Below are 56,212 nucleotides of genomic sequence, written 5' to 3' on the forward strand. Positions count from 1 at the left end.
ATGCTGCGCAAGAAAACCCTGGAAGCGCTGCTCAAGAGCGGCTACCCCAATGGTCCTTACCAATTGCCTGATTCGCTGCGTGGCTGGCGCCGCGAATTGATGGGCCAGGCGCTGCTCGACAGCCTGGCCACCGCCGGAGAACAGCCTTGAAACGTATTTGCTCCATCTACCGAAGCCTGAAGAAAAACGAGATGTACCTCTATGTGCTCAAAAGCGATGCACTGGAGCGTGTTCCGGAAAGTCTGATGGCCGCCTTCGGCAAACCTCATCATGCTTTCGATCTGGTGCTGACCCCCGAGCGCAAACTGTCGCGCGAGGACATCGCCGTGGTCCTGGAAAACCTTGAGAAGCAGGGCTACCACCTGCAAATGCCACCGGCCGAAGACGAATACATCGAACACTTGCCGGAAGAGTTGCTGCGACGTAACGACCCGATGTGATCGGCAGACAGGCTCTGTCAGAGTCTGTGTGAAACACTGGAATGATTTTGGCGATGGCCAGGGCGACGGAGTGATACTCCTTCGACGGCCGTCTGCACTGTTTTCGAAAGGTTTGAACCATGCGCGTTCTGATTGCTGAACACGACCACCCTGTGTACGCCCAACTGTTGCGTCAGGCTGCGCCTGATCTGGAAGTGCTGACCAGCGGCGACTCCGCAGAATTGGCCAGCCAGGCGGCCGACTGCCCGATCTGGCTGGGCCAGCCGGACCTGTTGGCGAACCTGTTGCGCCAAGGCCACCAGCCACAATGGCTGCAATCGACATGGGCCGGCATTACGCCGCTGCTGGCCGACGGTTTGCGCCGTGATTATCGCCTGACGCGTGCGGTAGGGATTTTTGGTCAGGTCATGGCCGAATACGTCCTGACCTACATGCTCGGCCACGAGCGCGAAGTGCTGGCGCGGCTGGTCAGCCAGGTCGAGCGCAAGTGGGACAGTCGTCAGGGCCAAAGCCTGGCGGGACGCAAAGTGTTGATCGTCGGCACCGGTGACATCGGCCAGACCGTGGCGAAGTTCCTTGTGCCATTTGGCGTCGAGTTGTACGGCATCGCCAGCGAAGCCCGGGAGCAGGCGCCGTTTGTTGAAGTCGGCGCTATGGCAGACTTGCCGCGCCTGGTCGGTGAAGTGGATTTCGTCATCAATCTGCTGCCCAACACCCCCAATACCCATGACTTGTACGATGCTGCGCTGTTCAAGCAGTTCAAGCCGACCGGGTTGTTCATCAACGTCGGGCGGGGCGTGGCCGTGGTCGACGCGGACCTGGTGGAAGCCTTGAAAGAAGGGCATCTGGCGGGCGCAGTGATCGACGTCTGCCGCCAGGAACCGCTGCCGCAGCGTCATCCGTTCTGGACAGCCTGGGGCTTGCTGCTGACCGGCCACAGCTCGGCACCGACCTCGCCATCGATGATGGTGAACCTGTTTGTCGAAAACCTGCGGGCGTATCAGGCAGGAGAAGCGTTGCGCGGGGAAGTGGACTTCAACCGCGGCTACTGAGCCCACCACTGATCGTTCCCACGCTCTGCGTGGGAATGCCGCCGGGGACGCTCCGCGTTCCGCTTTGGATGTGACGCGGAGCGTCACGGGATGCATTCCCACGCAGAGCGTGGGAACGATCAGGTTCAGCGCTTAGAGAGTAAAGTCGCCTTCGGCCGCCAGTTCGCTCAGCGGGCGACGCGGGCTTGGTTCTTCGCGGGCTTGCAGGTAATCGGCCAGCGTTGCCTTGTCGCCCAGTTTGCCCACGGCCACCGCTGCGTGCAGCGCATAACCTTCAGGGATGTTCAGCTCCTTGCGGGTCAGGTCCTGGTCGAAACCGGCCATGCCGTGGGTGTGCCAGCCGCTGATGCTCGCTTGCAGTGCCAGGTGGCCCCAGGCCGAACCGGTGTCGAAGGTGTGCCACAGGGCCGGGGTTTCTTCGGTGGCGCCGGGTACGGCGAAGGTGGTTTTCGAGATCACAATCACCAGCGCCGAGGCGTGTTGCGCCCAGCCGCGATTGAATTCATTCAGCAGGCCCAGGAAGCGCTCCCAGTTCGGCGTATCACGACGCGCGTAGAGAAACCGCCAAGGTTGCGAGTTGTAGGCCGATGGCGCCCAGCGTGCGGCTTCGAAGAAGCTCAGCAAGGTTTCTTCGGCAATGGTTTCGCCGGTGAAGGCGCGGGGCGACCAGCGATCGGTGAACTGAGGGTGGATCGCATAATCGGCAACGCGTGGATTTGCACTCATCAAGAGATTCCTTGCTTCGTCTGAAAGTGAGGGTCGCCTGAAACCTGCGGGCGCAGTTGAGCTGAGCGCTAAGGTTTTCCAGAGCCGGGCAGTTCACCTGAATGCAACGCGGTTGAGCGTTAATGGCATTTGGGCATGGCTCCTTGCGACTGGCAAAGCTACGTGGCGGCGCAATAACTGACAAGCCCCGTTCTACCGGCAGTCGCCAATGCTTGGCCCGCAAGGGCCTTGGCACTAGACTGGCGGCCTTTTCACCACCTGATGTCGATGCTCGAACCATGGCCGCCAAAGTCGAACCGTTCTGGATACGCAAAACCCTCGATCAACTCGATTCACAAGAGTGGGAATCGCTGTGCGACGGCTGTGGCCTGTGCTGCCTGCAAAAGCTTGAAGATGAAGACGACAATTCCGTCTATTACACGCGCATCGCCTGCAAACTGCTGGACCTGAACACCTGTCAGTGCACCGACTACCCGAACCGCCGGGACTTCGTCCCCGATTGCATCCAGCTCACGCCGGGCAAGGCTGACGAGTTCAAATGGCTGCCGCCGACCTGCGGTTATCGCCTGGTCAGTGAAGGCAAGGACCTGCCACTCTGGCATCACTTGGTGTGCGGTGATCGCGATGCGGTGCACCACGAACGTATTTCCCAATCCGGGCGCATGCTCGCCGAAGGCAGCGTGGCCGAAGATGACTGGGAAGATCATCTGATTTTCCGGGCAGGTTAGCTTTACAAGGAGTGTGTATGGCTGTGGGATTGCGGCTGTTGCTGACCGTTGGGCTATTGGCCCTGAGTTCGTCCGTGTGGGCGGCGAAGAAGGTCGATCTGGATTACCACGTGCGCCTGTTGCCGCAAAGCGATCAGGCCGAAGTGCGACTGACGCTGGCCCAGGGCTCGGCGGTGCGCAGTCTGGATTTCGATCTGGGCGACGGCAGCCACTACAGCGACTTCAAGGCCGACGGCCAATGGCAGCTCACGCCGGGCGAGCAGAAGCGCGGGGTTTGGCGTCCGGCCACTGACAAGGCCAGCCTGACCTACCGCGTGCGCATCAGCCATGGGCGCAAGAGCGGCAGCTTCGATACGCGCATGACCCCGACCTGGGCGCTGATGCGCGGTGACGACCTGGTGCCACCGGCCAAACTCGATCAGCAGGACGGCATCGAGCTGGTATCACGCCTTGAATTCGAATTGCCCAGCGGCTGGAAAAGCGTCGAAACCGCCTGGCCGCGAATCGGCAAGAACAAATTCCGCATTGATAACGCCTCTCGACTGTTCGACCGGCCCGTGGGCTGGATGCTCGCCGGCCACCTCGGCAGCCGTCGCACCAGGCTTGGGGAAACCGAAGTCACCGTCGCCTCGCCCCAAGGCCAGGGCATGCGCCGCATGGACGTGCTGACGCTGCTGACCTTTGTCTGGCCGCAGGTGCAAGCGGTGTTCCCGCGTCATCCCACCAAACTGTTGATCGTCGGCGCCAATGACCCGATGTGGCGCGGCAGCCTGGCCGCGCGGGAATCGATCTATCTGAACACGCGTCTGCCGCTGGTCAGCGAAAGCGGCACCAGCGCGGTGGTGCGTGAACTGGCGCAGGTGTTCGCGCGGATCAACGACAAGCAGCGCAGTGACTGGATCAGCGAAGGGTTTGCCGAGTACTACGCCATCGAACTGGTGCGCCGCGCCGGTGGCATGAGTGATGAGCGGTATGAAAGTTTGCACGGCAAGTTGATCAAGGACAGCCAGAAAGTCACCACGTTGCGTGGCGAACAGGTGAGCCCGGCTCAGGTGTCGAAAGCGGTGTTGTTACTGCAGGAACTGGATCGCGAGATTCGCTTGAAGACCCGCAACAAACGGTCGCTGGATGATGTGTTGCGTGGGGCGATGCACCTGGAAAGTGTGGATACCAAGGAATTTGTGCAACTCGCGGAAAGCGTGATTGGCGAGTCTTCCAAAGTCCTCGACACCGAGTTGCTTCAGTAACGCCGCCTTCGCGGGCAAGCCTCGCTCCTACAGGGTTTTGTGGCATACGCAACGCGTGTGATCAAGCCAATCCAGTAGGAGCGAGGATTGCCCGCGAAGAGGCCGTCAGCCTCTCCGCAACATCTGGATCAAACCCCGGTTTTAGGCGATTTCAACGAATCATTGCCCGTCACCGTAGCGGTATTGGTCGCCGCCTCGGCGTTCGCCTTCAACGTGCTCAACTCTTCCCCGGCCCGCTCGATCCTTGCCCGAACGTTGTTCATGTCCTGACGGCTTTTCTCCAGCAGGCTTTTCGCCGAGCTGTGCCCGGTAATCCCGCGAGCCAGCGCCACACCGCCAATCGCCACTTGAATCAACCCGAAAATGCCGCCGCGACGCAGGCCCTTGCCCATCATCAGCACACCACCGGCGAGAGAGCCGACGCGTTCCCAGCCGTGAACGTTTTGTTCGGAATGAGTCTGAAACGGGGTGGATTCGATGCGTTCTACGCGTTTGAGTTCGCTCATGATCTGTCTCCAGGCAGGAATGACTGCTTCAACAATAGATAGTTAAGCTGACTGCCGGAGCCGTCGGCTTGTTCCATCGAATGTGCGGTGATTCAGCGGAATTTTGCCCCGGAACGGGTATTGAGTCCCTTGGACATGCGGTCGTAGAGCACGACGTTGACCGTGGCGGCCAGGTTCATGCAACCGGTGGTCGGGATGTAGACCACGTCTTCGCACCAGTCGCGAATCTCTTGATCCAGCGAACCGTCTTCCGGGCCGAAGATGTACAGCGCACGATCCGGGTGGGTGTATTCGGGGAGCGAACGGGCGCCTTCGACCAGCTCCACTGCGACGGGGACGCAGCCTAATGGCAGGATTTTCTTCAAATCGTCGATGCCGATCAGCGGGATGTCGTAGTGGACGCGCTTGGTGTCGGTCACGAAGTCGGCGGCACGTTCATACCGCTTGCCGGTGTAGAACACGGACGCCACGCCATAGCAGCCGGCGGCGCGCATCACCGAGCCAACGTTTTCCGGTGATTTGGGGTTATACAAACCAATGCAGCTGTACCGTTTGTCTGCCACGAGCGGGGTGCCTTCGGGAAAAAACGACGATTATACGGGGATTGGGGGAGGGGAGTCAGATTGTAGATTGGTGGTGACTGGGAGATTGTCTTCGCGGGCAAGCCTCGCTCCTACAGGTACAGAGTCGATCACCATCTGGTGAACGACACCGATCCGTAGGAGCGAGGCTTGCCCGCGAAGAGGCCAGTCCAGCCACTGAAAACCTTCAGTCTTCTTTCTTCATCAACCCAGCCAACGCCGCAAACGGGTTATGCGTGGCCTTGGCGATTTTCGGCGTGCTCAGCGAGCCTTCGTGAAAATACTGCTGGTCGGTATACCGCGAGTGTTCGTTGTCGTGGCAATACAGGCACAACAATTCCCAGTTCGAGCCGTCTTGCGGGTTGTTGTCATGGTTGTGGTCGCGGTGGTGCACGGTCAGTTCGCTCAGGCGCTTGCCGGAGAACTCGCGGGCGCAGCGGCCGCACACGTGCGGGTACATCTTCAGGGCTTTGTCGCGGTAACCCATTTCCTTGTCGCGCTGATTGTCGGCAAGGATGCGGTCCAGTTTCGACGTGTTGGTCGGAGGCGTTGACGAACTCATGGGTTCACCTTTGTAAAAGACTAATGACGGTTATGAACGAAGTTTAGCTCAGCCCTTGAGCTTCTCGGCAATCCAGATGGTGTGGCGCGTGCCTTTGTTGCCGTGGGCGAACACCTGGACTTCCTCGGCCTTGAAACCAGCCTTCTTCAATTTGTCGGAAAATTGCTTGTCGGCGCTGGCCGACCACACCGCCAACACGCCTTTGGGCCGCAGGGCCTTGGCGCAAGCGCTCAGGCCACCGGCGGAGTAAAGCCAGCTGTTGGCCCGTTGGGTCAGGCCTTCGGGGCCGTTGTCGACGTCGAGCATAATGGCGTCGAAGCCTTGTGGCTCGGCTTGCAGCACTTTGGCCACGTCTTCCATGCGAATCACGGTGCGCGGGTCTCCCAGCGGATTGCCGGCTTTCTCCCCCAACGGCCCGCGATTCCACTCCACCACGCCGGGCACCAACTCGGCGACCACCACTTCAGCGGTCTTGCCCAAATGCTTGAGGGCCGAAGCGAGGGTGAAACCCATGCCCAGACCGCCGATCAGCACCCGTGAGTTCGGCCGGCCGGCCACCTTGCGGCAAGGGATCTCGGCCAGGGCATCTTCGGAACCGTGCATGCGGGTGTTCATCAACTGCCCGCCGTCGCCGCCCTGGATCTTGATGACGAAATCCTCGCCATACTCGAACAGGCACAAGGCGCCGCCGTTTTCAGGGATAGGGGCGGTGTCGAGCAGAACGAAACGTTTCATGGAAATCTCAAATTGGGGGAAGGCAAACAGAGGCAGTTGGGAGTAGCCTGCCAATGACAACAAGGCCAACGGAGCCATTGATGAAGCGCACCATTCTAACGGTCATTGCCTTGGCCGCGCTCTCGATAACTGCAGTGCAGGCCCAGCAGTTGCAAACCATTCCGACCAGCCCGACAGCGATGCCTGGTTCACCCGGCACCGCCACGCCTACGCCGTATCCGCAAATCACCCCGACCACCTTGCCCAGGACCGGGGCCGGGAGTGGAGGCCCACCGCTGGTGCCGATCGAGATGCCCAGCCCTCCGTCCAAGGATCAACCGTTGCCGGGCCTTGAGCCAAATAGCACGAAGACCAAGTCACCCGGCGGTTAAACCTGTTGCGAGAGCAGTTGCCCGTCGGCCATGCGCAGGCGTTTGGAGAGGGCGACAGCGAGGGCGCGGATGATCTTGGCGGCGATTTTCGGCGCGTCGTTGATCACCTTTTCCAGAGAGTCCTTGCCCAGGTTCAGCAGCTGGCAATTGCTGGCGGCCACGCAGCTGGCCGAACGTCGTTCGCCATCGAGCACGGCCATTTCGCCGAACGAGCGACCGCTGCGCAAAGTGGCCATGGTCACCAATTGCCCGTCGCCGTTGGTCTTCTGCACCGACACCTGGCCGGTGTGGATGATGCACATGAAACTGCCGGCATCGCCCTCATGGAAAATCTCTTCGCCTTCGGGGATGGTGCTGATGCTGAAGTAGCCGGAAGCGGCGGCGAAGTCCGCAGGCAGCAGCTGATCGAACAGGCCGCAGTCCATCAGCCAGTCGCGGATTTCGTTGTTCAGCAAGGTCGGTTCTGACATGTTGGCACGGTCTTTTTTTTGTGTCTGGTTCCGGTCCGAATCCCTTGTAGGAGCGAGGCTTGCCCGCGAAGAGGCCGTAACATCCAACATCAATGTTGACTGTGAAAATGCCTTCGCGGGCAAGCCTCGCTCCTACAAGGGCCTAGCCCCGGTGTCGGGTGTTAAGACCAGCACGCCGGGCCAAGTTCCTCAGGCAATCCCCCAAACCTTGAAAACAAATGCGTATTCGAGTGCTACGTCACGCAATCCTTGATAGCGACCGCTCATCCCGCCATGCCCGGCGCCCAGTTCGGTCTTGAGCAGCAGGGGATTGGTGTCGGTTTTGGTCGCGCGCAATTTCGCCACCCATTTCGCCGCTTCCCAGTACTGCACGCGGCTGTCGTTGTAGCCGGCGATCACCAGGGTCGCCGGATAGGCTTGCGCGGTGACGTTTTCGTACGGGGCATAGGCCTTGATCCGATCATAAACGTCCGGCTCTTCAGGATTGCCCCACTCGTCGTATTCCGTGACGGTCAGCGGCAGGTCCGGGTCGAGCATGGTGTTGAGCACGTCAACGAACGGCACTTCAGCAATGGCTGCGCCGAACAACTCCGGACGCTGATTGAGCACCGCGCCGATCAGTAAACCGCCGGCACTGCCGCCGCTGATCGCCAATTGCTGCGAAGTGGTGCAACCGTTGTCGATCAGGTGTTCGGCACAGGCGATAAAGTCGCTGAAGGTGTTGTGCTTGTGCTCCTGCTTGCCAGCGCGATACCAGGCCTCGCCCAGTTCACCGCCGCCACGCACGTGGGCGATGGCAAATGCCACGCCGCGATCCAGCAAACTCAGGCGGGCGTGGGAGAACCACGGGTCGAGGCTTTCGCCATAGGCGCCGTAGCCATAGAGATACAGAGGTGTCGGCTGACCGAGTGCTTCGCGTTTGACCACGAAACTGATCGGCACTTGTGTGCCGTCGGGTGCCGTCGCCCACAGGCGCTGGCTGACGTAAGCGTCGGCGTCGAACGGGCCGAGTACCGGGGTTTCCTTGAGAACTTTCTGCTCGCCACTGTCCAGTTCAAGCTGGCGGATCTGCGCCGGACGGTTCAATGCCTCGTAACGCAGGCGGATCCTGTCGCTGACAAACTCCAGGCTGTTCTGCACATGCAGGCTGTACGCCGCATCCGGCAGTTGCACGCGGTAGCTCGCCAGGTCTTGCGGGTGGACTTCAATCACCGGCAAGCCGCCGACCCGCAAGCTCAGGGTCATCGCGCCGACGTTCAGACTCATGCCTTCGATCATCGTGGTGTCGCTGTGGGGGATCAGGTTCTGCCAGTCGGCCTCGGTGGGCGCAACCCCGGTATCGACGGCGGTATACAGGGCAAAGTTGATGCCGTCGCGGTTGGTACGGATGAACCAGGCCCAGTCGCCGTTCAGCGTGCCGTGGTCGACGTCGTATTCATGGTCTTCAACCCGTGGCGCCAGGCAAGTAAAGGCCTGCTGCGGCTGCGAGGCGTCGAGGACCCAGACTTCGCTGGTGGTCTTGCTGCCCAGCGACAGCAGCAATTGCTGTTCGGAACTCGAGCGGTAGCAATGCAGGAAGAATCGTCCGTCCGGCTCATTGAACACTTCTTCGGCGGCCGTGCCGTCCAGTCGATAGCGCAACAGTTTGTGCGGGCGATGGGTGTCGTCCAGTTCGCCGAAAAACAGCGTCAGGCTGTCGTTGGCCCAGGTCATGCTGCCGTCGCAATCCTGAAATTCCAGTTCGCTGACGCGGCCGCTGGATAATTCCTTCACGAACAGCGTGTAAATCTCATCGCCCGTGGCGTCGATGCTGTAGGCCAGTCGCTGATGATCCGGGCTGATGCTGAACGCGCCGAGGGAAAAGAAGCCGCCGTTGGCCAATTCGTTCGGGTCCAGCAACAGTTGTTCCTGGCTTTCGTCAAGCTGCAGGCTGTCATCGGCCGGACGCGGGCAGCGGTAGTGTCGGGCATATTCGTCACCGGCAGTGGTGCGCGTGTAATACAGGTACGGGCCCCACGGGGAGGGCAGCGACAGGTCGGTTTCGAGGATCCGGCCCTTGATTTCCTCGAACAGGGTTTCGCGCAGCTTTGCCTGATCGGCGGTTTGCGCCTCTTGGTAGCTGTTTTCAGCATTGAGGTAGTCGAGCACCGCGTCGGTGTCGCGCTCCTGCAGCCAGGCATACGGGTCATCACCCTCGGCCTTGCGGGCGATAGGGGCGTCGGAAACGTTGGCGGATAAGGGCATAAAGGAATCTCGAACAATGTACGGAATAGGGCGCGCGCGTGTCTTGATGCCGCTGCAAATCCCTGTGGGAGCGGGCTTGCTCGCGAAGGGGCCTGCACATTCAACATCTGTGTTGGCTGACACACCGCATTCGCGAGCAAGCCCGCTCCCACAGGAGTGAGGCGTAGCGGCCAGGCATTGGAGCAAGCCTGACGGGCGAAAAGTCGTTACTATAAGCGCCTCTTTGCCTGCCTTGCCATGGACACCATGACCGAGAACGACTATCTGATCGCTTGGGGCCTCTACGCCTTTGCCGCTTTAGGCTGCCTGTTGGTGTGGATGCGCATGACCCGCTGGATGTGGCGTTGGCTGCGCGAACCGCTGCGGCTGCTGGTTGCCGTGCTGCTGTTCAGCCCGACCATCATCGACCCTGTGAAGGAAAAAGTGGCCCCGGCCATCGCCATCACCGCGCTCGATCTGCTGTTCAAGGTGGGCAACAACGCCTGGCGGGCGGTTTCCGATCTGTTCATGTACGGCATGATCGCCTTCGGTATCTACCTGGTTTACGTGGCGATCCGTTTCCCGATCGAACGCGCCGCCAATGCTCGCAAGGAACAGGCAGCCACCGCGAAGGCCGCGGCCCGGGCCGACGATCCTGAAGACGATCATCCGTTCGGCGGTGCCGGCGATGACCGTTACGGTCGTCCGCCAGTGCCGAGCAACCCTCAGCGATTGCGGGTCGAACCGCGTTTGTAACCTTGCCCCTGCCTTCCATCGAGAATCCGAGCATGTGTGAGTTATTGGGCATGAGCGCCAATGTGCCGACCGATATCGTGTTCAGCTTCACCGGGCTGATGCAGCGCGGCGGCCGCACCGGTCCGCACCGTGACGGTTGGGGCATCGCCTTCTACGAGGGGCGTGGCCTGCGGCTGTTTCAGGACCCGGCGGCGAGCTGCGAGTCCGAAGTGGCGAACCTGGTGCAACGCTATCCGATCAAAAGCGAAGTGGTGATCGGGCACATTCGCCAGGCTAACGTCGGCAAGGTCTGCCTGTCCAACACGCACCCTTTCGTACGCGAGCTGTGGGGCCGCAACTGGTGTTTCGCCCACAACGGTCAGCTTGCGGATTTTGAGCCGATCAAAAGTTTTTACCGCCCCGTCGGTGACACCGACAGCGAAGCGGCGTTCTGCGATTTGCTCAACCGTGTGCGCGCAGCGTTTCCGGAACCAGTCGAGATCGAAGCGTTGCTGCCGGATCTGGTCGCCGCTTGCGCCGAGTACCGCAGCAAAGGTGTGTTCAACTGCCTGCTGAGCGACGGCGACTGGCTGTTTTGCTATTGCTCGACCAAATTGGCCCAGATCACCCGTCGCGCGCCGTTCGGCCCGGCGCGGTTGAAGGATGTCGATGTGATCGTCGATTTCCAGGCCGAAACCACGCCCAACGATGTGGTCACGGTGATCGCCACCGAACCCCTGACCGAAAACGAAACCTGGACCCGCTACGAACCGGGCCAATGGAGCCTCTGGCGACGCGGCGAATGCGTCAACCAGGGCAAGACCGAATAAGGATCTCACCCGATGTTGCTCAGTTATCTACGGCTGGTGTTGTTTGCGGCGGGCCTGTTGATCGGTGTCCAGGTGCCGGGGTTCATCAGCGATTACGCGAAACGGGTCGAAGCGCACCTGATTGAGGCGCAGACCGGCTTGAGCGGTTTTCAGGGCACGGCCAATCAGTTCTTCAAGGGCGATATGCAGGCGCTGGTCGCCCATTACCGCGCCAGCGAAGACCCGATTTTTCGCAGCGACGCCGACAGCCTGAGCACCTTGCTCACCCGTCAGTTGACCCTCGATAAACAGTTCCAGGCCATGCAGGGCCCGTGGTACATCCGCGTCCTGCAGGTGGCGCTGGCGGCTGATCCGGATATTCGCAAGGAAACCTGGAATGGCTACAGCTACCAGATCCTGCTGACACCGGAAGCGATGATCTGGGGCATGAGTGGCGCGTTGCTGCTGTCGTTCGGCATTGAATGTTTGTTCCGACTGATCGACTGGGTGGTACTGGGCGGCAAGCGTTTGCGCCAGAGCCGGCCGATCGAAGACCGGGATGTGCGCGGCCTGTAACCCTGTAGAGCCGGCTTCCGGCGATTGCCGCGACACGGTATGCCTGGCAGATCGCATCGCTGGCAAGCCGGCTTCTGTTTTTACCAATCGACCGAGTAGCTCATGCTCAGCGTGCGGCCTTCGGCGTTGGCGTACGGCGCTCTGGCGTTGGCCTGGGTGAACAGGTTCTGGTACGTGCGGTTGGTCAGGTTGTACACGCCACCTTCAAGACGACCGACCGGCAGTTGCACGGAGCCGAGCAGGTCCACCAGCGTATAGCCTTCGATCTCGCGCCCGTTGTTGTCCTTGGCGGCGGCGTCGTAACTGGACAAATGCATGCCTTGCAGGCGCAGGGTGTAGTCGTCTTCGGTGTAGCCGACGAACAGTGTGGTCTTGGCCGGTGAGATGCGCGTAGCCGGCAGATCGATCCATTTGCCGTTCTGCTCGGTCTCGCCTTTGGCCCAGGCATAAGTGCCACCCACCGACCAGTGATCGGTCGCGCGGTAGGTCAGGCTGTTTTCGATGCCGCGAACTCGCTCTTTCTGGTTGATCAGGCGCAATACGCGATCATTGGCATCGTAGAACTGGGTCACGTCCGAGGTGTTTTCGTACACGGTGACGTCGGCCTGCCACTGGTCCCAGTTACCGCGCCAACCCAGCTCGTAACTGTCGACCTTGATGGCCTGGGCGTTGAGACTCTGGATGTCGAAGGTGCTGCTGACATCGCGCATGAAGCGCTGGATATCCGGTAGCGAGAACCCCTGGCTGTAATTGGCGAAGACATCCTGGTTTTCACTCAGATGGTAGACCGCCCCCAGGTTATACAGCGTGGCATCGTATTTGAGGGTGTCGCCGGGCAGCGTTGCACGTATGCCGGTCTGGACGATCTGACCATAAGCGATGCTGTCGGAGACGTCGCTTTCGATCCATTCACGGCGCACACCGCCACGCAAGGTCCAGTCACCGATGTCCCAGGACATCTGCCCGAACAGCGATTTGGTGGTGGTTTCGATGTCCGGGCCCAGCTCGTAGGTGGTGCCGGTCTTGGTGTAGGTCAGGCCCTTGAGCCTGTATTGATCACCTCGTTGGCGGGAGCGCTCATTATCATAGTCGGCGCCCCAGACCAGATTACCCGTGGCACTCCCGATCGCCGGCAGCGGCGTGTCGATGGCCGCGCGCAGGCCGTAGACATCCTGCACACTGTTGTTGTCGGAGATCCCGGCCCTGCCTCGCGACAGGTCCGGAAAGAACAGTGCATCGGCGCGGCGCCAGTAGCTTTCCAGTTGCAGGCCCTGACCGTAGAAGTCTTTGTCGGTGTAGTTGAGGTTGACCGCCTGGTTATGCGTATAGGGTTGATCGTCGAGTTTCAGCCCTTTGACTGCCACGGCTTGCTGGCGGTTTGTCGGGTCTTTTGTGTAACCAGTGTCCTGCTGGTCCTTGTAGTCCTGCAGCGACAGGCTAAGTTTTTTGTCGGCATCCAGTTCGTAACCGAAACGACCTTGCAGGTCATAGGTTTCGGTATCCATGTTGCTGCCCTGGGAAGTGTCTTGAGGGATGCGGTTGCCGTTGCCATCGTACTGATCGTTACGCTGGGTCAGGTCGGCGGAGACGTACCAGTCAAGGGCATCCTTGCGCCCCGTCGCACTCTGAAAGGCTTCGTAGGCGAAGCCTTTGCGGTTGAGGTTGTTGCCGCTGGTCAGACCCAGTTTGCTGCTGTAGGCAATGTCCTGGCCCTGATTGCGCTTGGTGATGATGTTGATGATGCCGCCCGAAGCACCGGCCCCGTAGATGCTGCTGGCGCCGGAGATCACTTCGATGCGTTCGATGCTGGCCGGGGCGATGCTGTTGAGCTGGCGGAAGTTGTCGCGCGTGGCGTTCTGCGATACGCCGTCGATCAACACCAGCATGTTGCGCCCGCGCAGGGTCTGACCGAAGTTGCTCATCCCGCCGCTGGACGGCGCAAGACCGGGGACCAATTGCCCGAGGATGTCGGAGACCCGGCGACCCGCGCCGCTCTGCTCACGGACCTGTTGTTCGTCGATAACCTGGACCGAGCCCGGAATCGAAGCAATGCTCGCTTCGCTGCGAGTAGCGGAGACGACGGTGGCTTGCATGTTCAAGGTACCGGGTTGCTGCTCGGTATCCTCGGCCCAGGTCTGGGCGCTGAAGGTACCGAGCAGCGGGATCAGCAGGGAAAGCTTGGTTCGGATCATGACGTGGTCTTTTTTTAGTTGTGATTAGTGTGGGGCGATAAGGTCGAGCGGTCAGGCGCGGAGTTGAACGAGCGCACCCAGCGGATCCCGATGGCGGCTATGGCGTAGGTCAGCGCCACCAGCCAGAAACTGTGAGCCAGGCCAACCAGGCCCATGCCGATCCCGCCAAGGACGACACCGAGCAGAGCGCCAGCCTTTGCCGCGCTGTTGCCGAGGCCGAGCGCGAAGCCCTGCTGGTTTACGGAAATGGTGTTGGCGATCAGTGCATAGGCGACGGGCAGCAGGGCGCCTTGCCAGATGCCCCAGACGAGTCGACTGACGAGAAACCCCAGCCATTCGTTGGCCAATGCCGTGGCCGCCAGCGTCAGTGCACACAGCCAGGCCACGCCTTCGATGACGCGCAAGGTGTGGGCCGGCTGCCAGCGGTCGAACAGGCGTCCCCACAGCGGTGCGGAAATCGCCAGGGTCGCGGCGCTCGCCGCGTAGGTGGCGCCGATCAGCCAGCTTGGGGCATGCAGAATGTTCGCGACGTACAGCGCGTAGAACGACTGCGGCATCATCTTCGCGGCCTGAATCAACACGATCACCAACAGGATTCCACCGAGCCAGCCTTTGGGCAGGGCAACCGGTTCAACCGCTTTTTTCTTCGAGGTCCGAGCCTTGTCGGCCGGCAGGAAAAAGCTCCCCAGTGCGCACAGCAGGCAAATCACCGTCGCGCCATAACAGAGCAGGGCAAACCCCGAGACGTCCATCAGCCAGCCACCCAACACTGGGCCGATCAAGGAGCCGACGGCGGTTGCCGATTGCAGGCGGGCCAGGGTGTGACCACGTCTTGAACTGTCGCAGCAGGCCAAGGCATAGGCTTGCGCGGCAGCGAGAAAACCGGCCAATGCGCCTTGCATCACGCGAATACCCACCAGCAGCCACGGGTCGAGGGTAATGGCCGCCAACCCTTGGCACAGCGCGAGTGCCAGCAACGCCCGAACAATCATCGGTTTGTGTCCGGTGCGATCTCCCAACCGGCCCCACATGGGAGTCAGGAGCATGGCCGCCAGCATCGGACCGGCATAGACCATCGCCGATAGCAGCGCGGTGTAGCCGGCGCCTTCCGGCCCGAGCAGATGCTGGATCTGCAAGGGCCAGAACGGGCCGCTCATTTCCATTGCGCCCATGGAGACAAACTGAATGACGATCAGCAGTCGCAAGGCGCGACCGTCAGCGAGCATGGGCGTTTGGTCGCAGCGGGTTACTCAGGCGTCCGACGATGTCGGCATGACTGTCGAGCAAGCGCATGCGCATGAACGATTTGGCGGGCCAATCCTGTTCCAGCAAGGCCTGGCGCTCGCTTTCCCAACGTGCTGGTTCAACGCGCTCGCGCAAGGTCTCGAAGCACTGTGCAACGTGCGATGCCAATTTCTCCCAAAGGATAGTTTCCGGCACATTCCAGTGGCGGGCACAGAGCAAAGTCAGCTCACCGAGGTGGCACATGAAGGTGGTGTGCAGAAGCTTGTCGCGGACAAATCCGGAATCGTCATACAGGGTCATTTTCGGATCGTGCAACTGGATATCCAGACCTTTGGCGTGCAGGGTTTTACGATCGATACGAACATCGCCGAAATCACGCAATAGCAGCCGATTCAACTGCCCGTCAGCGCCCATCACCATGAAACTGTTTTGCTGATGCGCTTCGAACGCCACGCCATACATCAGGTAAATGCCCAACAGACTCGGTACGGCAATCGACAGGTAATCATCGAAGAACGCCAGCATGGCCTCGCTGTTGTCACTGCCCTGAGCCAGTTTTACCCAATCACGCAGCAGCGGTTGTTCGAATTCGTTGACGGCGAACAGGCTGCCGACCGGCACCGCCAACTCGCCTTCTTGCAGGAGGGTAAGCGGGTTGTCGCGATACAGCACGGCAGCATGCCGGGAGCGCTCGTCATCGGCCGGTAGTGGTGCGTAGTGCACGCCGATGCGCTCGGGAACGATGTTCAGCAGACGCTGAATCTGCGGCTCCTGATCGAGAATATTCAATATCAGTTGGCTGATGCGCGGCCCCATCCGGGCGGAGCGCGGCGACACGGTGCGCTGCACGCTGGTCAGTCGCAGAGCCACCGGCAGTTTGACCATCGGCGCCACGCGACTGGCCTCCGGCAGGACCGTGCGGAAGGACATGGTCGGGTGGCCGGTAAAAGCCACGATGTCAGTGACGATCAGCAGGTTGTCGGCGATCTCGTTGGCGAACGAGTGCGGCAGCTCTTCATGGGCTTGCCATGGGTGCGACGGGAGCGGGAGGTAGTCCTTTGCTTCCAGACCCAACTGCTGCAAGTGGCGTTGCAATTGCTCGGCGGCCTGTGGGAAGTGACCTTGCCACCAGTCCCAGTAATCGGTAGTGCCAGCCAGCGCTTCGACGTGTGCGTACTGGCGGTGCAGGGCGCACAGGACAATCGGAAAACTCGCTTCGAATTCTGGCGAGAAAGCGATGACCTGAGCCGCGCTCAAGCCCAGTTTGGTCTTGTAGTTCGGGTGCCACGGATGGCCGAGAGTGCCCCACTGTTCGAGCAATGACGTCGGGTTCTGGTGGCTGGGGCCGGCTTTGAGCCAAGCGAGCAGATTGTCGTCGTACTCGGTATCGATCTGCTCTCTCAGGCGCTCGGTCCATCCGTGGTGAAACGCCAGGCACAGGGTGTCGTTGCTGAAGCTGTCATCCAGCTCCTTGGCCAGACGTTCCAGTACCTGCGGGGAGGCTGGCGGGTTGAGCTGAGTGCTGAGGTGAGCGAGCAGTTCGCTGGGCAACTGGATTTTTTGGGGCAGTCTGTCGGGGGTGTGCAGGACGATGCTGCCGCGTACGTCCCAGCTGTTCATTCTGCCGCCGGACAAGTGCTCGAAGCAAAGGTGCGCGCCATCGCCAAGTGGCAGCCAGCAACGGCTATTGTCGTCGTATTCGCAAGCGTCGGGGTTGATCAGACCTTCACGAAACAGCGCCTGGATCAGGCGTTGGAAGCAGCGCTGGGCGGCGGGCTCCAGCGCATTGCTCAAATGATCGAGGGTGATGCGGTGGGACTGGAAAGCCTGTGTGCCGAGGGCTTCGCTCCAGTGAGCGAGCAATTGCTGCTGTTTTTGCGTGTAGGCGCGCATCAAGCCCGACTCCGTCTGGACAATGGGTTAGCTGAAAGCGCGCAGAGAATACCTCGTTGAAAAAATAATGCAAATGATAGTGGTTCATATTTACAGTATGAGAAACGTCCTTCAGATTCTGGCCTGGGGCTTGCCCAAGACGATGTAGTGCTCACCTACTTTCTGCGCATAGCGCTCCACGACGTGCTGACACAACGCAACAATCTCCTCGACCCATTCCACGCCAACCCGCCACGACACCACCACCTGCAAATTCGGCGGCCGCTGATCGATGGCCAGCAACGTCAATTCCCCTCGCGCCAATTCTTCGGCCACCAGCACCGGCGGTAACGCGCCAATGCCAAATCCGTCCCTCAGCAAACGGGTAATCGCCGACACCGAGTTCACGCAGTTGAGCCGCGGCGCCATGACCCCGCTGGCCTGCATCAGGCTCAAGATGTCCTGATGAGGGTGGGAGTTTTTCGAATAGGTGATGATCCGCTCCCGCGCCAGATCGGCGACACCTGAATACTCGCGGTTGTAGATGGAATTGCTGGCCACGATCCAGCCCATCGGATGACTGGCGAGCTCCAGGCTGCGCACGCTTTCCTGGCGCAGCAGGTCGGTTTGCAGGATCAAATCGAGAAAGCCTTTTTGCAGCTGATCGCAGAGGTTGAGCGCGGTATCGGCCACCAACTCGATTTCCACCAGCGGGTAGTGATCCATCATCTGCGCCACCAACGGGCTGAGCCAGGTGTGGATCACGGTGTCCATGACGCCAATCCTGACCCGCCCGGCCTTGCTCGAACGGGTCTCGATCGACTGCTTGAGCGCCTGCATCGTGTCCATCATCTGCTCGGCATATTCGAGCACTTTCAAGCCTTCGGGTGTCAGGCTCACGCCGCGAGAATCGCGCAGAAACAGCTTCACCCCGAGCTCACTTTCAAGCACGGCAATGCGGCTGGAAATCGATGCCTGGGTGGTGAAGAGCTTGTCTGCCGTCAGGCGGAAACTCTTGAGTCGGGCGACCCAGACAAAGGTCTCGAGAAACTTCAGGTTCATGGGATCAACTTTTTCTTATGCCTTGGCCGGGTTTTTATTAGTTGGACGCAGCAGGGCCAAGCGTCCAAAAATCGACGCATCCGGTTCCCACGATAGGCGTCGTCGGGGCTCAGAACAATACCAATAAAATTTGCACGGAGACTTGCCATGAGTGCGCCCGACACCCTCGACATCCCCAAAGCGACGGCTCGCCCGGGACCTTTCGACTGGTACCGAAACATCAATCAGCAGGAGCGTCGCACGTTCTGGAGCTGCAAGATCGGCTATGGCCTGGACGGCATGGACACCCAGATGCTCAGCTTCGTGGTGCCGACCCTGATTGCCATGTGGGGCATCACCACCGGCGAGGCAGGGCTGATTCACACCAGCACCCTGATCGCCTCGGCCATCGGCGGTTGGGTGGCGGGGATTCTCTCCGACCGCATCGGTCGCGTACGTACCCTGCAACTGACTGTTCTGTGGTTTGCCTTCTTCACCTTCCTTTGCGGTTTCGCCCAGAACTACGAGCAACTACTGATCAGTCGCACCCTGATGGGCTTCGGTTTCGGTGGCGAATGGACCGCCGGCGCCGTGCTGATGGGTGAAGTGATTCGTGCCAAGGACCGCGGCAAGGCCGTGGGCATGGTGCAATCCGGCTGGGCGCTGGGATGGGGGGTGACGGCGATCTTGTATGCGCTGCTGTTCTCGGTGCTGCCGCCGGAAGACGCTTGGCGCGCGCTGTTCATCCTTGGCATCGTGCCGGCGATTTTTGTGATCTTCGTCCGCCGTTTGGTCAAAGACCCGGAAATCTACCGCGAAGCCAAGGCCAAACAGGAGCCCGGCAACGCAGCGAAGTTTTACGAGATCTTCGCCCCCGGCATCCTGTTCACCACGATTCGCGCTTCGGTGCTGACCACTGGCGCACTGGGCGGTTACTACGCGATCACGTCCTGGTTGCCGACTTTTCTGAAAAACGAGCGCGGTTTGAGCGTACTCGGCACAGGCGGTTATCTGGCGATGGTGATCGTCGGTTCCTACGTCGGCTACGTCATCAGCGCGTATTTGACTGACATCCTTGGCCGTAAAAAGAACTTCATCCTGTTCGCCGTGGGCTCGTTCACCATCGTGCTGCTCTACACCCAATTGCCGGTCAGTAACGGCGTGATGCTGTGGCTGGGCTTCCCGCTGGGCTTCTTCGCTTCGGGGATTTTCAGTGGCATGGGCGCGTTTTTGACCGAGCTGTTTCCGACGCGGATTCGCGGTTCGGGGCAAGGCTTTTGCTACAACATCGGTCGGGCGCTGGCGGCATTGTTCCCGCTGCTGATCGGTTTGCTGAGCCAGACGGTGCCACTGAGCGTAGGCATCGGGGCGTTTGCGGCAGTTTCCTACGGGGTGGTGATTCTTGCGGCCCTGAGCCTGCCGGAAACCCGTGGCAAGCAACTTGAAGCCGAGTAGCTGATAATCTGCGGGCAAATGCCTACAGCTAAAAAGAATCAAACCTACAGGAGTGTTCACCGTGAGCCGCCTGCTATTGAACTGCGACATCGGCGAGAGTTTCGGTAACTGGACCATGGGTCTGGACGCCGAGGTCATGCCCTTCATCGATTGCGCCAACATCGCCTGCGGCTTCCATGCCGGCGACCCGAGCATCATGCGCAAGACCGTCAGCCTGGCCCTGAGCAACGGCGTACTGATCGGCGCACATCCTGCGTATCAGGATCTGGTCGGCTTCGGTCGCCGCTCCATGGCCTACACCGCCCAGGAACTTCAGGACATTCTGCATTACCAGATCGGCGCCCTCGACGGCATTTGCCGGGCCCAGGGCGGGCGCGTCAGTTACGTCAAACCCCACGGCGCGATGTACAACGACATGATGGCCAACCCGGCGCAATTGCGCGCGGTGCTTCAGGCTGTGGCAGCGTATGACCGGACCCTGCCGCTGATGCTGATGGCCACTCGCGACAACAGCGCCGCGCAGCAACTGGGTGATGAATACGGCGTGACCTTGTGGTTCGAAGCCTTCGCCGATCGCGCCTACGACAGCGCCGGGATGCTGGTTTCACGGCAACTGCCGGGGGCGGTGCACCACGATCCCGAGCGAATTATCGAGCAAGCGCTGACCATCGCCCGTAGCGACAACCTCACCGCCAGCGACGGCAGCGCCTTGCATTTACAGGCCAACACCCTTTGCGTCCACGGAGACAACGCCAGTTCGGTGGCGGCCGTGCGCCGGATTCGCGAAGCACTTGATCAGCAGAGCGCACCATGAAACCGCGGGTTGAGGTGGTGGCGCTGGATTGTCTGATGGTGCGGATGTTCGATGAAATTGCCGAGGCCAACATGCCGTGGATGCTGGCGGCCAGCGAAAACCTGCGTGCTGTATTCGCAGGGCATCTGATTGATCTGGTGCCGTCCTATACGACGTTGATGGTGCATTACGATCTGACCGCGTTGAGTCCGGCTCAGGCCCGGGAACTGATCGCCGAAGCGCTGATCGACCTGTCGCCCAACGCGAGCAGCAGCGGCCGATGCCATGTGCTGCCGGTCTGGTATGACTTGAGCGTCGGTCCGGAGTTGAGCCTGTTGTCTCAGCGTAGCGGGCTGTCGGTGGAGGAGGTGATCCGTCGCCACAGCGAGCGTGAATATCAGGTGTTCGCTTTGGGCTTCGCCCCGGGGTTTGCCTTCATGGGGCTGGTGGAGGAAGTACTCGCTGCGCCGCGCCTGAATACGCCGCGCAAAAAAGTTGCCGCCGGCAGTGTCGGCATCGCCGAGCGGCAAACCGCCGCCTACCCGGTGGTTTCCCCCGGCGGCTGGAACCTGATCGGCCGCACGCCGGCCAAACTGTTCGACCGCGAACGCGACGGCTACAGCCTGATGCAACCGGGTGACACTGTGCGCTTCGAAGCGGTCAGTCATGCCGAGTTCATCAACCTGGGCGGTGACGACACGCCATTGGAGGCCCAGGCATGAGCCATCTGTTGATTGAGGCGAGTACGCCGCTGTGCCTGTTGCAGGACGCTGGCCGTTTCGGCGTGCGGCATCTGGGCGTGACCCAGGGCGGCGGCCTGGATTGGCGCTCGATGTCGTGGGCCAACTGGCTGCTGGGTAATAGGCTGGATGCGCCGGTGATTGAAATCACCCTCGGCGGATTCAGCGTCGTGGCCGAGGACGATTGTGTATTGGCGCTGGCCGGAGCGGATCTGGGCGCGCAAGTGAATGGCGAGGCACTGGCGCCGTGGCGCAGTTTTCGGCTGAACAAAGGCCAGCGATTGCAGTTCACTCAACCGCTGCTCGGGGCGCGAGCTTATCTGGCCGCGCCGGGCGGGTTTGAGGCGCCGAAGGTGCTGGGTAGCACCGCGACGGTGGTCCGTGAAGAACTCGGCGGTCTGGATGGAATGGGCCGTCCGTTGGCCAAAGACGCCCAGTTAAGCTATCGCGGAAGTGCGTTGTTATTGCTGCGGGAGTTGCCGGTAGAACATCGGCCGGATTTCAAAGTCGATTCGCCACTGGATCTGGTTCTCGGCGCGCAGATCGGTGAGTTCAGCGGGCAAAGTCTGTTCGACGCGTTCAACAGCGTCTGGACCCTCGACAGCCGTGCCGACCGCATGGGCATTCGCCTGCTGGGAATGGCGTTGCAGTACCAGGGCAAACCGATGATTTCCGAAGGCATCCCGCTGGGCGCGGTCCAGGTGCCGCCGGATGGGCAGCCGATTGTGTTGCTCAATGATCGGCAGACCATTGGCGGTTATCCGCGATTGGGGGCGTTGACGCCGTTGGCGTTGGCACGGCTGGCGCAGTGCTTGCCGGGGTCGAAGGTGCGGTTGCGGCCGGTGGTGCAGGATGTTGCGCATCGCGAACAGGTCGAGTATTTGCGCCGATTTTCAGACCGCTAAAAGCTTCGCGGGCAAGCCTCGCTCCTACAGGGTTGGTGCACGACGCACGAACACCGAAACCTGTAGGAGCGAGGCTTGCCCGCGAAGGCTGCCTTGCAGGCAACGCAGATCTCTATTTGGAAAGAAACCGCATCCCTTCTTCAAGCCCCCGCAACGTCAGCGGGTACATCTGGTCATCAATCAAGTCCCGCACAATATTGGTCGAAGACGTATAACCCCACGTATCTTTCGGATACGGGTTGATCCAGATGACCTTCTTGTACTTCTCCATGAACCGCTGCATCCACACATAACCGGCTTCTTCGTTCCAGTGTTCGACGCTGCCGCCAGCCTGGGTGATTTCGTATGGCGCCATGGCGGCGTCACCGATGAAGATCACTTTGTAGTCGGCACCGTACTTGTGCAGCAAGTCCTGGGTCGAGGTGCGCTCGGAAGTGCGGCGCATGTTGTTCTTCCACACCGATTCATAAACGAAGTTGTGGAAGTAGAAGTACTCCAGGTGCTTGAACTCGGTCTTGCAGGCGGAAAACAGTTCCTCGCAGATCTTCACGTGGGCGTCCATCGAGCCGCCGATGTCGAACAGCAGCAACAACTTGACGGTGTTGCGCCGCTCCGGCCGCATCTGGATGTTCAGCAGCCCGGCATCACGCGCGGTATGGTCGATGGTGCCATCGATGTCCAGCTCTTCCGCCGCGCCCTGACGTGCGAATTTGCGCAAGCGGCGCAGGGCAACCTTGATGTTGCGCGTGCCCAGTTCCACCGAATCGTCGAGGTTCTTGTACTCGCGCTGATCCCACACCTTGACCGCTTTGCCTTGGCGCTTGCCGGCATCGCCGACCCGAATGCCTTCCGGGTTGAAACCGCCGGAGCCGAACGGGCTGGTGCCACCGGTGCCGATCCACTTGTTGCCGCCGGCGTGGCGTTCTTTCTGTTCTTCGAGACGCTTTTTGAACTCTTCGATCAGCTTGTCCAGGCCGCCGAGGGACTGGATCGCGGCTCGCTCTTCGTCGGACAGGGAGCGCTCGAATTCCTTGCGCAGCCAGTCTTCCGGGATCAATGCCTGAAGGTGATCATCGAGTTTTTCCAGGCCATTGAAATAGGCACCGAACGCCCGGTCGAACTTGTCGAAATGCTTTTCGTCCTTCACCAGAATCGCCCGGGACAAGTAATAAAACTCGTCCATATCAGCGAAGGTCACGCGCTGTTTCAGCGCGTTGATCAGGTCCAGCAGCTCCCGTACCGAGACCGGCACTTTGGCTGCACGCATTTCATTGAACAGGTTAAGCAGCATGGCAATCGCCCTCTATCTTGTTAAACAGAGGGATCAGCGAGTGCCGCGACGGCTCATGAACGCCAGACGCTCAAGTAATTGCACGTCCTGTTCGTTCTTCACCAGGGCGCCTGCCAGCGGCGGAATCGCTTTGGTCGGATCGCGTTCGCGCAATACCGCTTCGCCGATGTTGTCGGCCATCAACAGTTTCAGCCAGTCCACCAGTTCGGAGGTCGATGGCTTTTTCTTCAGGCCCGGGACCTTGCGCACATCGAAGAACACGTCCAGCGCTTCGCTGACCAGGTCTTTCTTGATGTTCGGGTAGTGCACGTCGACGATCTTCTGCAGCGTCACGCGATCGGGGAACGCGATGTAGTGGAAGAAGCAGCGGCGCAGGAAGGCGTCCGGCAGCTCTTTCTCGTTGTTGGAGGTAATGATGATGATCGGACGCTTCTTGGCCTTGATGGTCTCGTCGATTTCGTAAACGTAGAACTCCATCTTGTCGAGTTCTTGCAGCAGGTCGTTCGGGAACTCGATGTCGGCCTTGTCGATTTCGTCGATCAGCAGGATCACCCGCTCTTCGGACTCGAAAGCCTCCCAGAGCTTGCCCTTTTTCAGGTAGTTGCGAACGTCGTGGACTTTCTCCGTGCCCAGCTGCGAGTCACGCAGTCGACTGACCGCGTCGTACTCGTACAGGCCCTGATGCGCCTTGGTCGTGGACTTGATGTGCCAGGTGATCAACTTGGCGCCGAAGGACTCGGCCAGTTGTTCGGCGAGCATGGTTTTGCCGGTGCCCGGCTCGCCCTTGACCAGCAGTGGACGCTCCAGGGTAATGGCGGCGTTGACCGCCAGCTTCAGGTCATCGGTGGCGACGTAGGCCTGGGTGCCTTCGAACTTCATCTGCTAATCCTCGAACGGTAATGCCGACCTGAACGGGGCAGGGCGGGGCGCAATAATTGTAGTACCCGACTATAACGCGCTGCCCCGTCGACTGTGAACGCAGACGGCTTATTCAGTCTCTGAATGGGGCGTCACATCTTGACTCAGTCTCGGCTGCTGGCCAGTATTGAGATATCGCCATATTGGCGATAGCTTGCCCGGCATGTCTACTAAATATCGATTTCGCGATACGTACCGCATTCAGTTGCGCGAGAAGGATCATCCACCGCCTCATGTTCACCTGACGGGTGGCGGGCTGGATGTCATGTTGAGCCTGGATACCGTCGAAGTGATGGTGGGCAAGGCACCGCCGCTGATTATCAAGGAAGCACTGGAGTGCGTCAGGGCTCATCAGGTGCAATTGCTGGAGGACTGGAAACGATGCTACCCATGAAACGACCACGGCTGTCGGCTGTGCAGGCGTTGCCGGTTTACCGCCTGGCGCTGACCTTTATCGACGGTCAGCAACTGACCCTCGATTTGAGTCGCGACTTGCACGCCTATCCAGGATTGCAGCCATTGCTGGAGGCTGGCGCATTCGAAAATGCAATGTCGGGCGATGATGGCTGGAGTGTCGAGTGGCCGGAGCAGGACATCCAGATTGGCGCCGACACTCTGTATCTGGAGGCGCTCGCGCAAAACGCATCGGACGAGAACACCCGGATCTTTATCGATTGGCGCGCCCGTACCGGGTTGCCGCTCAATCAGGCGGCTGAAGCGTTGGGGGTTAGCGCGCGCAGCATCACGCGTTATAGCAGCGGGCGTGAACCGGTGCCCCGATCATTGGCGCTGGCCTGTCTGGGGTGGGATTTCCTGCAGCAGCAAGCGAGCCCGATGCGGGCCGCCGAAGAAACCGGGCGCTACACCGTTACGCGTAAACCCTAACCGGCCTCCGGCTTCGGCCGCTCATAGCGTGCATTGAACGCCTGAACAAAACCGTTGCGTAAAATCTGCAAAAACGCCTGGAAGGCGCTGATATCTTGCCGATGCACATTGCCGCTCAGTTCAACCCGAGTGGCAAACTGGTTCTTGCCCTGGTTTTTCAACACGGTTTCGGAACCTCCGACGATGGCCTCCCAGATGGAACGGAAAAACCCTTTGTCCTTGTTTTCCACATCCTGTTGCCAGTTGAACACGTCGACGTCTTTCAGCAGCGGTTTGATGTAGCCGGTCATTTTGGCCTTTTTGGCTTGCGCTTCGATCACCACATCGCCGTGACCGGCGTTGAAGTCGAACTTGCCATAGGCCGAAGCAAAGTCGTTCATGCGTTTGAGTTCAATGTCCCTGGCCCGCAGCCGGAACTCGAAGTCTTCAAAGTTGCTTAACGGGTCGAAGGTTGCCGTTGTCTCCAGTGGCGCATGGCCCAGCAACAGCGCCTTGCCTTCAAAACGGGCGTCGCGCTTGCCTTTGGTATCGACCACGTTGGTCAGGTTGTAAAGGCTGGCGTTGACCTGGGTGGCGTTCATGTTGACGGGGGGCTTGGAATTGAAGTTTCGAAAGCTGATCTTGCCGTCGTAGATGCGTATTTCATTAAAGGTGAACGGCGCCAGTTTGCTCAACTGTGCGCGCCAGTCGGTGCCTTGACCGGTCTGGGAGTTTTTTTTGTTGGCGCCGCCGTCGACGAAGTTCACCTCGGGGTTGAAGAACTGCACCTCGGCCACCACTGCGCGGTCAGACCAGAGTGAGTGCCAACTGACAGAAAGGTCGATCAGCGGCGCATTGACGAAAGGCACCGGGACCTTGCCGTCGACCTTGACGATCTTCAGTCCGTTGATTTTATAGGCGCCGCGCCACAGGGCCAGGTCCACGTCGGTCACCTGACCTCGGTAATCGCCCATGTCCGCCAGCTTGTCGTTCAGGTAATCGCGTACCAGGTAGGGCAGGGCGATGTGCAGGGCAATCAGCAGCACAACGAGGCCGGCGAGGGTCCACAGGGGCCAACTGTATCGACGTTTCATGACGGCAAATCTCTGGCGATATAAAGCCATTGACTGCGGCGGTCACCGGACGTTCGACCTGACTGGACGACCACCGGCAACAGGCATACCTTTGGGAGCTTATTCAACGCTGTACAAGGACCCAGCCATGAGCCGTATTTACGCTGACAACGCCCATTCCATCGGCAATACGCCGCTGGTGCAGATCAACCGCATTGCCCCGCGCGGCGTGACCATTCTGGCCAAGATCGAAGGGCGCAACCCTGGTTATTCGGTCAAGTGCCGGATCGGCGCGAGCATGATCTGGGACGCCGAAAGCTCCGGCAAACTAAAGCCTGGCATGACCATCATCGAACCGACGTCGGGTAATACCGGTATTGGCCTGGCCTTTGTTGCCGCTGCCCGTGGTTACAAATTGATGCTGACCATGCCGGCGTCGATGAGCATCGAACGACGCAAGGTTCTCAAGGCACTGGGCGCCGAACTGGTATTGACCGAACCGGCCAAGGGCATGAAGGGCGCGATCGAGAAGGCTGCCGAGATCCTTGCCAGCAACCCGGCCAAATACTTCATGCCGGCGCAGTTCGACAACCCGGCCAACCCGGCCATTCACGAGAAAACCACCGGCCCGGAAATCTGGAACGACACCGACGGCGCGGTCGATGTGCTGGTAGCGGGCGTCGGAACCGGCGGAACCATTACTGGCGTTTCGCGGTATATCAAGAATACCCAGGGCAAACCGATTATCTCGGTGGCGGTGGAGCCGATGGTGTCGCCTGTGATCACCCAGGCGATTGCCGGTGAGGAGATCAAGCCTAGCCCTCACAAAATCCAGGGGATCGGTGCCGGTTTTGTCCCAAAGAATCTGGATCTTGCGATGGTCGATCGGGTTGAGCTGGTCAGCGACGACGAATCCAAGGCCATGGCCCTGCGCCTGATGCAGGAAGAAGGGATTTTGTGCGGTATTTCCTGTGGCGCCGCGATGGCGGTGGCGGTGCGTTTGGCCGAAACACCGGAAATGCAGGGCAAGACCATCGTGGTGATCCTGCCGGACTCCGGTGAGCGCTACCTGTCGAGCATGTTGTTCAGCGATCTGTTTACCGAGCAGGAGAATCAGCAGTAAAGCGGTGACGTCTGCTGGATCTTTTTAACGTGTGGCGAGAGGGCTGATTCAGGTCAGCCCCCGTTCAGGAACCTTATGTTAATAAGTGCTTTATTGCACAAACCTTAATACTGAATGTCGACTTTTGCGGGTTTTTCCCGAGGCCGGTAGTGTTGATCATGGCCGGCTGCCACGTCGGGTAAATGGCGTTGTGCATAGAACCAATACTCAAGGAGCCGTAGATGACCTTTTCCTTTTCCTTTGCCGCGAAAGCGTCAGTGTTGCTGCTATTCCTGGGCAGCACCCTCTATGTGCATTTGCGCGGCAAGGCACGATTGCCGGTTCTGCGTCAGTTGGTCAATCACTCGGCCTTGTTCGCACCTTACAACGCCTTGATGTACCTGTTCTCTGGCGTGCCATCCAAACCTTATCTGGACCGCAGCAAGTTCCCGGAACTGAACGTGCTCAAGGACAACTGGGAAGTTATCCGCGACGAAGCCATGCACCTGTTCGACGAGGGTTACATCTGCGCCGCCGAAAAGAACAACGATGCCGGTTTCGGTTCGTTCTTCAAGAAAGGGTGGAAACGTTTCTACCTCAAGTGGTACGACAAACCTCTGCCATCAGCCGAAACCTTGTGCCCGAAAACCGTGGCCTTGGTCAGCAGCATTCCCAACGTCAAGGGTGCGATGTTCGCCTTGCTGCCGGGTGGCAGCCACCTCAACCCGCACCGCGATCCGTTTGCCGGTTCCCTGCGCTATCACCTGGGGCTGTCGACGCCGAACTCCGATGATTGCCGTATCTTCGTCGACGGTCAGGTGTACGCCTGGCGTGATGGAGAGGACGTGATGTTCGATGAGACCTACGTGCATTGGGTCAAGAACGAAACCGGGAAAACCAGAGTTATTCTGTTCTGCGACATCGAGCGGCCACTGAGCAATCGCATCATGACCCGTATCAACCGCTGGATCAGTGGCTTGCTTGGTCGCGCCACCGCACCGCAGAATCTTGATGATGAACGGGTTGGCGGGATTAACCAGGCTTATGCCTGGAGCAAGAACTTCAGCGACAAGGTCAGTGGAGCGGTCAAGCGCTGGAAGCGTCGTAATCCCAATACATACCGCATGCTGCGGCCGGTGCTGGCGGTGGTGGTGTTGACGTTGTTGGGGTATTGGTTGTTTGGGTGACTGGATGCAATAGAAAACCGCTCCTTGGGAGCGGTTTTTTTATGACGGTGATGGACTACCTGATTTTTGGTAATCGGCTGGCGGCATTGAGCATACTGGGCATGCTGCTGCTGATCATCATCGGTCTGGTCTTCGTGTTCCGTAAAACAGCGTAAAGATGATAAGGCCTGGAGCGTTGCTCCGGGCCTTTTCTATTTGGCCAGCGCCGGGCAGATAACCTCTGGAGCTCGCGCGTGACCTCCCACGTGGCGCTGGCCGAAGTGACGGGCATGCTCAGCCAGACGCGGGGGCGAGGTGTGTGAAGCGATGGTGCATGGCGGGCTGTATCCGGCGACGTCGGATTCGCGGGGGACGTCGGTCGGGACGTTGGCGATTGACCGGTTTCTGCGGCCGGTGTGCTTCCAGAATTATCCGGATGCGTTGCTGCCCGAGGCGTTGCAGAACGCCAATCCGCTGGGGATTCGGCGGTTGGTGGATGGGGAGGTGAGTCAGTCAGCCTTGTAGTGTCTGGGCTATCGCCATCGCGAGCAGGCTCACTCCCACATTGGATCTCCTGTGAACACAATATTTGTGAACACTGAGGTTACCTGTGGGAGTGAGCCTGCTCGCGATGACGTCATCAGCCTCACCAAAAATCTACTTGGCAGCCACCGCTGCAGCCTTCACCACCGAAGGCTTCAACACCAGCCACAACGCCGCCGCAATCAACACCCCGCCATAGATATGCGCCATCGACAACGGCTCATCCAGTAACAGCGCTCCCCACAACACCCCGAACGGCGGGATCAGGAAGGTCGTGGTCATCGACCTCACTGGCCCGATCGAGCTGAGCAAACGGAAGTAAATGATGTACGCGAGCGCGGTACACACCAGCCCCAACCCCAGCAACGACAACCAGACATTCCAGCCGCCCCAGCTTGCCGGTGGCTGGCTGATCACGCTGTAGCCGAACAACGGCAGTAAAAACAGCGTCGCACCAAGCATGCTGCCCAGCGCCGAAAGACGACTGTCGAGACCGCCCGCGTGATCGAGCCAGCGGCGGGCCAGGAACCCGGCAAAGCCGTAACAGGTGGTGGCGAGCAGGCAGGCAACGGCGCCCATCAGCAATTCCATGTCGAACGCCACCGGACCGGCACGGGTCAGGACACCAACGCCAAGCAGTCCGAGGAACACCCCGCCAAGCTTGGCGGCGGTCAGTCTTTCATGGAAGAACAGACCGCCAATCAACACGCCCATCAGCGGCGTGGTGGCGTTGAAAATCGCCGAATAGCCGGCCGGAAGGACTTGGGCGGCTACCGAGTAGAGCGTCGCCGGAATCCCGGAGTTGATCACGCCGAGCAGCATCACCGTCTTCAGCTTGCCTTTGAAATCCCAGTTGATGCGCATCAGCCCCAGGATCAACAGCAAGCCGGTGGCAGCAATCGACACACGGAAAAAGGCCGTGGGGATTGTGCCAATCACGGGGGCGATGATGCGCATGAACAGAAAGCTCGCACCCCAGATCGCTGCCAGCGACAGTAAACGGAAAATATCGACAGGGCTCACGGAACACTCCTTCCTTGATGGGGACGAGAGTGTTGCCGAGCGCCTTATCCATGGCAACCGAAAAACGAGCATTTAACCCGAGCCGAAAATTACGCTTCTCCTGCACCCGGTTCACTGGCTAAGCTCAGGGCTCCCGAATTCCCGCAGAGGTCTCACCATGCCGCAGCAATGGCCAGCCGCCGACATCGCCCGAATGATCCTCGATGGCTTTGACGATTACCGCGAGCATTTCCGCCAGATCACCGACGGCGCCCGGACCCGCTTCGAGCAGGCCCTGTGGCAGGAGGCCCAAGTCGCCTCGGCCGCGCGGATCAACCTGTATGAAGAGAAGGTCAGCGAAACGGTCGACCGCCTGCGCATTGCGTTTGACGCCGACACGCTGGACGTCAGTTGCTGGCCGCTGGTCAAAAGCGCTTACATCACCCTGATCGACCTGCGTTTCGACGATGAACTGTCCGAGACCTGGTACAACTCGATTTTCTGCGGGTTGTTCAGCCATGACCTGATCAGCGACGGCTGCATGTTCATCCACACCACCCGGCCAAGCCTGCGCCGGGCTCGCGCCGCGCAAACCCGAACCTACAAGCCTCAGGGCCAGTTGTCCGGCATGCTCGCGAGCATTTTTGCCGATTACAGCTTCAGCGAGGATTACGCCGACCTGGCCGGCGACTTGCGCCGCCTCGAAGCACAATTGCGCGAGAACCTGCCGGACTGGGTATGCAAGGACCCGGAATTGAGCGTCGAACTGTTTTCCTCGGTGCTTTACCGCAACAAGGGCGCGTACCTGGTGGGGCGCATCTACACCCAGGACGAACAATGGCCGCTGGCGATTCCGCTGCTGCACCTCGAAGGTCGCGGCATCCAGATCGATGCGCTGATCACCGATGAAGCGGACGTGTCGATCATCTTCTCGTTCACTCGCTCGTATTTCATGGTGGATGTGCCGGTGCCGGCGGAGTTCATCGGTTTCCTGCGGCGGATCCTGCCCGGGAAACACATCGCCGAGCTGTACACCTCGATTGGTTTCTACAAGCACGGCAAGTCCGAGTTCTACCGGGCGCTGATCAATCACCTGGCCAGCACCGACGACCAGTTCATCATGGCCCCCGGTGTGCGCGGCATGGTGATGAGCGTGTTTACGCTGCCGGGTTTCAACACCGTATTCAAAATCATCAAGGACCGTTTCTCGCCGTCGAAAAACGTCGACCGCGCCACGGTGATCGAAAAATACCGTTTGGTGAAAAGCGTCGACCGCGTCGGGCGCATGGCCGATACCCAGGAATTCGCCGATTTTCGCTTCCCGTTGAGCAAGTTCGACCCGGCGTGCTTGGAAGAACTGCTTGAAGTGGCCGCGTCCACGGTGTCGGTGGAAGACGACACGGTGCTGATCCGTCACTGCTGGACCGAGCGGCGGATGACGCCGCTGAACCTGTACCTGGAAAACGCCAACGAGGCGCAGGTACGCGAGGCGCTGGAGGATTACGGTCTGGCGATCAAGCAACTGGCGGCGGCGAACATCTTTCCCGGCGATATGCTGTTGAAGAACTTCGGCGTCACCCGACACGGTCGCGTGGTGTTTTATGACTATGACGAGATTTGTTTCCTGACCGAAGCCAACTTCCGCCACATCCCGCAACCGCGCACGCCGGAAGACGAGATGGCGTCCGAGCCGTGGTATTCGATCGGTCCGCTGGATGTGTTTCCTGAAGAGTTTCCGCCGTTCCTGTTTGCCGATTCCGGGCAAAGGAAGCTGTTTGACCAGTTGCATGGCGAGTTGTACAACGCCGATTACTGGAAAAGCCTCCAGGAAGCCATTCGCGGCGGCAAGGTGATCGACGTCTTCCCGTACCGCCGCAAAGGCCTCGACAACGAATAACCCACTCTGAGATGACACCTTCTGGCGATGGAGCTTTTGTGGCGAGGGGATTTATCCCCCGTTGGGTTGCGAAGCGACCCTAAAACCATCCACCGCGGCATTTCAGACAAACCGCGCTGACCGGTTTACGATTGCTTCGCAACCGAACGGGGGATAAATCCCCTCGCCACAAAAGCGGGTTGCATTCGTCTCTATGCACGCAAATCTGCGACAATCGCCCCCCTGCGCCACTAGACGACTTTTGCGTACCTGATGACTGACGAATCGCCTTCCATCGACAAACTGCTGAAAAACCTTGATCACGCCATGCTCGCCGACCGCCACCGGCTGCGGCGGCAGTTGCTTGAGCTGCGCAAAAAACCTGATGAGGCCAAGCTGGCCCAGTGGGTGACGCGCATGCAGGCGTCCTGTGATCAGGTGTTGGCGCGGCGTGCCAGCCTGCCGGTGATTCGATACGACGACAGTCTGCCGATCGCCGCCAAACGCGCCGAAATCAAAGAAGCGCTGCTCAAGCATCAGGTGCTGATCATTGCCGGTGAAACCGGTTCGGGTAAAACCACCCAGCTGCCGAAGATCTGCCTGGAAATCGGTCGCGGTCAGCAGGGTCTGATTGGCCACACCCAGCCCCGTCGAATCGCCGCCCGCAGCGTCGCGAGCCGGGTTGCCGAAGAACTGGCGACGCCGTTGGGCGCGTTGGTTGGTTATCAAGTGCGGTTCGAAGATCAAAGCGATTCCAACACCCTGATCAAACTGATGACCGACGGCATCCTGCTGGCGGAAACCCAGAACGACCGCTACCTCGAACGCTACGACACGATCATCGTCGACGAAGCTCACGAGCGCAGCCTCAACATCGACTTCCTGCTGGGTTACCTGAAAACCCTGCTGCCGCGTCGTCCGGACCTGAAAGTCATCATCACGTCGGCGACCATCGACCTGGAGCGCTTCTCCAAGCACTTTGACGATGCGCCGATTGTCGAAGTCTCCGGCCGTACTTTCCCGGTGGACACCTGGTATCGCCCACTGACCCTGGAGCAGGACGAGGAGGGCAATCGCGTCGAGGACGACTTGACCGTGGATCAGGCGATCCTCGCCACCCTCGATGAAATCGCCGCGTTCGAACGCAGCGAGCGCAAGAGCCCCGGTGATGTCCTGGTCTTCCTGCCCGGCGAGCGCGAGATTCGCGACGCCGCCGACATGCTGCGCAAGGCCCAGCTCAAGCACACCGAGATTTTGCCGCTGTACGCGCGGCTGTCGCCGGCCGAACAGCAGCGGATTTTCCAGTCGCACCCGGGCCGTCGCGTGGTGCTGGCGACCAACGTCGCCGAAACCTCACTGACCGTGCCGGGCATTCGGTACGTGATTGACAGCGGCACCGCGCGCATCAGCCGTTACAGCTACCGCGCCAAGGTCCAGCGTCTGCCCATCGAAGCCATTTCCCAGGCCAGCGCCAACCAGCGTAAAGGTCGCTGCGGGCGGGTCGAGCCGGGCATTTGCATCCGTCTCTATGGCGAAGAAGACTTCATCGGTCGCCCGGAATTTACTGACCCGGAAATTTTGCGGACCAACCTCGCGGCGGTAATCCTGCAGATGCTGCATCTGCGCCTCGGCGAGATCACCGACTTCCCGTTTATCGAACCGCCGGATGGCAAGGCCATCAGCGACGGTTTCAACCTGCTTCAAGAACTTTCGGCGGTGGACCGCAATAGTCATCTGACCCCGCTCGGTCGCCAGTTGGCGCGCCTTCCGGTGGACCCGCGCATGGGCCGCATGCTGCTGGAAGCGGCGAAACTTGGCAGCCTTCAGGAAGTGCTGATCGTCGCCAGCGCCATGTCGATTCAAGACCCGCGCGAACGTCCGCCGGAGCGTCAGCAAGCGGCGGATCAGGCCCACGCACAATGGAAAGACGTGGACTCGGATTTCGCCGGGCTGGTCAACCTGTGGCGTGGTTTTGAAGAACAGCGCCAGGCGCTGACGGCGAGTCCGTTGCGCAATTGGTGTCGCAAAAATTTCCTCAATTACCTGCGCCTGCGCGAATGGCGCGATTCTCACCGCCAACTGAGCCTGATCTGCCGCGACATGCAGCTCAGCCTCAATAAAGAACCGGCGGATTACCCGAAACTGCACAAAGCCGTGCTCTCGGGCCTGCTCAGCCAGATCGGTCAGAAAACCGATGAAGGCGATTACCTCGGTGCGCGTCAGCGACGTTTCTGGATTCACCCGTCATCCGGGCTGGGCAAGAAGCGCCCGCAATGGCTGATGACCGCCGAACTGGTGGAAACCACCAAGCTCTACGCGCGCATGGTGGCCAAGATCGACTCCGACTGGATCGAACCGCTGGCCGGGCACCTGATCAAGAAAAATCACTTCGAACCGCATTGGGAGAAGAAGCGCGGTCAGGTCGTGGCCTTCGAGCAGATCACCCTGTTCGGACTGATCGTGGTCGGTCGCCGGCCGGTGCATTACGGACCGATCGACCCTGTGGTGTCTCGTGAGTTTTTCATTCGCGAAGGCCTGGTGCGGGGCGAGATTCAATCCAAGGCCAAGTGCCTGACGGCCAACCAGCAACTGCTCGAACAGCTCGACGAATTGGAAGCCAAGGCCCGTCGTCGCGACATTCTGGCCGACGAAGAAACGCTGTTTGCTTTCTACGATGCGCGACTGCCGGCGGAGATCCACCAGACGGCGACTTTCGATAGCTGGTATCGGGTCAATAGTCAGAAAGACCCGCAGCTGCTGATCATGCGCGAAGAAGACGTGCTGGCCCGTGAGGCCAGCGAAGTCACCGCCCTGCATTACCCCGACACTTTGCACATCGGCGATCTGGAACTGGCCCTCAGTTACCATTTTGAACCCAACCATCCGCGCGATGGCGTGACTCTGCGTGTGCCGGCGCCGCTGTTGCCGATGTTGCCGCCGGAACGCCTGGAATGGCTGGTGCCGGGCATCATCGAGGCCAAGTGCATCGCGCTGGTGCGCAACCTGCCCAAAGCCCTGCGCAAGAACTTCGTGCCGGTGCCGGACTTCGTCAAAGCCGCGTTGCAGCGCATGACCTTCGCCGAGGGCTCGTTGCCTCAGGCGTTGGGTCGCGAGCTGCTGCGCATGACAGGTGCGCGGGTCAGCGATGAAGCGTGGGCGGAAGCGGAGCAGCAGGTCGACAGTCATTTGCGGATGAACCTGGAAATCGTCGATGGCCAAGGCAAGTTCCTCGGCGAAGGGCGAGATCTGGCCGAGCTGACCGCACGTTTTTCCGAGGCCAGTCAGGCTGCGTTGGCTGTGCCGCAAACCGCGAAAAGCCAGCAGCCGGTGGAGGCGAAGGTCTTCGCGGCGGTGGCGCAAAAGACTCAACAGAAGATCGCCGGGCTGTCGATGACGGTGTATCCGGCGCTGGTGGAAGAGAGCGGCACGGTCAAGGAAGGGCGTTTCTCGACCCCGGCCGAAGCCGAGTTCCAGCATCGCCGTGCTTTGCAGCGGTTGTTGATGCAGCAGCTGGCCGAACCGGCGAAGTTCCTGCGCGGCAAGTTGCCGGGGCTGACCGAACTGGGCCTGATGTACCGCGACATGGGGCGTATCGACAGTCTGGTGGAAGACATTCTGCTAGCCAGCCTCGACAGCTGCATTCTCGAGGGTGAAGACCCGTTGCCGCGTGATGGTGCGGGTCTGGCGGCGTTGGCCGAGCGCAAACGCGGTGGCTGGACCGAGCATGCTGAGCGTCTGGCTAAATTGACGCTGGAGATTCTCAAGCTCTGGCACGGCCTGCAAAAACGCTTCAAGGGCAAGATTGATCTGGCACAAGCCGTGGCCCTGAACGACATCAAGCAGCAGCTCAGCCATCTGGTGTATCCGGGGTTTGTCCGGGAAACGCCGATGTTATGGCTCAAGGAACTGCCGCGTTACTTGAAAGCCGTCGAGCAGCGCTTCGAGAAAATCGGCGCTCAGGTGCAGAGGGATCGGGTCTGGAGTGGCGAATTGTCCGGACTCTGGACCCAATACCAGACCCGTGCCAACAAGCACGCCCAGGAAGGCAAACGCGATCCGCAGCTGGAGCTCTATCGCTGGTGGCTGGAGGAATATCGGGTTTCGCTGTTCGCCCAGCAGTTGGGGACCAAAGTGCCGATCTCCGACAAGCGCCTGAACAAGCAATGGACCCAGGTTGAACCGTAGAGGCTTTTTGTAGGAGCCAGGCTTGCCGGCGAAGGCGGTCATAAGGATGCCTTCGCCGGCAAGCCTGGCTCCTACGGTAATGCGTTGTGTCTGCGGTGGGTGTTTGATCCTGCAAATAGGGCCAAAACCCAATGTTTATGGCAAACTTCGCGCCTATAAACACCGGCCCCGCGGTTTTGAGCCTCTACAGGTTCGGGCGGATCGGAATAAAGCGATGTCAGGTGTGCTTCCCGTGACGGGAACAGACCCTTTGTGTGTTGGTACGTCGGTGCCAACGCTTTCTGCCTGAACAGATTAGAGAAACGACCATGCATAACGTCGTCATCAGCGGCACCGGCCTGTACACCCCGGCCAACAGCATCTCCAATGAAGAGCTGGTGCAGTCTTTCAACGCTTACGTCGCGCAATTCAACGCCGACAACGCCGACGCCATCGCCCGTGGCGAAGTCGAAGCGTTGACCGAATCCAGCGCTGCGTTCATCGAAAAAGCGTCCGGCATCAAAAGCCGCTTTGTCATGGACAAGGACGGCATCCTCGACCCGCAACGCATGGCGCCGCGCCTGCCAGAACGTTCGAATGACGAGTGGTCGGTGCTTTGCCAAATGGCCATCGGCGCGGCTGAACAAGCCCTGGAACGTGCCGGTAAAACCGCCGCCGACATCGACGGCGTCATTGTTGCCTGCTCCAACCTGCAACGCGCCTACCCGGCGATCGCCATCGAAGTCCAGGAAGCGCTGGGCATCCAGGGTTTCGGTTTCGACATGAACGTTGCCTGCTCCTCGGCGACGTTCGGTATCCAGGCGGCCGCCAACAGCGTTCAACTGGGCCAGGCACGGGCGATCCTGATGGTCAACCCGGAAGTCTGCACCGGTCACCTGAACTTCCGTGACCGCGACAGCCACTTCATCTTTGGTGACGCGGCGACGGCGGTGATCATCGAGCGGGCCGACCTGGCGACGTCCAAGCATCAGTTCGACGTGGTCAGCACCAAACTGCTGACCAAGTTCTCCAACAACATCCGCAACAACTTCGGCTTCCTCAACCGCGCGGCGGAAGAGGGCATCGGTGCCAAGGACAAACTGTTCGTGCAGGAAGGCCGCAAGGTGTTCCGCGACGTCTGCCCGATGGTGGCCGAGCTGATCGCTACGCACCTGGAAGAGAACAAGCTCAACGTCAGCGACGTGAAGCGTTTCTGGTTGCACCAGGCCAACCTCAGCATGAACCACCTGATCGTCAAGAAACTGCTGGGCCGTGAAGCCACCGAAGAAGAAGCCCCGGTGATTCTCGACACCTACGCCAATACCAGCTCCGCCGGGTCGGTGATTTCGTTTCACAAGCACCAGGATGATCTGGCCGCCGGTTCCCTGGCCGTGCTCAGCTCGTTCGGCGCGGGTTACTCGATTGGTAGCGTGATTTTGCGCAAGCGCTGAAACGAGGTCGCAATGGCAGTGGCTGACGACACCCAACTGCTCGAACGCCTGCTGGCGGGCGAGCAGCAGGCTTACAAGGAATTGGTCAGCACTTATCAGAGCCCGATGCGTGCGGTCGCTTATGCGATCGTCGGCAGTCGGCATGCTGACGAAGTCGTTCAGGATGCCTGGCTGTCGGTCGTGCGTAATCTGAGCAAGTTTGAGGCACGTTCGAGCCTCAAGACCTGGTTGCTGACCATCACCGCCAATGCGGCGAAGGGGCGATACAAGCAGAACCGTCGCGAAGTGCTGCTCGATGACCTTCCATCGGCCCACGGCACGATCAATGATGATCGTTTTTCGCCCGGCGATGGCCATTGGCTGGTGGCACCATATGCCTGGCACCAAGACACCCCTGAGGCGTTGCTCACCGAAAACGAGCTGCGCGAATGCCTCGAACACACCCTGCTCAGCCTGTCGGAACTGCAAAGCAGCGTGTTGCTGCTGCGCGAGCGTCAGGGCCTGGAATTGGAAGAGATCTGTAATCTTCTGGAACTCTCGCTCTCCAATGTTCGCGTGCTGCTGCATCGGGCACGGTTGAAGGTCTTTGCGACCGTGGAGCATTTTGAGGAAACCGGTGAATGCTGACCTGTAAGGAGCAAGTGGCACGTTCCAGTGATTATCTCGATGGCCAGTTGAGCTTTCGGGAGAAGTTGATGGTGCGGCATCATTTAATGTTCTGCCCTAATTGCCGGCGGTTCATTCGTCAGATGCGTTTGATGCAGGCGACGCTGCGCGTCTTGCCGGAGAAAGCTGTGGCGGAGGTCGATGCACTCGCCGAACGTCTCACTGCGGAGCGTCGCAAGGACATTCCGTAAGTTTCGTGGAGCACTGCGCGGAAGAGAAGCAGGCCGGCGTGGATGCATCGAACGGATGATGGGGATCGATCCATCCACGCCAGTCTGTAAAGCGCCTCAAGCATCCATGACCTGAGGCGTGGAACGGTACTGCTTAGAACTTGGCTTCGGCGTCCAATTGCAGGGTGTTGATGTCCGAATCTCTGATCGTGGCGTTGGTGAAGTCAGAGTTAGCCATTAAGTACGTCGCACCCACGGCGAAGTTCTTGTCCAGCTCGTAGCTCACTTTCAACTTGCTGCCACGCGAACCGGTGAAACCGTTGGCGAAGTCGGAGTCGGTGAAGGCGCCGACCACGGCGTTACGCTGTACGTCGCGATAGTTGTAGTCCACGGCGAAACCGTAAATCTTGGTTTTGATACCGGCCAACCAGGCAGAGTCCTGATCGTTGCTGGCATCTTTGTTATTGACGTACTGACCGTAGAACGAGAGTGGCAGTGGCAGGCCGGTGATGTCGATCTGACCAAAACCTTCGTACAGTTTGAATTGTTCGTTCGGGGTGTTGCCGTTGGTGGCCAGCACGGATGGGATGCTGGTGCCGCCGGCGGTGATGTCGTCGTCGTTGTCGTAGCCGTAGACGCTGCCACCCAGGGTCAGTTTCAGGTTGTCGGTGAGGGCGAAGCGCGCGCCTAACTGGCCGGCGTACAGACGCAGGTCGTGTTTGAACTGCACGCCGTCGCCGTCGACGTTGTCCTTGAGGGTGTAGTGGCCGGCGCTACCGAACAGTTCGGTGCTGGCGCCCAGCGGGTATTTGTAGGTGAGGGCCAGGCCTTCCGGGCTGATGTCGCTATCCCAGATGATGTCGCCCATGCTCACCCATTGCTGTGGCATCTTGCCGCCAACGATGTGCAGGTTTTTGGCGAAACCCGGATGGTAGTCGACGTAACCCTGGTCCAGCCAGATCGACTTCTTGTCGAAGTAGTTGTCCAGACTCTGGTTGGTGGAACGCGCGTCGTCGTTGTTACCGGTGGCGATACGGATACCGGTGTCGACTTGCGGGTTGATTTCGGTGTAGGCACCCAGGCGGGCACGAATGCGCTGACGATCCTGGTCGCGGTTGTTGGAAACGCCATCGTTCTTGACCGTCTCCTGACGGAAACGCACGTCGCCCTTGAATTGGGTCTTGGCGGCCCAGGCCAGTTTCTGGTCGAAGGTGCTCAGTTCATTGGTTTTCTTCGCGGTTGCCGCGATTTGCTCGTTGGTCTCTTGCTGAGCCTGACGGGCGATTTTCTGGTCTTTCTGATCCCTGGCCAGCTCGGCTTGCAGTTCGCCGTATTGCGCGTTGGTAATCGAGCCGTTTGCCTTAAGCATGTCGAGCAGTTTGGCGTCGACTGCGGCGCTGGCCGGAACACTCATGGCCAGCAGCAGACCGCCACACAGGACCGCCGCAGTTTTCGTGGAAGCAAGACGCATATCAATCTCCGAAGATGTAAGGGGATGACTGAGCCATCCGGGACACAACCGACCATTGACGGACGGAAACAGTGGCCGGGTAGAACCCGACGCTCTAAAAACTGGCGCCAGTATCGCGATCGTTTATGACAGAGCGGTGGCAAAGTGATGGCGTCTCGATGACGATACAAAGACTGTCTGAACTTTCGATCCGGAGCTCTGTCGGCGGTTTTTGACGGATGTGCAATAGCGGGCGATAGGCGATACTCGCCAGGCTGTTACGCGAAGAAGTAGAGAGGGTGTCGATGCCGCTGCAACGTCTGGAAAGCCTGTCCGATATTGGTCCGCACACGTGGGATGCCCTGGTGCCGGATAATCAGCCGTTTCTGCGCCATGCCTTCCTCAGCGCGCTGGAAGACAGCGGCAGTCTCGGTCCTCATTCCGGCTGGCAACCCGAGCATTTGTTGAATATCGAAGGGGGGCGGCTGATCGCTGCGATGCCCAGTTACCGCAAGTGGCATTCCTACGGCGAGTACGTGTTCGATCACGCCTGGGCCGATGCCTGCGAGCGTGCCGGCGTCGACTATTACCCCAAGCTGTTGACCGCCGTGCCGTTCAGCCCGGTCAGCGGGCCGCGATTGCTGGCGGCCACGGTCGAAGACGGCTTTGAATTACTGAAGAGCTTGCCGGGCTACCTTGAGATCGAAGAGCTTTCCAGCGCTCACATCAATTTCACGGACTCTTTCACCGACGCAGCATTAGCCGAACAACCTGGCTGGTTGCAGCGAATCGGCTGTCAGTACCATTGGCAGAATCGCGGTTATCGGGATTTTCAGGACTTCCTTGACGTCCTCAGTTCGCGCAAACGCAAGCAGATGCGCAAAGAGCGCGAGCAAGTGGCGGGGCAGGGTATTGATTTCGAGTGGCTGGAAGGCCGGCAACTGGATCAGGCGCAGTGGGATTTCGTCTATGCCTGTTACGCCAATACCTACGCGGTGCGTCGGCAAAGGCCCTATCTGACGCGGGAATTTTTCAGTCTGCTGGCCGAGCGCATGCCCGAATCCATTCGCGTGGTGCTGGCCAAACAAGGTTCACGCCCCGTAGCCATGGCCTTCAGCCTGGTGGGCGGTGACAGTTTTTATGGGCGTTACTGGGGCTGCCTGGCGGAGTTCGACCGTCTGCATTTCGAGACCTGCTTCTACCAGGGCATGGACTACGCGATAGCCAACGGCTTCCAGCGTTTTGATGCCGGCGCCCAAGGTGAACACAAGTTGATTCGCGGATTCGAACCGGTGATCACGCACTCCTGGCATTACCTGCTTCACGCGGGATTGAAAGCGGCGGTAAAGGATTTTCTGGAGCAGGAAAGGGTTGGCGTGCTGGCTTACGCCGAACAAGCCTTTGCGGCACTACCTTATCGTCAGGTTTGACGACAACGTTATAAACAATAAGGCCTTTCAATGAAGGGCCTTATTGTTGGTAATCAAGTGTCGAGTTGTATTATAGGTGCGGCGCAGTTACCACCATGGCGCCTGACAGCCGCGAAGTTTCTTCCCGGTTTCAGACTTTTTAAACTCACTGAGGGTCGGGCTGTTCGACCAGTAAGAGTAGGTGATCGAACCGGAAAGCGGAATGTTCCTGTTTTCGGGGAGGAAACAACTGTATTGATACTTGGGTTTTACGCATTGCACGTCGCTTTTTACGGATTTCGCAATGGCAAGGACCTTAGCTGCTTCCGGGGTATTGGCCGGGTAAATCGACTCGTTTTCGTCGATCGTTCCGCTCACCGTACAATTGAATTCAAATTCAATTTTCGCTTTCTCGATTCTAATGTGATCCTTGATATCCATTGCATAAACATTTCCCTGAAAAAGCCCAAGACTCAGGGGGATAAGAAGTGCTGATTTGAAGTTCTTCATAGCAATCCTTTGCTAATGGTTTTACTGACAATTTGTATTTAAAAGGGATTAAGCAGTTGCGCAGGAAGAGTATCTTGGTTTTTGCAGAGGTGTAAGAAGGGGTTTGTATCTGTTTGTTCTGGGGTTGCATCAGTAGTTGAAGACACGTGAAGAATATGAACGAACATGAGGATTTTATTTGCACTTTCGGCCAGTCAGATCCTCACGTCACCTGACGCGTTAACCTTGTTCCTTGCCTAACCATTGATACGTTATGCCGCCTATCACCGCGCCAAGCAGCGGTGCCACCCAGAACATCCACAACTGCGCGATGGCCCAGCCACCGACTATCAACGCCGGGCCGGTGCTGCGAGCCGGGTTGACTGAAGTGTTGGTGACGGGAATCGAGATCAAGTGAATCAGCGTCAAGGCCAGGCCAATTGCAATCGGTGCAAGCCCGGCAGGCGCTCGTTTGTCGGTGGCGCCGAGGATGATCAACACGAACATCGCGGTCATCACCAGTTCACAGACAAAGCCAGCGGCCATTGAGTACTTGCCGGGGGAGTGTTCGCCGTAGCCGTTCGAGGCCAGTCCGGCGGAGAGATCGAAGCCTTCCTTGCCGCTGGCGATGTAGTAGATCAGCGCAGCGGCGATAATGCCGCCAATCACCTGGGCGATGATGTACGCGGGCAGCTCCCGGGAGGGAAACCGACCGCCAACGCACAGGCCGACGGAGACGGCAGGGTTGAGGTGACAACCGGAAATATGGCCAATGGCGAACGCCATGGTCAACACGGAAAGACCAAACGCGATGGCCACACCCAGCACCCCGATCCCAAGGGGAGAAGACGCGGCGAGCACCGCACTGCCGCAACCTCCCAATACCAGCCAGAACGTACCTAACAACTCAGTGACTGAACGTTTGAACAGAGACATGAGAGCGTCCTTGATAGGCGTCCTATCGAGACTGTATCGCGTGATGCATCCTGCAGGCTTACGACAGGCTCATCTCCAGAACCTTGGCTGAGTACAGCAGGGTTTTTGCGGATTTCCAGCGGCCACAAAAAACCGCCAGGGCCTGTGTTAGAGGGTTATGGCGGTTTATCAGGGTGTAGATATTCCCTGTGGGAGCGGGCTTGCTCGCGAAGGCGGTGGGTCAGGCAACATTGATTGTGACTGACACTCCCTCTTCGCGAGCAAGCCCGCTCCCACAGGGGAGGTGGTCTCGCGATATCAATCGATACCGACAAACCCACCCGTCTGGTGCTGCCACAGCCGCGCATACAACCCGCCATGCGCCAACAGTTCGGCGTGGGTACCGGTTTCGGCGATCTTGCCTTTTTCCAGGACCACCAGCCGATCCATCCGGGCGATGGTCGAGAGTCGGTGGGCGATGGCGATCACGGTTTTGCCCTGCATCAGGGTTTCAAGACTTTCCTGGATCGCGGCCTCGACTTCCGAATCCAGGGCCGAGGTCGCCTCGTCCATGATCAAGATCGGCGCGTCCTTGAGCAGCACCCGGGCAATCGCAATCCGCTGACGCTGGCCGCCGGAGAGTTTCACCCCGCGTTCACCCACATGCGCATCGAAACCGGTGCGGCCTTCGGCGTCCGACAGCAACGGAATGAACTCATCGGCGCGGGCCTTGTGCACTGCTTCCCACAGCTCGGCGTCGGTGGCATCGGGCCTGCCGTACAGCAAATTGTCGCGGATCGAACGGTGCAGCAACGAGGTGTCCTGGGTGATCATGCCGATGCGCTCGCGCAGGCTTTCCTGGCCGACTTCAGCGATGTTCTGCCCATCGATGAGGATTCGCCCGCCCTGCACGTCATAGAGGCGCAGCAGCAAGTTGACCAAGGTCGATTTACCCGCGCCTGATGGTCCGATCAAGCCGATTTTCTCACCGGGCTTGATCGTCAGGTTGAGGTCGCCAATGATCCCGCTCTTCTTGCCGTAGTGAAAATCCACGTGCTCGAAACGCACTTCGCCACGGGGTACGGTCAGCGGTTTGGCCTGATCGCGGTCGGTGATGCTGACCGGTTGGGCGATGGTCCGCAAACCGTCCTGGACCATGCCGATGTTTTCGAAGATGCCGGTGACCACCCACATGATCCAGCCGGACATGTTGACGATACGAATCACCAGGCCTGTCGCCAGGGCAATCGCGCCCACCGAGATCAGCGACTGCGTCCACAGCCACAGGGCCAGGCCGGTGGTGGTGACGATCAGCAGGCCGTTCATGCTGGTGATCGCCACGTCCATGCTGGTGACCACGCGCCCGGCCAGTTGGGCTTTTTCGGTTTGCTCCTTGATGGCTTCCTTGGCGTATCGCTGTTCATGGTTGGTGTGGGCGAACAGCTTCAAGGTGGTGATGTTGGTGTAGCCGTCGACGATCCGTCCCATGAGTTTGGAGCGTGCATCGGAGGATTGCACCGAGCGGTCCTTGACCCGAGGCACGAAGTAATAAAGCGCGCCGATGAACCCGGCGATCCAGGTCGTCAGCGGGATCATCAGGCGCCAGTCGGCTTCGGCAAACAGCACCAGCGCGCTGATGGCGTAGATCAGCACATGCCATAGGGCGTCCACTGCCTGGACGGCGGAATCGCGCAGAGCGTTGCCGGTCTGCATGATGCGTTGGGCAATGCGCCCGGCGAAGTCGTTCTGAAAGAAATTCAGACTCTGTTTGAGTACGTAGCGGTGGTTCTGCCAGAGAATCAGGCTGGTCATGCCCGGGGTCAGCGTCTGGTGCACCAGCAGGTCGTGCAGTCCGAAGAATATCGGCCGCAGAATCAGGGTCACCACCACCATCCAGGTCAGTTCAAGCGCGTGATCCTGGAAGAAATCCGGGTTCGGCGTGCCTTGGGCCAGGTCGATGATGCGGCTCAGGTAGTTGAACAGCGCGACTTCGATCAATGAGGCGAACAGGCCGACAATCAGCAGGGCGGCGAAACTCGGCCAGACCTGCTTCAAGTAATAGGTATAGAAGGGGAGAACCCGATCCGGCGGAGCCGCCGTCGGAGCGTCACGGAATATGTCGATCAGTTTCTCAAAACGGCGATAAAGCATCAGTTCTCCGCCCGCGCGCGGGCTCTCCTTTAAACGATATGAGCGGCGCCGGATACCGGCAGCCGCTCAAGCACTCCTGTGCAGATTAGTCGATAACTTTGGCTGACTTGATGAACACAGGGTCGGCCGGCACGTCTTTCATGCCGCCGCGAGTGGTGGTTGGCGTGTTGACGATGATGTCCACCACGTCCATGCCTTTGACGACTTTACCGAACACGGCATAGCCATCACCGCTGTCGAGGAAGTCGTTGTCTTTGACGTTGACGAAAAACTGGCTGGTGGCCGAATCCGGGTTGGAGGTCCGGGCCATGGACAGCGTGCCACGGACGTTATGCAAACCGTTCTTGGATTCGTTCTTGATCGGAGCCTTGGTTTCTTTTTGCTGCATTTGTTGAGTGAAACCACCGCCCTGGACCATGAAACCAGGAATCACACGGTGGAAAATCGTGTTGTTGTAGAAGCCGCTGTTGACGTAATCAACGAAGTTCTTGGTACTGATTGGCGCCTTGACCGGGTCCAGTTCGATTTCGATCTGACCGTTGGTGGTTTCCAGCAATACGTGCGGCGCCTTGGCGACGGGCGTTGCGGCCATCAGGTTGGCGGCAAACAGAACGGAGCCGGCGACGAGGGCGATTTTTTTCAGCATGGGTCAGTGATCCTGAGTGAGGTGGTGTCGACTGCGGTGAGAAACTCGAGCAGGGTTTGGTTGAAGCGTTCGGGTTGATCCAGCGGGGTGGCGTGGCGCGAATCGGCGATCACCACCAGCCGCGCATCGGGCAGCAGTTTTACGTAGGTTTCCTTCAGCGATACCGGCGTGTAATCGCGGTCGGCGCTGACGATGAGGGTTGGACAGGCGACCTTCGAAAGTCGTTCCTGAACGCCCCAGCCAACGATCGCATCGAAGCTGGCGAGATAAGCATGTTTGTCGTTTTTTGCCCAGCGCTCAGCCATCTTTTGGCGCAAATCGGCTTGTTCGGGTTTGGGGAACAGCTTCGCGCCCAGAGCCTTGCCGATGGTGCCCAGACTGAGGGCACGCATCAGGCTCCAGCGCTTGAACCACTGCCAATAATCGTCGCGGCTGCGCAGTTTGACCTCGGGCGCGCTGTTGACGATGCACAGGCTTTTGAGCATTCGCGGCTGATCCACGGCCAGCTGAAAACCGATCATGCCGCCCATGGACAGGCCCACGTAATGCGTGGGACCGAGGTTAAGGTGTTCCATCAGGGCGACCAGGTCGGCACTGAATCCGGCGATGCTGTAACGCTCCCGGGGTTTGTCGGAGCGACCGTGACCGCGCACGTCCGGGACGATCACCCGGTAATGGGCTGACAGCGCCGGGATCTGCTTTTCCCAGTCCAGGGTGCTGGAACCCAGCCCGTGGACCAGCAGCAACGGCGTGCCGTGACCGTATTCCTCATAGTGCAGGTTGCAACCTTCATGTTCGAAATAGGCCATGCAGATACTCCGTATCAGGCTTGTTCAGGGGCGGCGAACGGCGCATCCAGCGGCGCCGTGTCGAAGGTGCGCAGCAGTTCGATCAGGATTTGCGTCGCCGGGCCCAGGGGTTTGTCCTTGTTCGAATACAGATAGAAGCTCGGGTTGCGGCTGCCACCCTGGTCCAACGGTAGCAGCTTGAGCGTGCCTTCCCTGAGTTCGCGTTCAATCATGTGCCGGGGCAGCCAGGCGAAACCCAGGCCGCTGCTGACAAACGTCGCCGCGGTGGCCAGGCTGCCGACGGTCCAGCGCTGTTCGGCGCCGAGCCAGCCGACGTCCCGTGGTTGCTGGCGACCGGAGTCGCGGATCACCACTTGCATCTGAGTTTCCAGATCCTGGAAGTTCAGTTCGCGGTTGAGACGATGCAGTGGGTGTTCGGGGTGAGCGACAGCGACGAATTCGACGTCACTCAACTCCGCACCCAGGTAGCCCGGAATACTGAAACCGGTGATCGCCAGGTCGGCCACGCCTTCAAGCAGGACTTCCTCCACACCCGACAGCACTTCTTCGCGCAGACGCACCCGGCAGCCACGGCTCTGCGGCATGAACGCGGTCAACGCGCGGACGAGGCGGGCGCTCGGGTAAGCGGCATCGACCACCAGCCGCACTTCCGCTTCCCAGCCTTGCTCCATGTGGTGGGCCAGGTCTTCGAGCTGGCTGGCCTGTTTCACCAGTTGCCGCGAGCGACGCAACAACACGCCGCCGGCTTCGGTCAGCACCGCTTTGCGGCCATCGATGCGCAACAGCGGCACGCCGAGTTGGTCCTGCATACGCGCCACGGTGTAGCTCACCGACGATTGCGAGCGGTGCAGCGCTTCGGCGGCCTGGGCGAAACCACCGTGGTCGACCACGGCTTGTAAGGTTCGCCATTGATCAAGGGTCACGCGCGGCGCTTTCATGAATAGCTCCTCTTGTCCTAAGCTGGCAGTCCTTATTGGAGACTGCTGAATGAGAAAATTCTGTTGTGTGCTGTTGGCGATGCTGCCGCTGACCGCGTTTGCTTATCCGATCGATGTGGAGAAAAACCTTAACGGCATGAAGATCGACTACAACGCCTACGATACGGATAACGACATCGCCTCCATTCAGGTCAACAACTACGGCGACACCGATGCGATCTGTAAGGTTGTTTTCAACAATGGTCCGGAAGCACCGCGCACCCGCTCTATCGAAGTGGCCGCCGGCAAACACAAAAATGCCACCGCCAAATTCACCCGGACCATTATCAAGATGCGAATCAACCTGACCTGCACCCCCAAATGACATGAAACCCTGTAGGAGCGAGACTTGCCCGCGAAGGCGGCGTGTCAGTCCACATCGATGTTGAATGACACGGCCCCTTCGCGGGCAAGCCTCGCTCCTACAGTGTAAGTATGCTCCGCTTATAAACGAATTTATTGATGGGTTATAGCAGTTATTTGCGCTTTTTCATCGATATGACTCTGTTTAACCTTCACTCCATCGCCTTACAGCATTCTCAGATGGAGCCTACATCCCATGTCACGTGTTCTGATCATCGAAAGCAGCGCCCGTCAGCAAGATTCGGTTTCCCGCCAGTTGACCCAGACGTTCATCAGCCAGTGGAAAGCCGCGCACCCGAACGACCAGATCACCGTGCGTGACCTTGCCGTCAACCCGGTGCCGCACCTGGACATCAATCTGTTGGGTGGCTGGATGAAACCTGCCGAGCAGCGCAACGACATCGAACAGATTTCCCTGGAACGCTCCAACCAGTTGACCGACGAACTGCTGGCTGCCGATGTCCTGGTCATGGCCGCGCCGATGTACAACTTCGCCATCCCGAGCACCCTTAAAGCCTGGCTCGACCATGTGCTGCGTGCCGGTGTGACCTTCAAGTACACCGACACCGGCCCGCAAGGTTTGCTCAGCGGCAAGCGTGCCTACGTGCTGACCGCTCGCGGCGGGATCTACGCCGGCAGCACAGCCGATCACCAGGAACCGTACCTGCGTCAGGTGATGGGTTTCATCGGGATTCACGACGTGACCTTCATTCACGCCGAGGGCATGAACCTGGGCGGTGACTTCCAGGAGAAAGGCCTGAACCAGGCCAGCGCCAAGCTTTCCCAAGTGGCTTGAGGCTTTAATCGCCAGATAATCCCTTGATGTTCAAGTGGCCTGGCGCAACCCCTTCAAGGCTTTACGCGCATCGAACCTCCCTTTGCACTTGTTGCTCCTGAGTGCTGTCGCCCGATTGAACGCTTTAGCGAGATCGGGCTTTTTTTTGCTTGGGATTTGGTGGCCGCAACATGAACCTGTAGGAGCGAAGCTTGCTCGCGAAGACGGTGCCATATTCAACATAAATAGCGGCTGACACGCCGTCTTCGCGAGCAAGCTTCGCTCCTACAGGGATCTGTGTGTTCTCGCGATCGCCAGCAAAACCCGCTATCGTCGCCGCCATTCGAAACGAGGCGAGCATGGGCTATCTACTTTTTGTCACGCTGATTCAGGCGTTTTCCTTCAGTCTGATCGGCGAATACCTGGCCGGTCATGTCGACAGTTACTTTGCGGTGCTGGTGCGCGTGTTGTTTGCGGGGCTGGTGTTCATTCCGTTGACGCGCTGGCGTTCGGTTGAACCGGCGTTCATGCGCGGCATGCTGCTGATCGGTGCGTTGCAGTTCGGCGTGACCTACGTCTGCCTGTATCTGAGCTTCCGGGTGCTGACGGTGCCGGAAGTGTTGCTGTTTACCATCCTCACACCGCTGCACGTGACCCTGATCGAAGATGCCCTGAATCGGCGCTTCAATCCGTGGGCGCTGGTGGCTGCATTGGTGGCGGTGCTCGGTGCGGCGGTGATTCGTTACGACCGGATCAACCCGGATTTCTTCATGGGCTTCCTGCTGCTGCAACTGGCCAACTTCACCTACGCCGCCGGGCAGGTGCTTTATAAACATCTGGTGGCGCGCCATCCGAGCGATCTGCCGCACTACCGGCGTTTCGGTTACTTCTACCTGGGCGCGCTGGCGGTGGCATTGCCGGCGTTCCTGCTGTTTGGCAAACAGAATTTCCTGCCGGAGGCGCCGTTGCAGTGGGGCGTGCTGGTGTTCCTCGGCCTGGTCTCGACTGCGCTCGGGTTGTACTGGTGGAACAAGGGCGCTTGCCTGGTAGATGGCGGCACGCTGGCGGTGATGAACAACCTGCATGTGCCGGTGGGGTTGCTGATCAATCTGCTGATCTGGAATCAGCATGAAGAGCTGGGGCGGTTGCTCTTTGGTGGATCGGTGATTCTGATGGCGGTGTGGATCAGTCGGATGGGTATCAGGCCCACCGCAATCCGCTCTTCGTAGGAGCGAGGCTTGCCCGCGAAGGCGGTGTATCAGTCAGTATTGATGCCATCTGACACACCGCCTTCGCGGGCAAGCCTCGCTCCTACAAGGGGTTCGGGGTGTTACATCATGTGTTTTTCGGGTTCGGGAATGTGGCTCGCGCCCAACATTGCCGGCAATAGCCCGGCCCTTAAATCACCGCCACTCGGCTGCTGATACAGGCTCAAGCCAAACTCCGGCAACACCGCCAGCAGGTAATCGAAAATATCCCCCTGAATCCGCTCGTAATCCGCCCACGCGGTGGTGCGGGTGAAGCAGTAGATTTCCAGCGGAATGCCCTGTGCAGTGGTTTGCATCTGGCGGACCATGCAGGTCATGTTCGGCTGGACCTCCGGGTGACTCTTCAAATACGCCAACGCATAGGCCCGGAACGTCCCGATGTTGGTCATCCGCCGCCGGTTGGCCGACATCGCCGCGACGTTGCCCTGAGCCTCGTTCCAGGCCTTGAGTTCAGCCTGCTTGCGGCTGATGTAGTCAGTCAGCAGATGCACCTGGGACAGTTTCTGCTCTTCGTCATCGCGGATGAACCGCACGCCGCTGGCGTCGATGAACAGGCTGCGCTTGATCCGTCGTCCACCGGACTGTTGCATGCCGCGCCAGTTCTTGAACGACTCGGACATCAGGCGCCAGGTCGGAATCGAAACGATGGTCTTGTCGAAGTTCTGCACCTTGACCGTGTGCAGCGTGATGTCGACCACGTCACCGTCGGCACCGACTTGCGGCATCTCGATCCAGTCGCCGACCCGCAGCATGTCGTTGCTGGTCAGCTGCACACTGGCGACGAACGACAGCAGGGTGTCCTTGTAAACCAACAGAATCACCGCCGACATGGCGCCCAGACCCGACAGCAGTAACAGCGGCGAGCGGTCGATCAACGTCGCGACGATGATGATCGCGCCAAACACATACAAGACCATTTTCGCTAGCTGCACGTAGCCTTTGATCGACCGGGTGCGGGCATGTTCGGTGCGTGCGTAGATGTCCAGCAGGGCGCTGAGCAAGGCGCTGACCGACAGCACCAGGAACAGGATGGTGAACGCCAGTGCGACGTTGCCGAGGAAAATCAGGCTGGTCTTGCTCAGATCCGGCACCAGGTACAGGCCGAACTGGATCACCAGCGACGGTGTCATTTGCGCCAGGCGATGAAAGACCTTGTTGTGCCGAAAGTCGTTGACCCAGTGCAGGGCCGGTTGGCGACCGAGCATTTTGGTCGCGTGAATAATGAGATAGCGCGCCACTCGTCCGAGGACCAGCGCCACCCCCAGTAGCAGGATCAGCGCCAGGCCGGAATGCAGGAGCGGGTGCTGATCGAGGGCACCCCAGAGGTCTTGGACGTTGAGCCAGAGCTGTTTGATATCCATGGGTAAAACGGTTCTTCTGTAGGACGCGACGGGGCGATTAGAGCATTTAAGACGCTTTGCATGACGTTTGAAGACAAATCAGGCAACAAAAAAGCCACTGTTTGCGGTCGTTTGCATAAAGACACTCGGCCTCGGCGCTCGAAACCGTTACCCTATGCAGCTGTTTTTTTGTATTTCTTCGAGGTAACACCCGTGTTTTCCCAATTCGCCCTGAACGAACGCCTGCTCAAAGCCGTGGCCGAGCTTAAATTTGTCGAGCCAACGCCTGTGCAAGCAGCGGCTATTCCGCTGGCGCTCCAAGGGCGTGACCTGCGGGTGACTGCGCAAACCGGTAGCGGCAAAACCGCTGCATTCGTTTTGCCGATCCTCAACCGTCTGATCGGCCCGGCTAAAGTCCGCGTCAGCATCAAGACCCTGATCCTGCTGCCGACCCGCGAACTGGCCCAGCAGACCATCAAGGAAGTCGAGCGCTTCGCGCAATTCACGTTCATCAAGTCCGGCCTGATCACCGGCGGTGAAGACTTCAAGGTTCAGGCCGCCATGCTGCGCAAGGTGCCGGACATCCTGATCGGTACGCCGGGCCGGATGATCGAGCAACTGAACGCCGGCAACCTCGACTTGAAAGAAGTCGAAGTCCTGGTCCTCGACGAAGCCGACCGCATGCTCGACATGGGCTTTGCCGAAGACGTCCAGCGTCTGGTGGAAGAGTGCACCAACCGCCAGCAGACCATGCTGTTCTCGGCCACCACCGGTGGTTCGGGCTTGCGCGAGATGGTCGCCAAGGTCCTGAACAATCCAGAGCACTTGCAGCTGAACAACGTCAGCGATCTGAACGCGACCACCCGTCAGCAGATCATCACCGCTGACCACAACCAGCACAAAGAACAGATCGTGAACTGGCTGCTGGCCAACGAGACCTATCAGAAGGCTATCGTGTTCACCAACACCCGGGCCATGGCCGACCGTATCTATGGCCGCCTGGTGGCGCAGGAATACAAAGCGTTCGTGCTGCACGGTGACAAAGACCAGAAAGATCGCAAGCTGGCCATTGATCGCCTGAAGCAGGGCGGCGTGAAAATCCTTGTCGCCACCGACGTTGCCGCTCGCGGCCTCGACGTGGAAGGCCTGGACCTAGTGATCAACTTCGACATGCCGCGCAGCGGCGACGAATACGTTCACCGCATCGGTCGCACCGGCCGCGCCGGCAACGATGGCCTGGCCATCTCGCTGATCTGCCACGGCGACTGGAACCTGATGTCGAGCGTCGAGCGCTACCTGAAGCAGAGCTTCGAGCGCCGCACCATCAAGGAAGTCAAAGGCACCTACGGCGGACCGAAAAAGGTCAAGGCCTCGGGCAAAGCCGTTGGCGTGAAGAAGAAAAAGGTCGACGCCAAAGGCGACAAGAAGAAAACCGGCGCCAAGGCCCCGACCAAACGCAAAATCGCCAACCGCCCGAAGACCGACGCTCTGTCGCTGGTCAGCAAGGACGGCATGGCGCCGCTCAAGCGCCGGAAGCCGGAAGCGCCGGCTGCTGAATAAAGCGCCGTAGCGATCCAATAAAAAACCCGGACAGTGTCCGGGTTTTTTTAGGTCCAGCGTTTGTCAGCTTCCCAACAGCCCACGGGTGTCCGCATCAAAGCGTTGTTTGGCCTGATCAGCCGCCGGTTTGAGTAACGCGAGCAGCGCGGCCTCACTGTACAACTGAGTGACCGCCAGTTCCTTGGGTGTCGGCTCAATCGGGATCAGCACGTCTTCCGTATCTGCATGCAGCCAGATCACCACTAGGTGCAATGCCGAAACAAACAGCACCCGCAGTTCAACGGTTTTACCCTGCAGTTGCGGCGACTGTTCCGCCAGTTTCAACGCACCGACCGTAGCGGCCGCCATGGCCCCGTGGTTCAGCGAAGCGAACTCGACATGACCGCGAACATCGGCCAGTTGCGCATCGGCAATCGTCACGCCATCGGAGAACACCAGGTAATGCCAATCGCCCACCTTGGCGTCTTTCAGGCCTTTGCCCTGGCTCACGTCCTCCAGGCTGAGCGAGTAGCCACGGTAAGCCTCACTGAGGCTGATCTTGCCGGGCGTGGCGTTGGCAAACTGGCGATTGATGCCGAAGCCTTGGGTTTGCAGGGCGGCTTGAAGCGCCGGACGCAATGTCTGCACGCCGTTGGAAGGCGCCTTTGGATAAGTCAGTTGCATGATGTCGCCCTCCTAGTTTTTTACGGTGAAGTAAGTGTTGGTCCAGTTGCCGCCGCCGTTGTAGGAACCGGGGAACGAGTTCAACGCGCGGGTCGAATAGCCGTAGATGGAATCCGCAACCAGCACGTAACTACCGTTGGTGCCATAGATCGTCAGGAAGTGCGCACCACCGCCGTACCAGGCACAGCGCAAACCAATCGGTCGGCCCATGTTGATCTGGTTCTGGATGGCCGTCATCTGCAGCGAACCCTGGTTCATGCCGTTGAAACTTCGGGTAATCGTCAGGGCTGTATCCAGATAGCCATACACGTTGCACGGCCCGGGTTGATTACAGCAGTTGCGGTCCAGCGCAGCGGTGGCAACGCCGCATTGGGTCCAGGACCCGGTGCCGTAATAGTTGCCGACCGAGGCGGAAACGGCTGCCCAACACCAGTTGGTCTGGGTTTGTTTCTGCATCGTGAAGTTGAGGCTGGCAGCGGCCTGTGCACTGAGTGGTGCAGCTGATTTGACATCGGACAGTTGCGGGTTGAGCAGATGACCGGTCAGGCACCTTGGCAGGGTTTCGCCGGTGAATTGCGTTGCTTCAGTGGTTAACATTTTTCAATCCTCCATGAGTGAAAACTAGCGTCCAGCTAGTGGGTCTGTAGCGATGTTGCTGAGCGATCGGTGTGTGCGTTTTGCCATGCTGGATGGCCGGCTCCGATCCGGGCTCGAGGTAACCTTAGGCACGCCTATGCGTTTGTGCAAATAATTAAATGCACTAATGCAAATTCCAGATCGAAAGATCGGCGCTTTTGGCAGCGCCGGAGGGACCGTCATTTTTGCGTAGTAATTACCGAAGGCTGCAATCTCTGGCTCAGCTCTCGGCCTTTTTATCCGCCGTCTTCAGCTCTTTCAACCGCTGATCAATCAACTGGCATTTGTCCGGCAAATCCGCGCTGGCAGTGCCCAGATCCATCTTCTGCAACTCGTCGTTGATCTCTTTGGCCTTCTTCGGATTCTGTTCCGTGAGCCTGGTCACTTCCTTGGCCAGTTGTTCGCGCTTGGCCGTGGCTTCTTCGGGGGTGCAGGCCCAGGCGGGAAGGGCGCAGGCAAATGTGGCGACGAGGGTGAGCGTCATTAGCGTTTTCATGGAAAGCCTCGAGTTCCGTGTTGGGCGGTTAAACGGTGGAGGCTCTGCCTTGCCGAAAGTTCAGCTTTCTGTAGGACACATCGTCTTTCGGAAATGCCCTGTCAGTCGTGGTCGCTTTTGTTGAATGCCTCGGGAAACGTCCTGCGCGCTTGCAGAAAGCAGCTAATCTTGCCGTGACCGTTCGTCGCCTAGTCTATTCGAGTGGATCCTTTATTTGACGTCAGAATGATGGCTCTCTAGCATCGCGCCACTATTGTGCTATCAGTCTCCATTTCGAGGGATCGAACATGTACCCACCCGCCCTCGCGGCGAGGTTGTGCCTGGCTTTGCTGTGCCTTTCTCCGCTTAATCCTGCTTATGGTGCCCCCACTCCAGGGGAAACCGACCTTATCCGTGAACGCCAGGATCGCTTGCTCGAAGAGCAACGTCGGCGTCTCGAAGAGCTCAAGGAATTACCCGGCAAGGAAGTCAAACCCGCGGCACCGACTGCGCCCGCTGACACCCGTTGCTTCCCGATCAAAAACATCGAACTCAACGGCGCCGACAGTCTCTCCGAGAGTGAGAAAAACCGTCTGCTCAAGCCGTACATCGGCCAATGCCTGGGCGTCACGCAGCTCAATGAACTGCTGAAAGTCATCACCGATCACTACATCGAAAAAGGCTTGGTCACCAGTCGGGCCTACTTGCCGCAGCAGGATTTGTCCGGCGGGCATCTGAAGGTGCTGGTGGTCGAGGGCAAGCTCGAAGGCTTGAAGGGAGCGGAGGGCAGCAAGCTGTCGGACCGCGAGTTGGGCATGGCTTTTCCCGGCAAGACCGGCGAGCTGGTCAACCTGCGGGAGATCGAGCAACTGGTCGATCAGCTCAACCGTTTGCCATCGAATCAGGCGCAGATGGAGTTGGCGCCGGGCAAAAAACGTTGGGGGCAGCGAAGTGCTGGTCAAGAACACGCCGCAAAAGCCCTGGCGTGCCGGGTTGTCCCGCAGCAATGACGGTCAGCGCAGCACCGGCGAGCAGCAGTGGGGCACCACGTTTGATTGGGACAGCCCGCTGGGTCTGGCGGATCAGTTGAATCTGCGCGGTGGTCACGATGCGATGACCGATCACCAGCACACCTCCAACAACGCGCTGCTTAATTACAACCTGCCGTGGGGCTGGTGGAACTTCACTTACACCTACATCCAGAGTGAGTACCGCTCGCAGGCGCAAGCCAACGGCTTCAACTTCAAGCAGACCGGGGACAGCGAAAACCATCAATTGCGCGCCGAGCGGGTGATCCATCGCGACGCCGTGAGCAAGACTTCCCTCAGCACCGGCCTGTCGTACCTGCGCACCAACAACTTCATCGAGGACAGCAAGCTCAAGCTGAGTAGCAACCGCATCAGCGAAGCGCAGTTCGGCATCAACCACGGCCGGCGGGTCGGCAGTGCCTTCGTCAACATTGACCTGGGCATGCAGCAAGGGATCGGCGCGTTCGATGCGCAGGGCAACGGTCACCCGGGGCCCGGCGAGCCGGATGCGCGCTACCGCAAATACACCGCCACCGCGAGCTACCTGCAACCGTTCAAGGTGTGGGGCGAGTCGTTCAGTTTCAGCAGCCTGATGACCGGGCAGCGCAGTGAAGACGTGCTGTTCAGCCCGCAGCGCACCAGCCTCGGCGGGCAGTCGTCGATCCGTGGTTACAAAGATCAATCCTTGTCCGGCGACAGCGGCGGTTACTGGCGCAACGACCTGCGCTGGAGCCGTCCGGTGACGCTGGAATGGCTGCGCCCGGTGTTCGCCGAATACGGCACCAGCCTTGGTTACGACCAGGGCGTGATCCGTGGCGATCGCTACAACGGCGATCAGCACGGACGCATGTCCAGCAACTCGGTGGAGGTGTTTGCTCGTGGTCGGCACCTGGCCGCCAGCGTGACCTTTGCTCATTCCCTTGAACGCCCGGACACCCTGACCGAGCGCGAAGCGCCGATCTATTTCC

Annotated in this window: 53 protein-coding genes and 5 pseudogenes (2 of these 58 cut by a window edge); 31 read left to right on the plus strand and 27 right to left on the minus strand. The window is 59.4% G+C overall.

Features of this window, described 5'->3' with window-relative positions; genetic code table 11:
- From rnd to EYC95_RS11270, 3 genes are all read left to right on the plus strand, one after another.
- On the plus strand, positions 1–150 hold the end of the coding sequence (rnd, locus tag EYC95_RS11260) for a ribonuclease D (RefSeq protein WP_131060408.1). It extends 984 nt beyond the left edge of the window; 150 of the gene's 1,134 nt are visible here — the last part of the coding sequence; its start codon lies beyond the left edge, outside the window; the stop codon is at positions 148–150.
- Positions 147–440 (plus strand): YcgL domain-containing protein, encoded by a 294-nt coding sequence (locus EYC95_RS11265; protein ID WP_131060409.1) that lies wholly within the window; start codon positions 147–149, stop codon positions 438–440. Before rnd ends, EYC95_RS11265 begins: the two co-directional genes overlap by 4 nt.
- Before the next feature lie 119 nt (positions 441–559).
- Positions 560–1,492, plus strand: coding sequence for a D-2-hydroxyacid dehydrogenase (locus EYC95_RS11270; protein WP_131060410.1), 933 nt, complete (start codon positions 560–562; stop codon positions 1,490–1,492).
- A gap of 132 nt (positions 1,493–1,624) precedes the next feature.
- Here EYC95_RS11270 and EYC95_RS11275 read toward each other — a convergent pair whose 3' ends face one another.
- Positions 1,625–2,218 (minus strand): nitroreductase family protein, encoded by a 594-nt coding sequence (locus tag EYC95_RS11275; RefSeq protein WP_131060411.1) that lies wholly within the window; start codon positions 2,216–2,218, stop codon positions 1,625–1,627.
- A 278-nt stretch (positions 2,219–2,496) separates the two neighbouring features.
- Here EYC95_RS11275 and EYC95_RS11280 point away from each other — a divergent pair, with 278 nt between their 5' ends.
- Both EYC95_RS11280 and EYC95_RS11285 read left to right on the plus strand, forming a co-directional pair.
- The gene (locus EYC95_RS11280) at positions 2,497–2,946 is read left to right on the plus strand and encodes a YcgN family cysteine cluster protein (protein ID WP_131060412.1); all 450 of its coding nucleotides are present in this window, start codon (positions 2,497–2,499) and stop codon (positions 2,944–2,946) included.
- Positions 2,947–2,963: 17 nt separating this feature from the next.
- Positions 2,964–4,193, plus strand: coding sequence for a hypothetical protein (locus tag EYC95_RS11285; protein WP_131060413.1), 1,230 nt, complete (start codon positions 2,964–2,966; stop codon positions 4,191–4,193).
- Positions 4,194–4,321: 128 nt separating this feature from the next.
- Here EYC95_RS11285 and EYC95_RS11290 read toward each other — a convergent pair whose 3' ends face one another.
- From EYC95_RS11290 to EYC95_RS11305, 4 genes are all read right to left on the minus strand, one after another.
- Positions 4,322–4,699: a DUF2892 domain-containing protein gene (locus EYC95_RS11290; RefSeq protein WP_131060414.1), complete on the minus strand. Its 378-nt coding sequence runs from the start codon at positions 4,697–4,699 to the stop codon at positions 4,322–4,324.
- Between the two features lie 92 nt (positions 4,700–4,791).
- A complete protein-coding gene (locus tag EYC95_RS11295) occupies positions 4,792–5,262 on the minus strand; it encodes an RNA methyltransferase (protein WP_131060415.1) in 471 nt (156 codons plus the stop codon).
- Positions 5,263–5,467: 205 nt separating this feature from the next.
- On the minus strand, positions 5,468–5,842 hold the full coding sequence (locus EYC95_RS11300) for a YajD family HNH nuclease (RefSeq protein ID WP_131060416.1): 375 nt from the start codon (positions 5,840–5,842) through the stop codon (positions 5,468–5,470).
- A 48-nt stretch (positions 5,843–5,890) separates the two neighbouring features.
- A complete protein-coding gene (locus EYC95_RS11305) occupies positions 5,891–6,577 on the minus strand; it encodes a spermidine synthase (RefSeq protein WP_131060417.1) in 687 nt (228 codons plus the stop codon).
- 80 nt (positions 6,578–6,657) lie between these two features.
- Here EYC95_RS11305 and EYC95_RS11310 point away from each other — a divergent pair, with 80 nt between their 5' ends.
- Entirely contained in the window at positions 6,658–6,948 is a 291-nt protein-coding gene (locus tag EYC95_RS11310) for a hypothetical protein (RefSeq protein ID WP_131060418.1), read from the plus strand.
- Here the strand turns inward: EYC95_RS11310 and EYC95_RS11315 are convergent.
- Positions 6,945–7,418 carry a cyclic nucleotide-binding domain-containing protein gene (locus EYC95_RS11315; RefSeq protein WP_131060419.1) on the minus strand — a complete coding sequence of 158 codons (474 nt, stop codon included), beginning with the start codon at positions 7,416–7,418 and terminating at the stop codon, positions 6,945–6,947. The two genes, EYC95_RS11310 and EYC95_RS11315, sit on opposite strands and share 4 nt — an antisense overlap.
- A gap of 189 nt (positions 7,419–7,607) precedes the next feature.
- Entirely contained in the window at positions 7,608–9,662 is a 2,055-nt protein-coding gene (locus EYC95_RS11320) for a S9 family peptidase (protein WP_131060420.1), read from the minus strand.
- Between the two features lie 237 nt (positions 9,663–9,899).
- Between EYC95_RS11320 and EYC95_RS11330 the strand changes: the two genes are divergently transcribed.
- From EYC95_RS11330 to EYC95_RS11340, 3 genes are read left to right on the plus strand one after another with little or no spacing between them, the layout of a single operon-like run.
- Positions 9,900–10,397, plus strand: coding sequence for an MFS transporter (locus EYC95_RS11330; RefSeq protein ID WP_131060421.1), 498 nt, complete (start codon positions 9,900–9,902; stop codon positions 10,395–10,397).
- Positions 10,398–10,429: 32 nt separating this feature from the next.
- Positions 10,430–11,206, plus strand: a complete 777-nt coding sequence (locus EYC95_RS11335; protein ID WP_131060422.1) for a class II glutamine amidotransferase — start codon at positions 10,430–10,432, stop codon at positions 11,204–11,206.
- Positions 11,207–11,218: 12 nt separating this feature from the next.
- Positions 11,219–11,761 carry a DUF2937 family protein gene (locus EYC95_RS11340; RefSeq protein WP_131060423.1) on the plus strand — a complete coding sequence of 181 codons (543 nt, stop codon included), beginning with the start codon at positions 11,219–11,221 and terminating at the stop codon, positions 11,759–11,761.
- A gap of 80 nt (positions 11,762–11,841) precedes the next feature.
- Here EYC95_RS11340 and EYC95_RS11345 read toward each other — a convergent pair whose 3' ends face one another.
- The 4 genes from EYC95_RS11345 to EYC95_RS11360 form a co-directional block, all read right to left on the minus strand.
- A complete protein-coding gene (locus EYC95_RS11345) occupies positions 11,842–13,953 on the minus strand; it encodes a TonB-dependent receptor (protein WP_131060424.1) in 2,112 nt (703 codons plus the stop codon).
- Positions 13,954–13,967: 14 nt separating this feature from the next.
- Positions 13,968–15,179, minus strand: coding sequence for an MFS transporter (locus tag EYC95_RS11350; protein ID WP_131060425.1), 1,212 nt, complete (start codon positions 15,177–15,179; stop codon positions 13,968–13,970).
- A complete protein-coding gene (locus EYC95_RS11355; protein ID WP_131060426.1) occupies positions 15,169–17,091 on the minus strand; it encodes an IucA/IucC family siderophore biosynthesis protein in 1,923 nt (640 codons plus the stop codon). The genes EYC95_RS11350 and EYC95_RS11355 overlap by 11 nt, the downstream gene beginning before the upstream one ends.
- A 111-nt stretch (positions 17,092–17,202) precedes the next feature.
- Complete coding sequence (locus EYC95_RS11360; RefSeq protein ID WP_131060427.1) at positions 17,203–18,132, minus strand: LysR family transcriptional regulator; 930 nt, start codon at positions 18,130–18,132, stop codon at positions 17,203–17,205.
- A 147-nt stretch (positions 18,133–18,279) separates the two neighbouring features.
- Here EYC95_RS11360 and EYC95_RS11365 point away from each other — a divergent pair, with 147 nt between their 5' ends.
- From EYC95_RS11365 to EYC95_RS11380, 4 genes are all read left to right on the plus strand, one after another.
- Positions 18,280–19,566, plus strand: a complete 1,287-nt coding sequence (locus tag EYC95_RS11365) for an MFS transporter (protein WP_131060428.1) — start codon at positions 18,280–18,282, stop codon at positions 19,564–19,566.
- A gap of 61 nt (positions 19,567–19,627) precedes the next feature.
- Entirely contained in the window at positions 19,628–20,380 is a 753-nt protein-coding gene (locus EYC95_RS11370) for a 5-oxoprolinase subunit PxpA (RefSeq protein ID WP_131060429.1), read from the plus strand.
- Positions 20,377–21,081, plus strand: a complete 705-nt coding sequence (pxpB, locus tag EYC95_RS11375; protein WP_131060430.1) for a 5-oxoprolinase subunit PxpB — start codon at positions 20,377–20,379, stop codon at positions 21,079–21,081. The genes EYC95_RS11370 and pxpB overlap by 4 nt, the downstream gene beginning before the upstream one ends.
- The gene (locus EYC95_RS11380) at positions 21,078–22,004 is read left to right on the plus strand and encodes a biotin-dependent carboxyltransferase family protein (protein ID WP_131060431.1); all 927 of its coding nucleotides are present in this window, start codon (positions 21,078–21,080) and stop codon (positions 22,002–22,004) included. Before pxpB ends, EYC95_RS11380 begins: the two co-directional genes overlap by 4 nt.
- A 112-nt stretch (positions 22,005–22,116) precedes the next feature.
- On the opposite strand, the gene EYC95_RS11385 is transcribed toward EYC95_RS11380, so the two are convergent.
- Positions 22,117–23,295 carry a VWA domain-containing protein gene (locus tag EYC95_RS11385; RefSeq protein ID WP_131060432.1) on the minus strand — a complete coding sequence of 393 codons (1,179 nt, stop codon included), beginning with the start codon at positions 23,293–23,295 and terminating at the stop codon, positions 22,117–22,119.
- 33 nt (positions 23,296–23,328) lie between these two features.
- Positions 23,329–24,174, minus strand: coding sequence for a MoxR family ATPase (locus EYC95_RS11390; RefSeq protein ID WP_010462104.1), 846 nt, complete (start codon positions 24,172–24,174; stop codon positions 23,329–23,331).
- 202 nt (positions 24,175–24,376) lie between these two features.
- On the opposite strand from EYC95_RS11390, the gene EYC95_RS11395 reads away from it, so the two are divergent.
- Both EYC95_RS11395 and EYC95_RS11400 read left to right on the plus strand, forming a co-directional pair.
- Complete coding sequence (locus EYC95_RS11395; protein ID WP_165557451.1) at positions 24,377–24,607, plus strand: DUF4160 domain-containing protein; 231 nt, start codon at positions 24,377–24,379, stop codon at positions 24,605–24,607.
- Complete coding sequence (locus EYC95_RS11400) at positions 24,595–25,098, plus strand: DUF2442 domain-containing protein (protein WP_131060434.1); 504 nt, start codon at positions 24,595–24,597, stop codon at positions 25,096–25,098. The genes EYC95_RS11395 and EYC95_RS11400 overlap by 13 nt, the downstream gene beginning before the upstream one ends.
- Here the strand turns inward: EYC95_RS11400 and EYC95_RS11405 are convergent.
- Positions 25,095–26,171: a DUF748 domain-containing protein gene (locus EYC95_RS11405; protein ID WP_131060435.1), complete on the minus strand. Its 1,077-nt coding sequence runs from the start codon at positions 26,169–26,171 to the stop codon at positions 25,095–25,097. The genes EYC95_RS11400 and EYC95_RS11405 overlap by 4 nt on opposite strands.
- A gap of 127 nt (positions 26,172–26,298) precedes the next feature.
- On the opposite strand from EYC95_RS11405, the gene cysK reads away from it, so the two are divergent.
- The 5 genes and pseudogenes from cysK to EYC95_RS11425 all read left to right on the plus strand — a co-directional run.
- Positions 26,299–27,273, plus strand: a complete 975-nt coding sequence (gene cysK, locus EYC95_RS11410; protein ID WP_131060436.1) for a cysteine synthase A — start codon at positions 26,299–26,301, stop codon at positions 27,271–27,273.
- Between the two features lie 221 nt (positions 27,274–27,494).
- Positions 27,495–28,439 (plus strand): aspartyl/asparaginyl beta-hydroxylase domain-containing protein, encoded by a 945-nt coding sequence (locus EYC95_RS11415; RefSeq protein WP_131060437.1) that lies wholly within the window; start codon positions 27,495–27,497, stop codon positions 28,437–28,439.
- A 47-nt stretch (positions 28,440–28,486) separates the two neighbouring features.
- A pseudogene (locus EYC95_RS11420) lies at positions 28,487–28,594 on the plus strand (EamA family transporter); the annotation flags it as partial.
- 57 nt (positions 28,595–28,651) lie between these two features.
- Positions 28,652–28,726: pseudogene (locus EYC95_RS30610) on the plus strand (hypothetical protein); the annotation flags it as partial.
- A pseudogene (locus EYC95_RS11425) lies at positions 28,725–28,943 on the plus strand (aldehyde dehydrogenase (NADP(+))); the annotation flags it as partial. The pseudogenes EYC95_RS30610 and EYC95_RS11425, both read left to right, overlap by 2 nt.
- A 132-nt stretch (positions 28,944–29,075) precedes the next feature.
- Here EYC95_RS11425 and EYC95_RS11430 read toward each other — a convergent pair.
- On the minus strand, positions 29,076–29,984 hold the full coding sequence (locus EYC95_RS11430; RefSeq protein WP_131060438.1) for a DMT family transporter: 909 nt from the start codon (positions 29,982–29,984) through the stop codon (positions 29,076–29,078).
- A gap of 157 nt (positions 29,985–30,141) precedes the next feature.
- Here EYC95_RS11430 and aceK point away from each other — a divergent pair, with 157 nt between their 5' ends.
- From aceK to EYC95_RS11455, 5 genes are all read left to right on the plus strand, one after another.
- On the plus strand, positions 30,142–31,860 hold the full coding sequence (gene aceK, locus EYC95_RS11435) for a bifunctional isocitrate dehydrogenase kinase/phosphatase (protein WP_131060439.1): 1,719 nt from the start codon (positions 30,142–30,144) through the stop codon (positions 31,858–31,860).
- Between the two features lie 252 nt (positions 31,861–32,112).
- Entirely contained in the window at positions 32,113–36,024 is a 3,912-nt protein-coding gene (gene hrpA / locus EYC95_RS11440; protein ID WP_131060440.1) for an ATP-dependent RNA helicase HrpA, read from the plus strand.
- Between the two features lie 308 nt (positions 36,025–36,332).
- Positions 36,333–37,454: a beta-ketoacyl-ACP synthase III gene (locus EYC95_RS11445; RefSeq protein WP_131060441.1), complete on the plus strand. Its 1,122-nt coding sequence runs from the start codon at positions 36,333–36,335 to the stop codon at positions 37,452–37,454.
- Between the two features lie 12 nt (positions 37,455–37,466).
- Entirely contained in the window at positions 37,467–38,081 is a 615-nt protein-coding gene (locus EYC95_RS11450; protein WP_131060442.1) for an RNA polymerase sigma factor, read from the plus strand.
- A complete protein-coding gene (locus EYC95_RS11455; protein WP_131060443.1) occupies positions 38,075–38,311 on the plus strand; it encodes an anti-sigma factor in 237 nt (78 codons plus the stop codon). The genes EYC95_RS11450 and EYC95_RS11455 overlap by 7 nt, the downstream gene beginning before the upstream one ends.
- A 133-nt stretch (positions 38,312–38,444) precedes the next feature.
- Here the strand turns inward: EYC95_RS11455 and EYC95_RS11460 are convergent, their stop codons facing one another.
- Positions 38,445–39,761 carry a putative porin gene (locus EYC95_RS11460; protein WP_131060444.1) on the minus strand — a complete coding sequence of 439 codons (1,317 nt, stop codon included), beginning with the start codon at positions 39,759–39,761 and terminating at the stop codon, positions 38,445–38,447.
- A 284-nt stretch (positions 39,762–40,045) separates the two neighbouring features.
- On the opposite strand from EYC95_RS11460, the gene EYC95_RS11465 reads away from it, so the two are divergent.
- Positions 40,046–41,170: a GNAT family N-acetyltransferase gene (locus tag EYC95_RS11465; protein WP_131060445.1), complete on the plus strand. Its 1,125-nt coding sequence runs from the start codon at positions 40,046–40,048 to the stop codon at positions 41,168–41,170.
- 87 nt (positions 41,171–41,257) lie between these two features.
- On the opposite strand, the gene EYC95_RS11470 is transcribed toward EYC95_RS11465, so the two are convergent.
- The 6 genes and pseudogenes from EYC95_RS11470 to EYC95_RS11495 all read right to left on the minus strand — a co-directional run bounded on the left by EYC95_RS11470 (position 41,258) and on the right by EYC95_RS11495 (position 47,097).
- Positions 41,258–41,659 carry a hypothetical protein gene (locus EYC95_RS11470; protein WP_131060446.1) on the minus strand — a complete coding sequence of 134 codons (402 nt, stop codon included), beginning with the start codon at positions 41,657–41,659 and terminating at the stop codon, positions 41,258–41,260.
- Positions 41,660–41,878: 219 nt separating this feature from the next.
- Entirely contained in the window at positions 41,879–42,574 is a 696-nt protein-coding gene (gene aqpZ / locus EYC95_RS11475; RefSeq protein ID WP_131060447.1) for an aquaporin Z, read from the minus strand.
- Positions 42,575–42,871: 297 nt separating this feature from the next.
- A complete protein-coding gene (locus tag EYC95_RS11480; RefSeq protein WP_131060448.1) occupies positions 42,872–44,704 on the minus strand; it encodes an ABC transporter ATP-binding protein in 1,833 nt (610 codons plus the stop codon).
- An 85-nt stretch (positions 44,705–44,789) separates the two neighbouring features.
- Positions 44,790–45,350: a peptidylprolyl isomerase gene (locus EYC95_RS11485; RefSeq protein WP_131060449.1), complete on the minus strand. Its 561-nt coding sequence runs from the start codon at positions 45,348–45,350 to the stop codon at positions 44,790–44,792.
- Positions 45,351–45,353: 3 nt separating this feature from the next.
- Positions 45,354–46,159 (minus strand): annotated as a pseudogene (locus EYC95_RS11490) (alpha/beta fold hydrolase).
- A 14-nt stretch (positions 46,160–46,173) separates the two neighbouring features.
- The gene (locus EYC95_RS11495; protein WP_131060451.1) at positions 46,174–47,097 is read right to left on the minus strand and encodes a LysR family transcriptional regulator; all 924 of its coding nucleotides are present in this window, start codon (positions 47,095–47,097) and stop codon (positions 46,174–46,176) included.
- Positions 47,098–47,146: 49 nt separating this feature from the next.
- On the opposite strand from EYC95_RS11495, the gene EYC95_RS11500 reads away from it, so the two are divergent.
- Positions 47,147–47,461, plus strand: coding sequence for a 3-phosphoglycerate kinase (locus tag EYC95_RS11500; protein ID WP_131060452.1), 315 nt, complete (start codon positions 47,147–47,149; stop codon positions 47,459–47,461).
- A 234-nt stretch (positions 47,462–47,695) separates the two neighbouring features.
- Positions 47,696–48,295, plus strand: a complete 600-nt coding sequence (locus tag EYC95_RS11505) for an FMN-dependent NADH-azoreductase (RefSeq protein ID WP_131060453.1) — start codon at positions 47,696–47,698, stop codon at positions 48,293–48,295.
- A 124-nt stretch (positions 48,296–48,419) separates the two neighbouring features.
- On the opposite strand, the gene EYC95_RS11510 is transcribed toward EYC95_RS11505, so the two are convergent.
- On the minus strand, positions 48,420–48,635 hold the full coding sequence (locus tag EYC95_RS11510) for a hypothetical protein (protein ID WP_131060454.1): 216 nt from the start codon (positions 48,633–48,635) through the stop codon (positions 48,420–48,422).
- On the opposite strand from EYC95_RS11510, the gene EYC95_RS11515 reads away from it, so the two are divergent.
- Positions 48,634–49,503 carry a carboxylate/amino acid/amine transporter gene (locus EYC95_RS11515; protein ID WP_131060455.1) on the plus strand — a complete coding sequence of 290 codons (870 nt, stop codon included), beginning with the start codon at positions 48,634–48,636 and terminating at the stop codon, positions 49,501–49,503. The two genes, EYC95_RS11510 and EYC95_RS11515, sit on opposite strands and share 2 nt — an antisense overlap.
- A gap of 101 nt (positions 49,504–49,604) precedes the next feature.
- Here the strand turns inward: EYC95_RS11515 and EYC95_RS11520 are convergent, their stop codons facing one another.
- Complete coding sequence (locus tag EYC95_RS11520) at positions 49,605–50,903, minus strand: mechanosensitive ion channel family protein (RefSeq protein ID WP_131060456.1); 1,299 nt, start codon at positions 50,901–50,903, stop codon at positions 49,605–49,607.
- 192 nt (positions 50,904–51,095) lie between these two features.
- On the opposite strand from EYC95_RS11520, the gene EYC95_RS11525 reads away from it, so the two are divergent.
- On the plus strand, positions 51,096–52,442 hold the full coding sequence (locus tag EYC95_RS11525; protein ID WP_131060457.1) for a DEAD/DEAH box helicase: 1,347 nt from the start codon (positions 51,096–51,098) through the stop codon (positions 52,440–52,442).
- Between the two features lie 63 nt (positions 52,443–52,505).
- Here the strand turns inward: EYC95_RS11525 and EYC95_RS11530 are convergent, their stop codons facing one another.
- From EYC95_RS11530 to EYC95_RS11540, 3 genes are all read right to left on the minus strand, one after another.
- The gene (locus EYC95_RS11530; protein ID WP_131060458.1) at positions 52,506–53,105 is read right to left on the minus strand and encodes a hypothetical protein; all 600 of its coding nucleotides are present in this window, start codon (positions 53,103–53,105) and stop codon (positions 52,506–52,508) included.
- Positions 53,106–53,117: 12 nt separating this feature from the next.
- Positions 53,118–53,702, minus strand: a complete 585-nt coding sequence (locus EYC95_RS11535) for a papain-like cysteine protease family protein (protein ID WP_131060459.1) — start codon at positions 53,700–53,702, stop codon at positions 53,118–53,120.
- 259 nt (positions 53,703–53,961) lie between these two features.
- Complete coding sequence (locus EYC95_RS11540) at positions 53,962–54,237, minus strand: hypothetical protein (protein WP_131060460.1); 276 nt, start codon at positions 54,235–54,237, stop codon at positions 53,962–53,964.
- Positions 54,238–54,524: 287 nt separating this feature from the next.
- On the opposite strand from EYC95_RS11540, the pseudogene EYC95_RS11545 reads away from it, so the two are divergent.
- A pseudogene (locus tag EYC95_RS11545) lies at positions 54,525–56,212 on the plus strand (ShlB/FhaC/HecB family hemolysin secretion/activation protein); it runs 20 nt beyond the window's last position.

The sequence above is a fragment of the Pseudomonas sp. BGI-2 genome, assembly GCF_004310295.1.
Lineage (GTDB): Bacteria > Pseudomonadota > Gammaproteobacteria > Pseudomonadales > Pseudomonadaceae > Aquipseudomonas.

Bases quoted from the DNA above. Each gene is read 5' to 3' on its own strand.
- pxpB (WP_131060430.1), top strand. From the start codon at position 20,377: ATGAAACCGCGGGTTGAGGTGGTGGCGCTGGATTGTCTGATGGTGCGG.
- EYC95_RS11395 (WP_165557451.1), top strand. From the start codon at position 24,377: ATGTCTACTAAATATCGATTTCGCGATACGTACCGCATTCAGTTGCGC.
- EYC95_RS11280 (WP_131060412.1), top strand. From the start codon at position 2,497: ATGGCCGCCAAAGTCGAACCGTTCTGGATACGCAAAACCCTCGATCAA.
- EYC95_RS11360 (WP_131060427.1), bottom strand. From the start codon at position 18,132: ATGAACCTGAAGTTTCTCGAGACCTTTGTCTGGGTCGCCCGACTCAAG.
- EYC95_RS11390 (WP_010462104.1), bottom strand. From the start codon at position 24,174: ATGAAGTTCGAAGGCACCCAGGCCTACGTCGCCACCGATGACCTGAAG.
- EYC95_RS11455 (WP_131060443.1), top strand. From the start codon at position 38,075: ATGCTGACCTGTAAGGAGCAAGTGGCACGTTCCAGTGATTATCTCGAT.
- hrpA (WP_131060440.1), top strand. From the start codon at position 32,113: ATGACTGACGAATCGCCTTCCATCGACAAACTGCTGAAAAACCTTGAT.
- EYC95_RS11530 (WP_131060458.1), bottom strand. From the start codon at position 53,105: ATGCAACTGACTTATCCAAAGGCGCCTTCCAACGGCGTGCAGACATTG.
- EYC95_RS11445 (WP_131060441.1), top strand. From the start codon at position 36,333: ATGCATAACGTCGTCATCAGCGGCACCGGCCTGTACACCCCGGCCAAC.
- EYC95_RS11465 (WP_131060445.1), top strand. From the start codon at position 40,046: ATGCCGCTGCAACGTCTGGAAAGCCTGTCCGATATTGGTCCGCACACG.
- EYC95_RS11500 (WP_131060452.1), top strand. From the start codon at position 47,147: ATGAGAAAATTCTGTTGTGTGCTGTTGGCGATGCTGCCGCTGACCGCG.
- EYC95_RS11320 (WP_131060420.1), bottom strand. From the start codon at position 9,662: ATGCCCTTATCCGCCAACGTTTCCGACGCCCCTATCGCCCGCAAGGCC.
- EYC95_RS11380 (WP_131060431.1), top strand. From the start codon at position 21,078: ATGAGCCATCTGTTGATTGAGGCGAGTACGCCGCTGTGCCTGTTGCAG.
- EYC95_RS11450 (WP_131060442.1), top strand. From the start codon at position 37,467: ATGGCAGTGGCTGACGACACCCAACTGCTCGAACGCCTGCTGGCGGGC.
- EYC95_RS11335 (WP_131060422.1), top strand. From the start codon at position 10,430: ATGTGTGAGTTATTGGGCATGAGCGCCAATGTGCCGACCGATATCGTG.
- EYC95_RS11290 (WP_131060414.1), bottom strand. From the start codon at position 4,699: ATGAGCGAACTCAAACGCGTAGAACGCATCGAATCCACCCCGTTTCAG.
- EYC95_RS11270 (WP_131060410.1), top strand. From the start codon at position 560: ATGCGCGTTCTGATTGCTGAACACGACCACCCTGTGTACGCCCAACTG.
- EYC95_RS11505 (WP_131060453.1), top strand. From the start codon at position 47,696: ATGTCACGTGTTCTGATCATCGAAAGCAGCGCCCGTCAGCAAGATTCG.
- EYC95_RS11355 (WP_131060426.1), bottom strand. From the start codon at position 17,091: ATGCGCGCCTACACGCAAAAACAGCAGCAATTGCTCGCTCACTGGAGC.
- EYC95_RS11470 (WP_131060446.1), bottom strand. From the start codon at position 41,659: ATGAAGAACTTCAAATCAGCACTTCTTATCCCCCTGAGTCTTGGGCTT.
- EYC95_RS11405 (WP_131060435.1), bottom strand. From the start codon at position 26,171: ATGAAACGTCGATACAGTTGGCCCCTGTGGACCCTCGCCGGCCTCGTT.
- EYC95_RS11535 (WP_131060459.1), bottom strand. From the start codon at position 53,702: ATGTTAACCACTGAAGCAACGCAATTCACCGGCGAAACCCTGCCAAGG.
- EYC95_RS11275 (WP_131060411.1), bottom strand. From the start codon at position 2,218: ATGAGTGCAAATCCACGCGTTGCCGATTATGCGATCCACCCTCAGTTC.
- aqpZ (WP_131060447.1), bottom strand. From the start codon at position 42,574: ATGTCTCTGTTCAAACGTTCAGTCACTGAGTTGTTAGGTACGTTCTGG.
- EYC95_RS11315 (WP_131060419.1), bottom strand. From the start codon at position 7,418: ATGTCAGAACCGACCTTGCTGAACAACGAAATCCGCGACTGGCTGATG.
- EYC95_RS11345 (WP_131060424.1), bottom strand. From the start codon at position 13,953: ATGATCCGAACCAAGCTTTCCCTGCTGATCCCGCTGCTCGGTACCTTC.
- EYC95_RS11305 (WP_131060417.1), bottom strand. From the start codon at position 6,577: ATGAAACGTTTCGTTCTGCTCGACACCGCCCCTATCCCTGAAAACGGC.
- EYC95_RS11510 (WP_131060454.1), bottom strand. From the start codon at position 48,635: ATGCTCGCCTCGTTTCGAATGGCGGCGACGATAGCGGGTTTTGCTGGC.
- EYC95_RS11480 (WP_131060448.1), bottom strand. From the start codon at position 44,704: ATGCTTTATCGCCGTTTTGAGAAACTGATCGACATATTCCGTGACGCT.
- EYC95_RS11540 (WP_131060460.1), bottom strand. From the start codon at position 54,237: ATGAAAACGCTAATGACGCTCACCCTCGTCGCCACATTTGCCTGCGCC.
- EYC95_RS11515 (WP_131060455.1), top strand. From the start codon at position 48,634: ATGGGCTATCTACTTTTTGTCACGCTGATTCAGGCGTTTTCCTTCAGT.
- EYC95_RS11300 (WP_131060416.1), bottom strand. From the start codon at position 5,842: ATGAGTTCGTCAACGCCTCCGACCAACACGTCGAAACTGGACCGCATC.
- EYC95_RS11385 (WP_131060432.1), bottom strand. From the start codon at position 23,295: ATGCTGCTTAACCTGTTCAATGAAATGCGTGCAGCCAAAGTGCCGGTC.
- EYC95_RS11485 (WP_131060449.1), bottom strand. From the start codon at position 45,350: ATGCTGAAAAAAATCGCCCTCGTCGCCGGCTCCGTTCTGTTTGCCGCC.
- EYC95_RS11350 (WP_131060425.1), bottom strand. From the start codon at position 15,179: ATGCTCGCTGACGGTCGCGCCTTGCGACTGCTGATCGTCATTCAGTTT.
- EYC95_RS11520 (WP_131060456.1), bottom strand. From the start codon at position 50,903: ATGGATATCAAACAGCTCTGGCTCAACGTCCAAGACCTCTGGGGTGCC.
- EYC95_RS11495 (WP_131060451.1), bottom strand. From the start codon at position 47,097: ATGAAAGCGCCGCGCGTGACCCTTGATCAATGGCGAACCTTACAAGCC.
- cysK (WP_131060436.1), top strand. From the start codon at position 26,299: ATGAGCCGTATTTACGCTGACAACGCCCATTCCATCGGCAATACGCCG.
- EYC95_RS11365 (WP_131060428.1), top strand. From the start codon at position 18,280: ATGAGTGCGCCCGACACCCTCGACATCCCCAAAGCGACGGCTCGCCCG.
- EYC95_RS11460 (WP_131060444.1), bottom strand. From the start codon at position 39,761: ATGCGTCTTGCTTCCACGAAAACTGCGGCGGTCCTGTGTGGCGGTCTG.
- EYC95_RS11330 (WP_131060421.1), top strand. From the start codon at position 9,900: ATGGACACCATGACCGAGAACGACTATCTGATCGCTTGGGGCCTCTAC.
- aceK (WP_131060439.1), top strand. From the start codon at position 30,142: ATGCCGCAGCAATGGCCAGCCGCCGACATCGCCCGAATGATCCTCGAT.
- EYC95_RS11400 (WP_131060434.1), top strand. From the start codon at position 24,595: ATGCTACCCATGAAACGACCACGGCTGTCGGCTGTGCAGGCGTTGCCG.
- EYC95_RS11285 (WP_131060413.1), top strand. From the start codon at position 2,964: ATGGCTGTGGGATTGCGGCTGTTGCTGACCGTTGGGCTATTGGCCCTG.
- EYC95_RS11310 (WP_131060418.1), top strand. From the start codon at position 6,658: ATGAAGCGCACCATTCTAACGGTCATTGCCTTGGCCGCGCTCTCGATA.
- EYC95_RS11340 (WP_131060423.1), top strand. From the start codon at position 11,219: ATGTTGCTCAGTTATCTACGGCTGGTGTTGTTTGCGGCGGGCCTGTTG.
- EYC95_RS11415 (WP_131060437.1), top strand. From the start codon at position 27,495: ATGACCTTTTCCTTTTCCTTTGCCGCGAAAGCGTCAGTGTTGCTGCTA.